The 55,465-nt window shown below is 63.7% G+C and carries 56 protein-coding genes and 1 pseudogene (1 of these 57 cut by a window edge); 38 read left to right on the top strand and 19 right to left on the bottom strand.

Annotated features, from left to right (window positions below; genetic code table 11):
* From PSV40_RS00285 to PSV40_RS00275, 3 genes are all read right to left on the bottom strand, one after another.
* Window positions 1-553 carry the 5' portion of a tripartite tricarboxylate transporter substrate binding protein gene (locus PSV40_RS00285; RefSeq protein WP_300532976.1) on the bottom strand. It extends 434 nt beyond the left edge of the window, so the window shows 553 of its 987 coding nt (coding positions 1-553); the start codon lies at window positions 551-553; its stop codon lies beyond the left edge, outside the window.
* 53 nt (window positions 554-606) lie between these two features.
* Window positions 607-1,965 (bottom strand): glucarate dehydratase, encoded by a 1,359-nt coding sequence (gudD, locus tag PSV40_RS00280; protein ID WP_300532974.1) that lies wholly within the window; start codon window positions 1,963-1,965, stop codon window positions 607-609.
* 119 nt (window positions 1,966-2,084) lie between these two features.
* Entirely contained in the window at window positions 2,085-2,858 is a 774-nt protein-coding gene (locus tag PSV40_RS00275; protein WP_300532972.1) for a FadR/GntR family transcriptional regulator, read from the bottom strand.
* 188 nt (window positions 2,859-3,046) lie between these two features.
* Here PSV40_RS00275 and PSV40_RS00270 point away from each other — a divergent pair, with 188 nt between their 5' ends.
* From PSV40_RS00270 to PSV40_RS00230, 9 genes are all read left to right on the top strand, one after another.
* Window positions 3,047-3,856: an NAD(P)-dependent oxidoreductase gene (locus PSV40_RS00270; protein ID WP_300532971.1), complete on the top strand. Its 810-nt coding sequence runs from the start codon at window positions 3,047-3,049 to the stop codon at window positions 3,854-3,856.
* A 4-nt stretch (window positions 3,857-3,860) separates the two neighbouring features.
* Window positions 3,861-4,772: an SMP-30/gluconolactonase/LRE family protein gene (locus tag PSV40_RS00265; protein WP_300532969.1), complete on the top strand. Its 912-nt coding sequence runs from the start codon at window positions 3,861-3,863 to the stop codon at window positions 4,770-4,772.
* Window positions 4,773-4,798: 26 nt separating this feature from the next.
* The gene (locus tag PSV40_RS00260; protein WP_300532967.1) at window positions 4,799-5,782 is read left to right on the top strand and encodes a TRAP transporter substrate-binding protein; all 984 of its coding nucleotides are present in this window, start codon (window positions 4,799-4,801) and stop codon (window positions 5,780-5,782) included.
* 141 nt (window positions 5,783-5,923) lie between these two features.
* Complete coding sequence (locus tag PSV40_RS00255) at window positions 5,924-6,454, top strand: TRAP transporter small permease (RefSeq protein ID WP_300532966.1); 531 nt, start codon at window positions 5,924-5,926, stop codon at window positions 6,452-6,454.
* Between the two features lie 2 nt (window positions 6,455-6,456).
* A complete protein-coding gene (locus PSV40_RS00250; RefSeq protein ID WP_300532964.1) occupies window positions 6,457-7,740 on the top strand; it encodes a TRAP transporter large permease in 1,284 nt (427 codons plus the stop codon).
* Between the two features lie 10 nt (window positions 7,741-7,750).
* Window positions 7,751-9,334: a galactarate dehydratase gene (garD, locus tag PSV40_RS00245; RefSeq protein WP_300532962.1), complete on the top strand. Its 1,584-nt coding sequence runs from the start codon at window positions 7,751-7,753 to the stop codon at window positions 9,332-9,334.
* Window positions 9,335-9,388: 54 nt separating this feature from the next.
* The gene (gene garL, locus PSV40_RS00240; RefSeq protein ID WP_300532961.1) at window positions 9,389-10,171 is read left to right on the top strand and encodes a 2-dehydro-3-deoxyglucarate aldolase; all 783 of its coding nucleotides are present in this window, start codon (window positions 9,389-9,391) and stop codon (window positions 10,169-10,171) included.
* 105 nt (window positions 10,172-10,276) lie between these two features.
* Window positions 10,277-11,173 (top strand): 2-hydroxy-3-oxopropionate reductase, encoded by an 897-nt coding sequence (glxR, locus tag PSV40_RS00235; protein WP_300532959.1) that lies wholly within the window; start codon window positions 10,277-10,279, stop codon window positions 11,171-11,173.
* A gap of 67 nt (window positions 11,174-11,240) precedes the next feature.
* On the top strand, window positions 11,241-12,215 hold the full coding sequence (locus tag PSV40_RS00230) for a tripartite tricarboxylate transporter substrate binding protein (RefSeq protein WP_300532957.1): 975 nt from the start codon (window positions 11,241-11,243) through the stop codon (window positions 12,213-12,215).
* A 207-nt stretch (window positions 12,216-12,422) separates the two neighbouring features.
* Here the strand turns inward: PSV40_RS00230 and PSV40_RS00225 are convergent, their stop codons facing one another.
* Window positions 12,423-13,925, bottom strand: coding sequence for a glycine betaine ABC transporter substrate-binding protein (locus PSV40_RS00225; protein ID WP_300533022.1), 1,503 nt, complete (start codon window positions 13,923-13,925; stop codon window positions 12,423-12,425).
* 257 nt (window positions 13,926-14,182) lie between these two features.
* Here PSV40_RS00225 and PSV40_RS00220 point away from each other — a divergent pair, with 257 nt between their 5' ends.
* Window positions 14,183-14,821, top strand: a complete 639-nt coding sequence (locus PSV40_RS00220) for a glutathione binding-like protein (protein WP_300532955.1) — start codon at window positions 14,183-14,185, stop codon at window positions 14,819-14,821.
* 31 nt (window positions 14,822-14,852) lie between these two features.
* Here PSV40_RS00220 and PSV40_RS00215 read toward each other — a convergent pair whose 3' ends face one another.
* From PSV40_RS00215 to PSV40_RS00195, 5 genes are all read right to left on the bottom strand, one after another.
* Window positions 14,853-17,945, bottom strand: a complete 3,093-nt coding sequence (locus PSV40_RS00215; RefSeq protein ID WP_300532953.1) for a type I restriction endonuclease — start codon at window positions 17,943-17,945, stop codon at window positions 14,853-14,855.
* 33 nt (window positions 17,946-17,978) lie between these two features.
* Entirely contained in the window at window positions 17,979-18,299 is a 321-nt protein-coding gene (locus tag PSV40_RS00210) for a type II toxin-antitoxin system RelE/ParE family toxin (RefSeq protein WP_300532951.1), read from the bottom strand.
* Window positions 18,296-18,568, bottom strand: a complete 273-nt coding sequence (locus PSV40_RS00205; protein ID WP_300532949.1) for a YlcI/YnfO family protein — start codon at window positions 18,566-18,568, stop codon at window positions 18,296-18,298. The genes PSV40_RS00210 and PSV40_RS00205 overlap by 4 nt, the downstream gene beginning before the upstream one ends.
* Before the next feature lie 60 nt (window positions 18,569-18,628).
* Window positions 18,629-20,035 (bottom strand): restriction endonuclease subunit S, encoded by a 1,407-nt coding sequence (locus PSV40_RS00200; protein ID WP_300532947.1) that lies wholly within the window; start codon window positions 20,033-20,035, stop codon window positions 18,629-18,631.
* A 109-nt stretch (window positions 20,036-20,144) separates the two neighbouring features.
* Window positions 20,145-22,493, bottom strand: a complete 2,349-nt coding sequence (locus PSV40_RS00195; protein WP_300532945.1) for a class I SAM-dependent DNA methyltransferase — start codon at window positions 22,491-22,493, stop codon at window positions 20,145-20,147.
* A 191-nt stretch (window positions 22,494-22,684) separates the two neighbouring features.
* Between PSV40_RS00195 and PSV40_RS00190 the strand changes: the two genes are divergently transcribed.
* Together PSV40_RS00190 and PSV40_RS00185 are read left to right on the top strand one after the other, a co-directional pair.
* Window positions 22,685-23,128, top strand: a complete 444-nt coding sequence (locus PSV40_RS00190) for a DUF1801 domain-containing protein (protein ID WP_300532944.1) — start codon at window positions 22,685-22,687, stop codon at window positions 23,126-23,128.
* Window positions 23,129-23,159: 31 nt separating this feature from the next.
* Window positions 23,160-23,567, top strand: a complete 408-nt coding sequence (locus PSV40_RS00185; RefSeq protein WP_300532942.1) for a DUF1801 domain-containing protein — start codon at window positions 23,160-23,162, stop codon at window positions 23,565-23,567.
* Between the two features lie 26 nt (window positions 23,568-23,593).
* Here PSV40_RS00185 and PSV40_RS00180 read toward each other — a convergent pair whose 3' ends face one another.
* Window positions 23,594-24,622: an alpha/beta fold hydrolase gene (locus PSV40_RS00180; protein WP_300532940.1), complete on the bottom strand. Its 1,029-nt coding sequence runs from the start codon at window positions 24,620-24,622 to the stop codon at window positions 23,594-23,596.
* 366 nt (window positions 24,623-24,988) lie between these two features.
* Here PSV40_RS00180 and PSV40_RS00175 point away from each other — a divergent pair, with 366 nt between their 5' ends.
* On the top strand, window positions 24,989-25,360 hold the full coding sequence (locus PSV40_RS00175) for a nucleotide pyrophosphohydrolase (protein ID WP_300532938.1): 372 nt from the start codon (window positions 24,989-24,991) through the stop codon (window positions 25,358-25,360).
* 80 nt (window positions 25,361-25,440) lie between these two features.
* Window positions 25,441-25,851: pseudogene (locus PSV40_RS00170) on the top strand (PPC domain-containing DNA-binding protein); the annotation flags it as partial.
* A gap of 442 nt (window positions 25,852-26,293) precedes the next feature.
* Here the strand turns inward: PSV40_RS00170 and PSV40_RS00165 are convergent.
* The gene (locus PSV40_RS00165) at window positions 26,294-27,328 is read right to left on the bottom strand and encodes an IS110 family transposase (protein ID WP_300532936.1); all 1,035 of its coding nucleotides are present in this window, start codon (window positions 27,326-27,328) and stop codon (window positions 26,294-26,296) included.
* A 287-nt stretch (window positions 27,329-27,615) separates the two neighbouring features.
* On the opposite strand from PSV40_RS00165, the gene PSV40_RS00160 reads away from it, so the two are divergent.
* Window positions 27,616-28,221, top strand: coding sequence for an AbiEi antitoxin N-terminal domain-containing protein (locus tag PSV40_RS00160; protein WP_300532934.1), 606 nt, complete (start codon window positions 27,616-27,618; stop codon window positions 28,219-28,221).
* Window positions 28,218-29,078: a nucleotidyl transferase AbiEii/AbiGii toxin family protein gene (locus PSV40_RS00155; RefSeq protein ID WP_300532933.1), complete on the top strand. Its 861-nt coding sequence runs from the start codon at window positions 28,218-28,220 to the stop codon at window positions 29,076-29,078. The genes PSV40_RS00160 and PSV40_RS00155 overlap by 4 nt, the downstream gene beginning before the upstream one ends.
* A gap of 54 nt (window positions 29,079-29,132) precedes the next feature.
* Here the strand turns inward: PSV40_RS00155 and PSV40_RS00150 are convergent, their stop codons facing one another.
* Window positions 29,133-29,687, bottom strand: a complete 555-nt coding sequence (locus tag PSV40_RS00150) for a redoxin domain-containing protein (RefSeq protein WP_300532931.1) — start codon at window positions 29,685-29,687, stop codon at window positions 29,133-29,135.
* Between the two features lie 322 nt (window positions 29,688-30,009).
* Here PSV40_RS00150 and PSV40_RS00145 point away from each other — a divergent pair, with 322 nt between their 5' ends.
* Complete coding sequence (locus tag PSV40_RS00145) at window positions 30,010-30,564, top strand: hypothetical protein (protein WP_300532929.1); 555 nt, start codon at window positions 30,010-30,012, stop codon at window positions 30,562-30,564.
* The gene (locus PSV40_RS00140) at window positions 30,564-31,286 is read left to right on the top strand and encodes a hypothetical protein (RefSeq protein WP_300532927.1); all 723 of its coding nucleotides are present in this window, start codon (window positions 30,564-30,566) and stop codon (window positions 31,284-31,286) included. Before PSV40_RS00145 ends, PSV40_RS00140 begins: the two co-directional genes overlap by 1 nt.
* A 155-nt stretch (window positions 31,287-31,441) precedes the next feature.
* Here PSV40_RS00140 and PSV40_RS00135 read toward each other — a convergent pair whose 3' ends face one another.
* The 3 genes from PSV40_RS00135 to PSV40_RS00125 form a co-directional block, all read right to left on the bottom strand.
* Entirely contained in the window at window positions 31,442-32,554 is a 1,113-nt protein-coding gene (locus tag PSV40_RS00135; RefSeq protein WP_300532926.1) for a 5-methyltetrahydropteroyltriglutamate--homocysteine S-methyltransferase, read from the bottom strand.
* A gap of 78 nt (window positions 32,555-32,632) precedes the next feature.
* On the bottom strand, window positions 32,633-33,589 hold the full coding sequence (locus tag PSV40_RS00130; RefSeq protein WP_300532924.1) for a PDR/VanB family oxidoreductase: 957 nt from the start codon (window positions 33,587-33,589) through the stop codon (window positions 32,633-32,635).
* A gap of 2 nt (window positions 33,590-33,591) precedes the next feature.
* Window positions 33,592-34,647 carry an aromatic ring-hydroxylating dioxygenase subunit alpha gene (locus PSV40_RS00125; protein WP_300532922.1) on the bottom strand — a complete coding sequence of 352 codons (1,056 nt, stop codon included), beginning with the start codon at window positions 34,645-34,647 and terminating at the stop codon, window positions 33,592-33,594.
* Here PSV40_RS00125 and PSV40_RS00120 point away from each other — a divergent pair.
* From PSV40_RS00120 to PSV40_RS00080, 9 genes are all read left to right on the top strand, one after another.
* Window positions 34,646-34,885 carry a hypothetical protein gene (locus PSV40_RS00120; protein WP_300532920.1) on the top strand — a complete coding sequence of 80 codons (240 nt, stop codon included), beginning with the start codon at window positions 34,646-34,648 and terminating at the stop codon, window positions 34,883-34,885. The two genes, PSV40_RS00125 and PSV40_RS00120, sit on opposite strands and share 2 nt — an antisense overlap.
* Window positions 34,851-35,621 carry a GntR family transcriptional regulator gene (locus PSV40_RS00115; RefSeq protein ID WP_300532918.1) on the top strand — a complete coding sequence of 257 codons (771 nt, stop codon included), beginning with the start codon at window positions 34,851-34,853 and terminating at the stop codon, window positions 35,619-35,621. Before PSV40_RS00120 ends, PSV40_RS00115 begins: the two co-directional genes overlap by 35 nt.
* A 139-nt stretch (window positions 35,622-35,760) precedes the next feature.
* A complete protein-coding gene (locus tag PSV40_RS00110; RefSeq protein ID WP_300532916.1) occupies window positions 35,761-36,933 on the top strand; it encodes an ABC transporter substrate-binding protein in 1,173 nt (390 codons plus the stop codon).
* A gap of 139 nt (window positions 36,934-37,072) precedes the next feature.
* Window positions 37,073-37,945 carry a branched-chain amino acid ABC transporter permease gene (locus PSV40_RS00105; RefSeq protein ID WP_300532915.1) on the top strand — a complete coding sequence of 291 codons (873 nt, stop codon included), beginning with the start codon at window positions 37,073-37,075 and terminating at the stop codon, window positions 37,943-37,945.
* Complete coding sequence (locus tag PSV40_RS00100; protein ID WP_300532914.1) at window positions 37,945-38,916, top strand: branched-chain amino acid ABC transporter permease; 972 nt, start codon at window positions 37,945-37,947, stop codon at window positions 38,914-38,916. The genes PSV40_RS00105 and PSV40_RS00100 overlap by 1 nt, the downstream gene beginning before the upstream one ends.
* Window positions 38,913-39,677: an ABC transporter ATP-binding protein gene (locus tag PSV40_RS00095; RefSeq protein ID WP_300532912.1), complete on the top strand. Its 765-nt coding sequence runs from the start codon at window positions 38,913-38,915 to the stop codon at window positions 39,675-39,677. The genes PSV40_RS00100 and PSV40_RS00095 overlap by 4 nt, the downstream gene beginning before the upstream one ends.
* Entirely contained in the window at window positions 39,670-40,374 is a 705-nt protein-coding gene (locus PSV40_RS00090; protein WP_300532910.1) for an ABC transporter ATP-binding protein, read from the top strand. Before PSV40_RS00095 ends, PSV40_RS00090 begins: the two co-directional genes overlap by 8 nt.
* Before the next feature lie 209 nt (window positions 40,375-40,583).
* Window positions 40,584-41,507, top strand: coding sequence for a tripartite tricarboxylate transporter substrate binding protein (locus PSV40_RS00085; RefSeq protein WP_300533020.1), 924 nt, complete (start codon window positions 40,584-40,586; stop codon window positions 41,505-41,507).
* 60 nt (window positions 41,508-41,567) lie between these two features.
* Entirely contained in the window at window positions 41,568-42,470 is a 903-nt protein-coding gene (locus PSV40_RS00080; protein WP_300532908.1) for an NAD(P)-dependent oxidoreductase, read from the top strand.
* On the opposite strand, the gene PSV40_RS00075 is transcribed toward PSV40_RS00080, so the two are convergent.
* Window positions 42,461-43,393 carry a LysR substrate-binding domain-containing protein gene (locus PSV40_RS00075; RefSeq protein ID WP_300532906.1) on the bottom strand — a complete coding sequence of 311 codons (933 nt, stop codon included), beginning with the start codon at window positions 43,391-43,393 and terminating at the stop codon, window positions 42,461-42,463. The genes PSV40_RS00080 and PSV40_RS00075 overlap by 10 nt on opposite strands.
* Before the next feature lie 172 nt (window positions 43,394-43,565).
* Here PSV40_RS00075 and PSV40_RS00070 point away from each other — a divergent pair, with 172 nt between their 5' ends.
* From PSV40_RS00070 to PSV40_RS00030, 9 genes are all read left to right on the top strand, one after another.
* Complete coding sequence (locus PSV40_RS00070; protein WP_300532905.1) at window positions 43,566-44,258, top strand: substrate-binding domain-containing protein; 693 nt, start codon at window positions 43,566-43,568, stop codon at window positions 44,256-44,258.
* Window positions 44,259-44,302: 44 nt separating this feature from the next.
* Complete coding sequence (locus tag PSV40_RS00065) at window positions 44,303-45,331, top strand: amidohydrolase family protein (protein ID WP_300533018.1); 1,029 nt, start codon at window positions 44,303-44,305, stop codon at window positions 45,329-45,331.
* Window positions 45,332-45,358: 27 nt separating this feature from the next.
* Window positions 45,359-46,042 carry a 4-carboxy-4-hydroxy-2-oxoadipate aldolase/oxaloacetate decarboxylase gene (gene ligK / locus PSV40_RS00060; RefSeq protein WP_096696206.1) on the top strand — a complete coding sequence of 228 codons (684 nt, stop codon included), beginning with the start codon at window positions 45,359-45,361 and terminating at the stop codon, window positions 46,040-46,042.
* Between the two features lie 55 nt (window positions 46,043-46,097).
* A complete protein-coding gene (locus PSV40_RS00055; RefSeq protein WP_300532902.1) occupies window positions 46,098-47,090 on the top strand; it encodes a tripartite tricarboxylate transporter substrate binding protein in 993 nt (330 codons plus the stop codon).
* 11 nt (window positions 47,091-47,101) lie between these two features.
* The gene (locus PSV40_RS00050; protein WP_300532900.1) at window positions 47,102-48,013 is read left to right on the top strand and encodes an amidohydrolase family protein; all 912 of its coding nucleotides are present in this window, start codon (window positions 47,102-47,104) and stop codon (window positions 48,011-48,013) included.
* Window positions 48,014-48,091: 78 nt separating this feature from the next.
* Window positions 48,092-48,535, top strand: coding sequence for a protocatechuate 4,5-dioxygenase subunit alpha (ligA, locus tag PSV40_RS00045; protein ID WP_300532898.1), 444 nt, complete (start codon window positions 48,092-48,094; stop codon window positions 48,533-48,535).
* A 2-nt stretch (window positions 48,536-48,537) separates the two neighbouring features.
* Window positions 48,538-49,395, top strand: coding sequence for a class III extradiol dioxygenase subunit beta (locus PSV40_RS00040; protein ID WP_300532896.1), 858 nt, complete (start codon window positions 48,538-48,540; stop codon window positions 49,393-49,395).
* Window positions 49,396-49,506: 111 nt separating this feature from the next.
* On the top strand, window positions 49,507-50,460 hold the full coding sequence (locus tag PSV40_RS00035) for a Gfo/Idh/MocA family oxidoreductase (protein ID WP_300532894.1): 954 nt from the start codon (window positions 49,507-49,509) through the stop codon (window positions 50,458-50,460).
* Window positions 50,461-50,475: 15 nt separating this feature from the next.
* Window positions 50,476-51,480 carry an aldo/keto reductase gene (locus PSV40_RS00030; RefSeq protein ID WP_300533016.1) on the top strand — a complete coding sequence of 335 codons (1,005 nt, stop codon included), beginning with the start codon at window positions 50,476-50,478 and terminating at the stop codon, window positions 51,478-51,480.
* An 82-nt stretch (window positions 51,481-51,562) separates the two neighbouring features.
* On the opposite strand, the gene PSV40_RS00025 is transcribed toward PSV40_RS00030, so the two are convergent.
* Window positions 51,563-52,489 (bottom strand): LysR family transcriptional regulator, encoded by a 927-nt coding sequence (locus PSV40_RS00025; protein ID WP_300532892.1) that lies wholly within the window; start codon window positions 52,487-52,489, stop codon window positions 51,563-51,565.
* A gap of 77 nt (window positions 52,490-52,566) precedes the next feature.
* Here PSV40_RS00025 and PSV40_RS00020 point away from each other — a divergent pair, with 77 nt between their 5' ends.
* Together PSV40_RS00020 and PSV40_RS00015 are read left to right on the top strand one after the other, a co-directional pair.
* Window positions 52,567-52,941 carry a protocatechuate 4,5-dioxygenase subunit alpha gene (locus tag PSV40_RS00020; RefSeq protein WP_300532890.1) on the top strand — a complete coding sequence of 125 codons (375 nt, stop codon included), beginning with the start codon at window positions 52,567-52,569 and terminating at the stop codon, window positions 52,939-52,941.
* An 11-nt stretch (window positions 52,942-52,952) separates the two neighbouring features.
* Window positions 52,953-53,792 carry a class III extradiol dioxygenase family protein gene (locus tag PSV40_RS00015; protein WP_300532889.1) on the top strand — a complete coding sequence of 280 codons (840 nt, stop codon included), beginning with the start codon at window positions 52,953-52,955 and terminating at the stop codon, window positions 53,790-53,792.
* A gap of 7 nt (window positions 53,793-53,799) precedes the next feature.
* Here the strand turns inward: PSV40_RS00015 and PSV40_RS00010 are convergent, their stop codons facing one another.
* Entirely contained in the window at window positions 53,800-54,936 is a 1,137-nt protein-coding gene (locus PSV40_RS00010; protein ID WP_300532887.1) for an FAD-dependent oxidoreductase, read from the bottom strand.
* 235 nt (window positions 54,937-55,171) lie between these two features.
* The coding region (locus PSV40_RS00005) for a sigma-70 family RNA polymerase sigma factor (protein ID WP_300532885.1) at window positions 55,172-55,465 on the bottom strand (294 nt) is incomplete at its 5' end.

The raw sequence follows: 55,465 nt of genomic DNA, 5'->3' as shown, positions 1-55,465 counted from the left end.
CGAACTGCGTGCCCGACTTGAAGCCCAGCAGTTCCAGCGTCATGTGCTGCGAGGTGCCGTTGCCGGCCGATGCCGAGGAGATGGTTTTCGGTTTGGCCTTCGCCGCAGCCAACACGTCCTGCAGGGTCTTGTAGGGACTGTCCGCCTTGACGATCAGCACCACCGGGTTCGAGCCGATCAGCACCACGGGTGAAAAGGACTTGATCGGGTCGTAGCCGAGCTTGGGGTACAGGCTCACATTGATGGCGTGCGAACTGATGGTGCCACCCAGCAGGGTGTAGCCGTCGGCCGGTGCGCGCGCGGCAACTTCCGAACCGACACTGCCGCCGGCGCCGCCCTTGTTTTCGATCACGATGGTGGTGCCCAGCGCCGCCCCCAGCTTCTGGCCGATCAGCCGCCCGAGGATGTCGGTCGTGCCACCGGCCGGGAAGGGCACGATGTAGCTGATGGGTTTGGACGGCCATTTGTCCTGGGCCCAAGCTGCGGCGGAGCCGAGGAGGGGGAGAAGTGCGGCCGAGGCCAGCGCGGTTTGAAGCAATGAGCGGCGTTTCATGGTTTGTCTCCTTCTTGTGGTGATGAAAATCAGGCGCGAAAACAGGGCAGGAATTACCGGACCATGCAGGGCATCCTGGCGTTGAAGGTCCAGTTGGGCAGCAGGTACTGCATGGCGATGGCGTCGTCGCGCGCGCCCAGGCCGTGCTGCAGGTAAAGCTGGTGGGCTTTTTCAACCTCTGCCATGTCAAGCTCCACGCCCAGGCCGGGTACTTTGGGAACAGCCACGCTGCCGTCCACGATCTGCAAAGGCTGTTTGGTCAGGCGCTGGCCGTCCTGCCAGATCCAGTGGGTGTCGATCGCGGTGACCTGGCCCGGTGCCGCCGCCGCCACGTGGGTGAACATGGCCAGCGACACGTCGAAATGGTTGTTCGAATGCGAGCCCCAGGTCAGGCCCCAGGTCTGGCACATCTGCGCCACCCGCACCGAACCCTGCATGGTCCAGAAGTGCGGGTCGGCCAGCGGAATGTCGACCGACTGCAAGGTGACGGCGTGCGCGAGTTCGCGCCAGTCGGTCGCCACCATGTTGGTCGCCGTTTTCAGGCCGGTGGCGCGGCGAAACTCCGCCATCACTTCACGGCCGGAGAAAACACCTTCGGCGCCGCATGGGTCTTCGGCGTAGGCCAGTTCCCGCTGCCGGTCGCGGCACAAACGAACCGCGTCTTTCAGCAGCCAGCCGCCGTTCGGGTCCAGCGTGATGCGCGCCTGCGGGAAACGCTCCGACAGCGCGATGATGGCCTCGATTTCTTCCTCGCCGCGCAGCACGCCACCCTTGAGTTTGAAGTCCTTGAAGCCGTAGCGCTGGTGTGCTGCTTCGGCCAGCCGGACCACGGCCCGGGCATCCATCGCGGGTTCATGGCGCAGCCGCAGCCAGTCGTCGTCAGCATCCGGCTCGCTCCGGTAGGCCAGGCCGGTTTGCCGACGGTCGGCAATGTAAAACAGGTAGCCCAGCATGGCGACGGAGTCGCGTTGCTGGCCTTCGCCCAGCAGGGCGGCGACAGGCACACCGAGAAACTGGCCCAGCAGGTCGAGCAGGGCGCTTTCCACCGCGGTCACGGCGTGGATGGCGACACGAAGGTCAAAGGTCTGGTTGCCGCGGCCACCGCTGTCGCGCCCGGCAAATTGTGTGCGCAGGCTGCTCAGGATCTGGTTCCAATGACCCAGGGGCTGGCCTTCGACCAGTACACGGGCGTCCTCCAGCGTGCTGCGGATTTTCTCGCCGCCCGGCACTTCGCCGACACCCGTGCGGCCCGAGCTGTCTGTCAGCAGCAGCAGGTTACGCGTGAAAAACGGGCCGTGCGCGCCACTCAGGTTGAGCAGCATGCTGTCATGGCCGGCGACCGGAATGACTTGAAGGCGGGTGATGTGCGGCGTTTGCGAAGCTGCCGGGGAAGGGGAACGGGCGTCAGGCATAAAGGCAGGAAGTAAGACAACGAACCGGTTTAAAGATCAGTCATCGTACAACATGAAGGGTTTTATTCCCTTGGGGAATTCCCTGATTCGGCCCTGCTGGCGTGTCAGCTCAGCGCAGGTCAGCTCGCCGCGGAAGGGCTTGTTGGCTCGCCGGCCTGGCCCTTGCGCAGCCGCTCCCGGCTGTTGGAAAGGTGGGTGCGCATGGCCGCCCGGGCGGCTTCGGCATCCTGGCTGCGAATGGCGTTGTAGATGTTTTCATGCTCCCCGTTGACGCGCTGCAAATAACTCAAGCGGCCTTCGGGCGCGCTCTGTGGCGTGTTCACGCGGGTGCGTGGAATGATCATGGTGCCCAGGTAGGTCATGAGGTCCGCAAAGTGACGGTTGCCGGTGGCGCGGGCCACCTCCATGTGAAACTGGAAGTCTGGCGGGACGGCATCGGAGTCCGCGTGGATCGAGTCCTGAAAAGCCCGCAGGGCCGTGGCCATGGCTTCGAGGTTTTCCGTGCTTCTCCTTTGGGCAGCGAGGCCGGCGGCCTCGGTTTCCAGGCTGATGCGCAACTCCAGCACCGAAATGACATCGGCCACCGTGGCAAAGTCCGCTGCCGCAATCCTGAAGTTGCCGGCGTCGCGGTTCTCTATCACAAAGGTGCCGATGCCGTGGCGCGTCTCCACCAGACCGGAGGCCTGCAGTTTGGAAATCGACTCGCGCACCACCGTCCGGCTCACGTCGAAACGGGCCATGATTTCGGCCTCGGTGGGCAGCTTGTCGCCGGGCTGGAGCTGCCCCGCGCGGATGCTGGCGGCCAGGCTTTCAACAATTTCGGTGACCAGGCCGCGAGGGCGGCGCACACGTGGTGCGTCGTCAAGAGGGGTGGCCGTTACGTTCGATTCCATCGGGTTTGCTCGGGTAGGGGTTTGCCTTGAGCGGATCAGAAAACACTTGACAGGGGATGCTGCCTCATTAAAAATTCTTAGTCATCAGACAACGTATAACTGATATCTTATTGAATAGAAGCTACTTTAGCAAACCTGATGCAAAAGTCCAGCGTTTGCCACCCTCCTATTTTCAACCAGAGACAAGCATGACCATCCGGGCTCACGAAAAATTGCTGCTGACCGGCGCCGCCGGTGGCCTGGGCCAGGCCCTGCGTGGTCGCCTGAAAGCCAACTGCAGCGTGCTGCGCCTGTCGGACCGGGTCGCCTTCGGCGCAGCCGGCGCGGGGGAAGAAGTGGTGCTGGCCGATCTGGCCGACGCTGCGGCCGTCGACGCCATGGTCCAGGGCGTGCAGGCCATCGTGCACCTGGGCGGCGTGTCGGTCGAAGGGCCGTTTGGTCCCATCCTGCAGGCCAACATCCTGGGCCTGTACAACCTGTATGAAGCGGCGCGCAAACACGGCGTCAAACGCGTGGTGTTTGCCAGTTCCAACCACGTCACCGGTTTTTACCGCCAGAGCGAAACCATCCATTCCGATGCGCCCGCCCGCCCGGACGGCCTTTATGGTGTCAGCAAGGCTTTTGGCGAAAACCTGTCGCGTTTTTACTTTGACCGCTACGGCATTGAAACCGCCTGTGTACGCATTGGCTCCTCCTTTCCCGAGCCGAAAGACCGGCGCATGCTGGCCACCTGGCTGAGTTTTGACGACCTGCACCGCCTGATCACCGCCTGCCTGACCACCCCGGTGCTGGGGCACAGCATTGTCTTCGGCATGTCCGACAACGCCGTCACCTGGTGGGACAACAGCCGCGCCCGCCACATCGGTTATGCGCCGCAGGACAGCTCGGACATCTTCCGCGAGGCGGTCTATGCCCGCACCCCGGCGCCCGACCTCAGCGACCCGGCGGTGCAGTTTCAGGGCGGCGGATTTGTCAAAGCCGGCCCGTTTGCCGATTGATGCCATGAACACCGGCGCCGAGCTCCTGGTGGACTGCCGCAATGCAACCGGCGAGAGCCCGGTCTGGCACGTGGCTGCACAGGCGCTGTACTGGGTGGACATCCCGGCGCGCCAGCTCTGCCGCTGGCAGGCCGCGACCAGCCAGGTCACGACCTGGCTGGCGCCCGAAATGCTGGCCTGCATCGCCTCCTGTGGCCCCGCCGCGCATTGGGTGGCGGGCCTGGAAACCGGGGTGTTCGAATTGCGCCTGCATGAGGACGGCCGGCTTGAGTCCAAACGCCTGGCCGAGGTCCGGCATGAACAGGACGGCATGCGTTTCAACGACGGCCGCTGCGACCGGCAGGGTCGCTTTGTGGCCGGCACCATGATGCGCGATATGTCGCTGGGCGCCCGTACTGGCTGCGTCTACAGCTATGAAAAAGAGAGCGGACTGAAAGAGCGCCTGAGCGGCTTCATCACGCCCAACGGCCTGGCCTTCAGTCCCGATGGCCGCACCATGTACCTCTCGGACTCCCATCCCTCGGTGCAGATGATCTGGGCCTTCGACTACGACACCGCGACGGGCACCCCCTCGCGGCGCCGGCCCTTTGTCGACATGAACCCCTTGCCGGGCCGGCCCGACGGCGCCGCTGTGGATGAAGACGGTTGCTACTGGATCTGCGGCAACGATGCCGGGCTGATCCACCGCTTCACGCCCGAAGGCAGGCTGGACCGCTCGCTGGCCGTGCCCGTCAGGAAGCCCGCCATGTGCGCCTTCGGCGGCGCCGGGATGGACACCCTGTTCGTCACATCGATACGCCCACACGGCGTTGACCTGTCCGACCAGCCGCTGGCCGGTGGCCTGTTCGCCCTGCGCCCCGGTGTGCGGGGCCTGGCCGAGCCGCTGTTTTCCCCTGTTCCCTTCCGTCATTCATGAATAACCATTCCTACAAGGAGACAACCATGACTTTCCGCAGACAACTCATCGCCTCGGCGGCACTGGCCGCTGCCACGTTCGCCTTGCCGCTGGCCGCGCAGGCGCAAACCATCCTCAAGGCCGCCGACGTGCACCCGCCGGGCTACCCGACCGTGGTCGCCACTGAAAGCCTGGGCAAGAAGCTTGAAGCGGCCACCAAGGGCAAGTTCAAGATGCAGATGTACCCCGGCAGCGTGCTGGGCGACGAAAAAACCATGATCGAGCAGACGCAGATCGGCGCCATCAACATCCTGCGCACATCGCTGGGCCCTGTCGGGGCCGTGGTTCCGGACGTCAATGTTTTCAACATGCCCTTCGTGTTCCGCAACGAGGCCCACATGCGCGCCGTGATTGATGGCCCCATTGGCCAGGAAATCCTCGACAAGGTGTCCAACGGTCCGACACGCATGGTGGCGCTGGCTTGGATGGACGGCGGCTCGCGCCACCTGTACACCAAGAAGCCGGTCAAGACCCCGGCCGACCTCAAGGGCGTGAAAGTCCGCATGATGGGCAACCCGCTGTTTGTCGACACCATGAACGCCATGGGCGGCAACGGCATTTCCATGGGCTATGGCGAGGTCTTCAGCGCGCTGCAGACCGGTGTCATCGACGGTGCCGAGAACAACCCGCCCAGCCTGTTCACCTCCAACCACTACACCACCGGCACCAAGTACTACGCCCAGACCAACCACCTGATCATTCCCGAAATGCTGGTGATGTCCAGGGTGACCTGGGACAAGCTGAGCAAGGACGAGCAGGCGCTGGTCAAGAAGTTCGGCCGCGAAGCGCAATTCGAGCAGCGCGCGCTGTGGGACAAGAGCGTCGCTGACTACACGGCCAAGCTCAAGGCCGCCGGCGTGCAGTTCACCGAGGTGGACCAGAAGCTGTTTTTTGACGCCACCGCACCGGTGCGTGCCAAGTACGGCGCTCCATACGCCGACCTGATGAAGCGTATCGCGGACGTCAAGTAAAAAGCAGAAGGACGAAGCAGGAGGCAGTAGCCGGCGCGAGCCGGTGTGCTGCATCCCCCCGGCGCTGCCGCGGCAGCGTCATGAACAAGGCGCGCAGGCCGGTCCACCCAAGGACCGACCTGCGGGCATGAGACAACAAACATGATCTACACCCTTCAACGCGCCATCGACGGGCTGTACCTGGCCTGCATCTGGGTCGCCGGCCTGTCCATCGTGGCCATGAGCCTCATCATTCCGGTGGGCGTGTTTGCCCGCTATGTGCTCGGTTATGGCGCGCAGTGGCCCGAGCCGATTGCCATCTTGCTGATGGTGGTGTTCACCTTCATCGGCGCGGCAGCGGGTTACCGCGCTGGCGCCCACATTGCCGTCGGCATGGTCACCGACCGCCTGCCGCCGCCGCTGCAGAAGGTTTTTTCGATCGTGGTCGATCTGCTGATGATCATCGCCAGCCTCTTCATGATCGTCTGGGGCTTCAAGCTGTCGATGGAAACCATGAGCCAGTCCCTGGCGGCGATCCCGTCGATTCCCGTGGGTCTGACCTACGCACCGCTGCCGCTGGGTGGCCTGTGCACGCTGGTGTTTGTGCTCGAGAAACTGTTTCTCGGCGCCCAGCACGGGCGTGCCGTGGTGCGCTTTGACCACCAGGTGGATGACGCTGCGGCGGAGGCCTGATCATGGACGCGCTCGTTTTGCTCGGAAGTTTCATGGTGTTGATCCTGATCGGCATGCCGGTCGCCTATTCGCTGGGCCTGGCGGCCCTGATCGGCGCGGTGTGGATAGAACTGCCGCTGGACGCGGTCATGATCCAGATCGCCAGCGGCGTCAACAAGTTCTCGCTACTGGCCATCCCGTTTTTTGTGCTGGCCGGCGCCATCATGGCCGAGGGCGGCATGTCGCGCCGCCTGGTGGCCTTTGCCAGCGTGCTGGTGGGGTTTGTGCGCGGCGGGCTGTCGCTGGTCAACATCCTGGCGTCCACCTTTTTTGGGGCCATCTCCGGCTCGTCGGTCGCCGACACGGCGTCCATCGGCTCGGTGATGATTCCCGAGATGGTCAAGAAGGGGTATCCGCGCGACTTCTCGACCGCGCTGACGGTCAGCGGCTCCATCCAGGCGACGCTGATTCCGCCCAGCCACAACGCGGTCATTTATTCCATGGCTGCCGGCGGCTCCATCTCCGTGGCCGCGCTGTTCATGGCTGGCGTGTTGCCGGGCCTGCTGCTGGGCCTGACGCTGGCGGTTTACTGCCTCTACATCGCGCGCAAGCGCAATTTCCCCAAGGGGCATGCGATTCCGCTGAAGCAGGCGCTGCGCATCTGCGCCGACGCCCTGTGGGGCCTGATGACCATGGTCATCATCCTGGGCGGCATTCTTTCGGGCGTGTTCACGGCTACCGAGTCGGCCTCGATCGCGGTGCTCTGGGCGTTTTTTGTGACCATGTTCATCTACCGCGACTACAAGTGGAACGACCTGCCCAGGCTGCTGCACCGCACGGTCAAGACCGTGTCCATCGTGATGATCCTGATCGGCTTCGCGGCGGCCTTCGGCTACATCATGACCCTGATGCAGATCCCGCTGAAGGTCACCGCCTTGCTGACCTCGATGACCGACAACCGTTACCTGATCCTGCTGGCGATCAACTTCATGCTGCTGGTGCTGGGCACGCTGATGGACATGGCGGCGCTGATCCTGATCCTCACGCCCATCCTGCTGCCGGTGGTGACGGCCGTGGGCGTGGACCCGGTCCATTTCGGCATGATCATGATCGTCAACCTCGGCATCGGCCTGATCACGCCGCCGGTGGGCACCGTTTTGTTTGTCGGCAGCGCCGTGGGCAAGCTGCCCATCGAAAAAGTCGTGCGTGCGCTGATGCCGTTTTTTGCGCTGCTGGTGGTGGTGCTGGGCATCGTGACCTACGTGCCTGCGCTGTCGCTGTGGCTGCCGCGCCTGGTGGGCGTCTGAAGTGAGCGACATGGCTTCCGCCCGCGCGCCCCTCTACATCCGCATGCACGCGGACGACAACGTGGCCATCGTCGCCAACGACGGCGGCCTGGGCCCGGGCGCCACCTTTGCCGACGGCCTGGTGTTGCGTGAAAAGGTGCCGCAAGGCCACAAGGTGGCGCTGGTCGATCTGCCGCAGGGCAGTGCAGTGCTGCGTTACAAGGTGTCCATCGGCTTTGCGCTCAAGGACATTCCAGCCGGCAGCTGGGTGCACGAGCGCCTGCTTGAGATGCCGGCGGCGCGCGGGCTCGAAGGCCTGCCGATGGCTACCGTGAAGCCGCCGGCACCGGCGCCGCTGGAAGGCTACACCTTCGAGGGTTTCCGCAATGCCGACGGCTCCGTCGGCACCCGCAACATCCTGGCCATTACCACCACGGTGCAGTGTGTGGCCGGCGTGGTCGAGTTTGCGGTCCAACGCATCAAGGCCGAGCTGCTGCCGAAATTCCCCAACGTCGATGACGTGGTGGGCCTGGAGCATACCTACGGCTGCGGTGTCGCCATCGACGCACCCGACGCCATCATCCCGATACGTACGCTGCGCAACATCAGCCTGAATCCCAACTTCGGCGGCGAGGTGATGGTGGTGAGCCTGGGCTGCGAGAAGCTGCAGCCCGAGCGTCTGCTGCCGCCCGGCACGATACAGATCGTAGATGAACGCAGTGTCGCCGACGTCGGTCTCAGCGCCGAAGCGCAGCTCGACGTGGTCTGCCTGCAGTCCGAGAACCATGTGGGCTTCATGTCCATGATTGATTCCATCATGCAGGCCGCGCTGCTGCACCTGGAAAAGCTCAATACGCGCCGCCGCGAGACCGTGCCCGCCAGCGAACTGGTGGTCGGTGTGCAGTGCGGCGGCAGCGACGCGTTTTCCGGCGTCACTGCGAATCCGGCAGTAGGCTTTTGCACCGACCTGCTGGTGCGTGCCGGTGCCACGGTGATGTTTTCCGAAACCACCGAGGTGCGCGACGGCATAGACCAGCTGACCTCACGCGCCAGCACACCGGAAGTTGCCGAAGCGATGATCCGCGAGATGGCCTGGTACGACGCCTACCTGCAAAAAGGCCAGGTGGACCGCAGTGCCAACACCACGCCCGGCAACAAGAAGGGCGGGCTCTCCAACATTGTCGAAAAGGCCATGGGCTCCATCGTCAAGTCGGGCAGCGCGCCCATCAGCGGCGTGCTGGCGCCCGGCGAAAAGCTCAAACAAAAGGGTTTGATCTACGCGGCCACTCCGGCCAGCGACTTCATCTGCGGCACGCTGCAGCTCGCCGCCGGCATGAACCTGCATGTGTTCACCACCGGCCGCGGCACGCCTTACGGCCTGGCCGAGTGTCCGGTGATCAAGGTCGCCACGCGCAGTGATCTGGCCAGGCGCTGGCACGACCTGATGGACATCAACGCCGGCCGCATCGCCGACGGGCAGGCCAGCATCGAAGACGTCGGCTGGGAGCTGTTTCACCTGATGCTCGACGTCGCCAGCGGCCGCAAGAAAACCTGGGCCGAACACTGGAAGCTGCACAACGCGCTGGTGCTGTTCAACCCGGCGCCGGTGACCTGATTCTCATACCCCTGTACCGCCCCGTACCCCAACTCATTCAAAAGCCAACTCCTCATGACACAAGTTATTCCCTATCAGTCCTTTCCCAACAGCTTCAAGCGCGATCTGCGGGCCGGCAAGAAGCTGATCGGCTGCTGGTCCTCGCTGTCCAGTGCCATCACCACCGAGGTGCTGGGCGTGGCCGGCTTCGACTGGATACTGCTTGACGGCGAACACTCGCCCAACGATGTCGCCACCTTCATCCCGCAACTGATGGCGCTGAAAGACAGCCCCAGCGCGCCCGTGGTGCGACCGTCGTCCAACAACGAGGTCGAGATCAAGCGCCTGCTCGACGCCGGCTTCTACAACTTCCTCGTGCCTTTTGTTGAAAGTGTGGACGAGGCCAGGCGCGCGGTGTCCGCCACGCGTTACCCGCCCCAGGGCATACGCGGCGTGTCGGTGTCCCAGCGCAGCAACCGCTACGGCACCGTGCCCGACTACTTCAAGTCGATCAACGAACACATCTGCGTGATGGTGCAGATCGAAAGCCGCGCCGGCGTGGCGGCAGCGCGCGACATTGCGGCGCTCGACGGCGTGGACTGCATTTTTGTCGGGCCTTCCGACCTGGCTGCCGGCCTGGGCCACCTCGGCAACGCCGGCCACCCCGAGGTGCAGGCCGCCATTTCCGCGGTGTTTGCCGATGCGAAAGCCTGCGGCAAACCCACCGGCATCCTCGCGCCGGTGGAAGCCGATGCACGCCGCTACATGGCCATGGGCGCCACCTTTGTGGCCGTTGGCAGCGACCTGGGTGTGTTCCGCTCGGCAACGCAGGCTTTGCGCGACAAGTACGCCGACTAGTTTTGTCTGTCATCCCGGACTCGATCCGGGATCCATGCCCCGCTTTTTCACATGAGTGGCCATGGATACGCAGATTATTTTTAACGAACAACTGGAGTATTTGAAATGAGCAAGCTGGGTTTTATCGGTCTGGGCATCATGGGCGCACCCATGGCCGCACACCTCATCAAGGTCGGTCACGAGGTCTTCCTGGCCACCCGCAGCAAGGTGCCCGCCGAGCTATTGACCGACCAGGCCGTGGCTTGCGCCTCGGCGCAGGAAGTCGCCGAGAAGGCCGACATCATTTTCATGATGCTGCCCGACACGCCCGATGTGCAGAAGGTGCTGTTCGGCGACAAGGGCGTGGCCGCCGGCCTGAAGAGCAAGGGAAAAGGCAAGACGGTCGTCGACATGAGTTCCATCTCGCCCATGGACACCAAGGAGTTCGCGGCGAAGATCAACGCCTTGGGCGCTGACTACCTCGACGCGCCGGTCTCTGGCGGCGAAGTCGGCGCCAAGGCCGCCAGCCTGACCATCATGGTCGGCGGGCCCGACGCGGCGTTTGAACGCGTCAAGCCGCTGTTCGAGCTCATGGGCAAAAACATCACGCTGGTCGGCGGCAATGGCGACGGCCAGACCTGCAAGGTGGCCAACCAGATCATCGTCGCGCTCAACATTGCCGCCGTCGGCGAAGCCCTGCTGTTTGCCAGCAAGGCCGGCGCCGACCCGGCCAAGGTGCGCCAGGCGCTGATGGGCGGTTTTGCTTCGTCACGCATTCTGGAAGTGCACGGCGAACGCATGATCAAACGCACTTTCAACCCGGGCTTTCGCATCGGCCTGCACCAGAAAGACCTGGGTCTGGCACTTAGCGGTGCGCGCACGCTGGGCGTGGCGCTGCCGCAAACCGCCGGTGCCGCGCAACTGATGCAGGTCTGCAGCGCCAACGGCATGCAGGACCTGGACCACTCGGCCCTGGTGCGCGCTCTGGAGTTGATGGCCAACCACGAAGTCGCCAAGGCCTGAACACCGTATCCGTATCCCCCAATATTCCGCACCCGCTACCCACATCACAACATTCACAGGAGACATCATGACCCTCAACCGCCGCAAAGTTCTTGCTTCCTCACTTGCCATGGGCCTGGCCGCCTCTGGCGTCCAGGCGCAAACCCAAGCCTGGCCCGCCAAGCCGATCCGCCTCATCGTGCCTTACCCGCCGGGCGGCTCGTCCGACATCATTGCCCGCGCCATCAGCCAGCCGCTGTCCGAAGCGCTCAAGCAGACGGTGATTGTGGAAAACAAGCCGGGCGCCAATGGCAACCTCGGCGCCGACTTCGTCGCCAAGTCGGCCCCCGATGGCTACACCCTGCTGCTGTGCGACACCGGTGCGCTGGCCATCAGTCCGTCGGTGTACACCCGGCTCCAGTTCGACCCCAGCAAGGACTTGCGCGGCGTGACCATGCTGGCCTATTCGCCGCACCTGCTGGTGGTGCATCCGTCGGTGCCCGCGAACAACCTCAAGGAACTGGTGGCGCTGTCGCAAAAGACGCAGCTCAACTTCGCCGTCACCGCCATGGGCAGTGCGCCGCACCTGGCCGGTGTCGCGGTCGAGCGCGCCAGCAATGCGAAGTGGCAGTACATCCCGTACAAAGGCGGCTCGCAGGCCATCACCGACACGGTAGGCGGCCAGACCCAGGTGCTGATGAACGGCATGCTGGCCACGCTGCCGTTTGTGCAGAACGGCCAGCTCAAGATCCTCGGTGTGTCCAAGGCCACACGCATGCCGCTGATCGGCAACGTGCCGACGCTGCAGGAGCAAGGCATCACCGGTTTCGAGTCCGGCACCTGGCAGGGCATTCTGGTGGCAAAGAACACGCCGGCGGACGTCGTGACGCGGCTCAACACCGAACTCATCAAGGTCATCCGCAGCCCCGAGATCCGCGCCAGGCTCAGCGGGCAGGGCGCCGAGGTGGCGACCATGTCGCCCACCGAGCAGGACAACTTCTTCAACCAGGAGCGCAAGCGCTGGGCCGCAGTGGTGGCGGCGGCCGGCATCAAGCTGGACTGATGAATTGCTCTTGATTTGATAGCTGCTGGCGTACGTCGCATAAGGGCTAAGGGCCGATTTGGCTTGTAAAAAGTAAACGCTCAGGCAGTCTGGGCTGGTTTTTACTCCCTCTCCCCCCGGGAGAGGGCAGGGGTGAGGGTAGGCGGCCCTCACCCCCACCCTTTCCCGGAGGGCGAGGGGGCAAGAAAGAGCAGCTTTTTCGGCCGCTCAGCCAGCGCGGCGCCGCCGCATCAGCCCCTCCACACCTTCAAACAACGCTTCGCTCAGCAGCGCCAGCAGCGTGGCGGGCAGGGCGCCGGCCAGCAGCAGCTGGCCGTCGTTGAGCGCCAGGCCGGTGACGATGCGTTCGCCGTAACCGCCCGCGCCGATGAAGGCCGCAATCGTTGCCGTGCCAATCGTTATGGCGGTCGCCGTGCGCACGCCGGCAACAATGGTCGGCAGCGCCAGCGGCAGTTCGATGTGGCGCATGCGCTGGCCTGCCGTCATGCCCAGCGCCTGCCCGGCCAGACGCAGGCCGGGCGACACCTCGTTCAAACCCGCCACCGTGTTGCGCATGATGGGCAGCAGCGCGTACAGCATCAGCGCAGTCAGCGCCGGCACCGTGCCGATCACGCCCATCAGCGAGATCAGCATGGCCAGTAGCGCCAGCGAGGGCACAGTCTGCATCAGCCCGGTCGCGCCCAGCACCAGCGCGCGCAGGCGTGGGTGCGGAAACACCCACACCGCCAGCGGAATGCCGATCAGCGCCGCCAGCCCGACCGAGACCAAGGTCAGCGTCAGGTGCTGCCGCGTCAGCCGCGCCAGGTCGGGGCCGAAGAGTTTGGCCCAGAAGCCGCGCTGGTTCGGGTCTTGGGTGGTGCTGCTTGCAGCGGCTGCGCCGCCGGCCTTGACAGCCAAATGGTCGCGGGCGATCACGTCAAACGCCACACCCTGCAGCTCGGCCCGTGCGTTCATCGCAATCATCGCGTTTTCGTCAATGCTGCCGCCGAGCTTCTGCAGCGCCGCCCAGGCTTGCGGAAAACGCGTGGGCACATCCAGCCGGTACAGCAGCACCGCGTCGTAACGCGGAAAGTAGGCCTGGTCGTCCTTCAGCACGCGCAGGCCCAGGTGGCCAATCTTCGCGTCGGTGGTGTAGATGTCGATCACGTCCACCTGCTTTTGCGCTATCGCGTCATAAGCCAGCCCGTGGTCCAGCGCCACCGGCACCTGCGGCGCGCCATAACGCTGCGCCAACCCGCGCCAGCCGTCGGCCCGGCCAATGAATTCGTTCGACAGGCCGAGCTTGAGTTCCGGGTGTTTCGCCAGGTCACTCAGCGAGGTGATGCCCAGGCGCTGCGCCGTGTCTTCGCGCATGGCCAGCGCGTAGCCGTCGTTAAAGCCCAGCGGCACCGCCACCCCCAGGCCCAGCGGCGCCAGCGCGGTGTTCATGGCCGCCGTCGTCATGGCGGCATCACCCTTGAGGATTTCCTGGCTGATGGTGCCCACGTACTCCGGGTACAGGTCAATGCTGCCCGAGCGCAGCGCCTCGTAAACAATGGCGGTGTTGCCCAGGCCCTGCAGTACCGAGGGCGGCGTGGGCGTGTGCGGCGCAGCCGTCTGCGCCAGCACCTGCGCAAGGATGTAGGACTCGGTGAACCGTTTGGAGCCAATGCGCAGCGTGTCGTTAGTCGGCGGCGCGGCGAGGGCCAAGCTGCTGATGGCGGCCAGCATCAGGGCGATGCAGCAGGCGGCAAAGGCGGGGAGGCGGCGCGTCATGCCACCAGTATCGCTGCGCTGGCTGCAAGTGCCAACCCGACTGACTTGTCGTCCCGCTTCCCGGACTGTCATCCCGGACTCGTTCCGGGATCCATGCCCCCGCATTCACGCCCCCGGCCCCGACCCCTTCCTGCATCCGCGCCCAACACCATCCCCCATCCTGTGGCAGACTGCCTCCCACCGAACGCACCCCCCCCACCACACAACACCCCATGCCCATCCAGCTCTACGCCTTCGACACCCCCAACGGCCGCAAGATCAGCGTCGCCCTTGAAGAAATGGGCCTGCCCTACGAGGTGCACGTGGTGGACATCACAAAGGGCGAGCAGACCGCGCCCGACTTCCTGAAGATCAGCCCCAACAACAAAATCCCCGCCATCATCGACCCCGACGGCCCGGGCGGCCAGCCCATCAGCGTTTTCGAGTCCGGCGCCATCCTGATTTACCTGGCCGAGAAGACCGGCCAGTTTTTGCCAAAGGAGTCCCGCGCCCGCGTCGCCGTCATGGAATGGCTGATGTTCCAGGTGGGCGGCTTCGGCCCCATGCCCGGCCAGGTGCACCACTTCGCCGACCTGACCAATGAAGCCGACCGCCGCTATGGCCTGGAGCGCTTCATGGCCGAGACGCGCCGCCTCTACGGCGTGATGGACCGCCGCCTGGCCGACCACGCCTTCTTTGCAGGGGAAGAAATCTCAATCGCCGACTTCGCCATCGTCGGCTGGGTCTGGCGGCATGAGCGGCACAAGATTGACCTGGTGGATTTTCCGAATGTGCAGCGGTGGTACCGGGCGATGATGGCGCGGCCTGCGGTGGGGCGGGGGTTTGGGGTGGCACTGCGACTAGCTGTGTAAGTGTGCCGGTAAAACAATGCCAGGGCGGCATTTACGGCGCGCTTCGCCCCTGCGCCTCGCTGGTTATAGCGAACACCATGTCCCCCACAAATCGCTTGAACGACTCGTTCTCCACAAACTGCTTGTAGATCTGCGTATCGTCCCGCAGCAAGATCTGCATTTCCCTCCCCAATGCCTGGTCATGCGCCATGCGCGCCGTGTGCGGCGTGTTTTCCTTGGCGTTCTGGTAGGCCGAGTCCGCTGCCACTTTGGGTGCAATGTCATCGCGGATTCGCTTGGCCACCCGGTCGGCATCGGTAAACAGCGTGCCAAAGTTGTCGTTAAAGGTTTTGAGAATGTTGCTCAGACGGTCGAGCTCCGGTTGTGGGCGGCGCCCGGCGGCTTCTTGCGCGGGTTCTATCTCGCCATCTGCATCGGCCAGCGCAATCTTCATCGTTGCCTGCTTGTCGGCCCGGTAGCTGCTCATGTCGATGGCGTCGATGATGCCTTTGGCCAGGTCATCCTCTTTGGGTGACGGCAGCTTGGCCACCAACAGGTTCAAAAAGATGGACAGCTTTTCCCAGCCCACGTTGTGGCTGGTGGTGATGGATGCCAAAAAGTCGTAAGTGCGGCAAAACGCCTTGGCGCTGCCTTTGAACTCGACTTGCTGGTCTTCGTCCAGCGTGCTTTTGTACACCTCAGTGCAGGCATCCAAAATCGGGTCAAACTGGTCGCGCTCCACGCCTTCCAAAAACAGCTTCACAAAGGCTTCTACCTGTTCGGGCGCGTACACCTGCGCATTGTCCAGGGCCTTTTTCAGGTCGTTGAGCTTGTTGGGGTCTGTCTCTTCGGCCAGGATGGTTGTGCGGTAGTAGTCCTGGAACGACAGCTTGATGCCTTCGATATCGTTTTGAAAGTCCAGCACAAAACAATCCCGCTTTTGCGGGTGTGCCCGGTTCAAGCGGGACAGCGTTTGCACCGCCTTGATGCCAGAGAGCGCCTTGTCCACGTACATGGTGTGCAGCAGCGGCTCGTCATAGCCGGTCTGGAACTTGTCGGCGCAAATCAAAAAACGGTACGGATCGTCCTGAATCTTGTCGGCAATGTCTTTGCTGGCAAACCCGTTCAGCGACGACTCGCTGACCTTCACCCCACCGTATTCATGCTCTCCTGAAAACGCCACGATGGCTTGATACGGGCTTTTGCGCTCTTCCAGATAGGCCTGAAACGCCTTGAAATACTGAATGGCCCGCTCGATGCCGCTGCACACCACCATGGCCCGCGCTTTGCCGCCAATCTTTCCAGCGGCCAGCACCTGCGCATGAAAGTGGTCCACCATGATTTCCGCCTTGAGTCGAATGGCGTGGTCGTGGCTCTCCACATACTTGCGCAGCTTTTTGCTGGCCTTTTTCTTGTCAAACAGCGGGTCGTCCTCCACCTTCTTCACCAGGCCAAAGTAGCTGGCTACCGGCGTGTAGTTCTCGAGCACATCCAGAATGAAGTGCTCCTTCACCGCCTGCTTCATGGTGTAGGTGTGAAACGGCTTGTGCTTGACCTTGCCTTCGGCGTCGGGTGGCAGTGGCTCGCCAAACATCTCCAGGGTTTTGTTCTTGGGCGTGGCGGTAAAAGCGAAGTAGCTCGCGTTGCCCATCATCTGGCGCGCAGCCATGCGCTTTTCCAGCGCGTCGTTGATGATGTCCTCGGGGTCCTTCTCGGGGTCAATGTCAGGGTCTTTGTCCCCGTCTACCTCACTCAGCGTGGCGCTCATCGACGCTGCCGTCTTGCCGCTCTGGCTGGAGTGCGCTTCGTCAATGATGATGGCAAAGTGCCGCCCCCGGTGCTCATCGCCAATCACCTTCAGCACAAACGGAAAAGTCTGAATGGTGGAAATGATGATCTTCTTGCCCTCGGCAATAAACCCGCGCAGTTGCTCGGTCTTGGAGCTCGCGTCGCCCGTCACCGCCCCCACGGTTGAACCTACCTGCATGAACTGTTTGATGGTCTTCTGAATCTGGTCATCCAGGATGCGCCGGTCGGTCACCACAATCACCGAGTCAAACACCGCCTTGTCATCGCGCCGCACACCAATCAGCTGGTGCGCCAGCCAGGCAATGGAGTTGGACTTGCCGCTGCCTGCCGAGTGCTGAATCAGGTATTTGTGCCCCACGCCGCGCGCACGCACATCGGCCAAGGCTTCGCGCACCACCGCCAACTGGTGGTAGCGCGGGAACAACTGGCTGCGCTTCACCTTGCCCGTCTTGGGGTGCCTGGTTTCCACAATCTGGGCGTAGTTCTCCAGGATGTTGGTCAGGCTGGCGGGGGTTAACAGCTCTTTCCACAGGTAATCGGTCTTGAGCCCCAGCGGGTTGGGCGGGTTGCCCGCGCCATCGTTAAAGCCCTTGTTCAGCGGCAAAAACCACGATGCCTTGCCTGCCAGCTGGGTGCACATGCGCACCTCGTGGTCGTCCACCGCCAGGTGCACCACACAGCGGCCAAACTCAAACAGCTTTTCGCGCGGGTCGCGGTCGCGCTTGTATTGCTCAACCGCGTCTTCAACGTTTTGCTTGGTCAGGCTGTTTTTCAGCTCAAAGGTGGCAATGGGCAAGCCGTTGATAAACAGGCCCAGGTCCAGCGCGCGGCGCTTCTCGTCCATGCTGTAGGCAAACTGGCGAGTCAGCACAAAGCGGTTTTGCGCGTGCAGCGCCTGCGCCTTGGCATTGCCCGCAGACGGTGTGCCGTAAAACAAATCAAAATGCCCCGCCGGGTGGTGCTCAATGCCTTTGCGCAGAACATCAATCACACCGCGCTTGCCCACCTCGCTGGACAAGCGGGTCAAAAACTTCAGGCGGTTGATGTCGCGCACATCGTGTTCGTCCAGCATTGCCAGCTTCTTGAAGGCGTCAGGTTGGGTGGCCTTCAAAAAGGCGAAGAGTTGGTACACATCCAGCGCGTGGGCGCGGTCGTAGTCCTTGGGGCTACCCGCCAGGTAGCCGCTGCCACCAAAGGCCGTAGTGGGCTTGGCTGCCACATCGGTGGTGGGACCACTGCCAGTGCCGACGGGTGCCATGGGCGGAAACCCATCGGTGCCGGTCATGTAGCGCACGATCAGGGTCTCAAGCCCTTTTTCTGAAGTGTCGGTGGCCATGGTTTTCTCCCCGCTTTTGCTTTTGCTTTTGGCTCAGTGGTAGTCGTCTTCAAGCTGGTGCCGCACGGGCAGTATGTTGACGGTGGCAGCCCCCTCAATCTCAAACAGCGCAACGTAGCCCGCGTTGCCGAACGGAATGATCAGCTCCCGCACAAACGCGCTGTCGCCCGCCTTGCGGTAAATGAATGGGGTGCGACTCAGGTGGCTTTGTACCGCGGTGCGCAGCGCATCGATGGCGGTCTGCGCGGCATCAAAGTCTTCAATGGTTTTCGCCCGCTCCAGCAAAAAGTCGAACAAGCGCAGCAAATCCTCACGCGCCGCTTCGGTGTAGCGGACATCAAACTGCGCCGTCAACCCAGCACCTGTTTGCGCCTGGCATCCAGCCGCTGGGCCAGTTCGGTGTGCACAGCCTCGGCTGCGTAGTAGATGCCGGTCTGCTTGGCATCTTGCGCGGCGCGCAGCCCACGCGCCAGAAATTCGTCTTGCGTGCGCCGCCGCGCAATCGTCTCGCGCATGGCGGTTTCTATCAGGCTGGTCAGGGTCTCGCCCTCGCGCAGCACGCTTTCGGCCGCGGCGCGCAGCTGGGGTTCAACACGGAGCGAGGGCAGGGTGGCGGTTTTCATGGTGGCGGGTATTGCGTTGCAGTTGCGATGCAATCAGTGTAGCGGTTTTGCCAAGCAGCGTCACGCTTCCAGCTCGGCCTCGGCCTCGGCATCGCTGGCGTCCATCGGGTCCAGCGCTTCGGGCTCCAGAGCGGCGTTCACCGCGTCTTGCGGCAGCCGGGCTGCGGCCTGGCGCACGTCGAGCTTGCCTGTCACCACGTCGGCGACCAGGCGGGTGCGGTATTCGCGCAGGAAATCGATTTCGCGTTCTAGGCGGCCGATGCCTGTATCGAAGGCAGCCGTCTCCACCTCGACGGACTTGGCAATGAGTTTTTGTTCGACCAGCGACGGCAATGGGATGCCCATCACGCCAATTCGCTCAACATTGAGGTTGCCTTGGGTGTTCACCGGTGCTTCAGCAATGAACTCTGCTTTCATGCTGCCAAAAACCAGGTAAAGGTAGTCGCGATCCACCTTCACAGATGGCACGAACCCAACAATAGAGTCTGGAAAGCAAGCATCAAACGTCAAAACCGCAACTTCACCAATGTTCGCCGCGATAGTCATTACCAAAGTGCCACTCGGAAACATTTTGCTGACCGCCAAACCTTTGTCATTCAACGTCTGGTTGTAGTTATCAATAAATTTGTCCGCTTGCGCAACTGCGCCAGTTTGAATAAACGGATATCTACCGTCGTAAAAGGCGGGATCGTTCCGAGGACGATGCGAAAACTTTCCCCGAAGGATTCGAGTCACTTGTTTGATGCGTCGAGCTTCCCAATGCGCCGGAATTTCTCCCAGCCATGGAATGTCGGAAGGCTTGAGTGGGACGGCGGGGTCCAGGCCATGTGTGACGGCGCGGTGGATGATGGCCCGCTTCTGTTCGGTGAGCAGCGCAATCACCCGCCGCTTGGCGCGGATGGTGCGCTCCAGCCGGGCGTTGGCCCAGTCCAGGAATTTGACGATGGCGGCTTGTTCGTAGGGTGGAGGCAGCAAGGACTCGATGCGAAACAGATCGTCGGAATACAGGCGAAGGCGGCTTTCAACAACGCCAGTGGACATTGCTTTGATTCGTGCCTTGTATGCAGGCGACCTGAACAGGTGGTGAAAGTACCAAGGCAGTGCACCTTGGTTGAACCGGTAAACGCAATACGCTGGGCTGGCCATCCCCGCAAAGCGGGATACGCCCATGCTGCCGTTCCAGGCCAGCATGATGTTGATAACCAGGTCATCGGGCTCGACCCGCTTGTACCCGACCAACGAAGCTGCGCGGGTGTCCTGCCCATCTTGCCCTTCCAACCGGAGGCGTTGCGTAACTCCCGTGAATTGGGACACGCGCAGAAGTTGCTCTTCACCCGTTTTCGAACGGGAATCGACCTCCTGCACGATGTACTTGATGCGCCGCACTGTCCAGTGGGCGGGAACGTCGCCAAGCCATTCGCCCTCCGCAGGACGGTACGCCGGATACGGTTTCAAATCCGCAATCACGCACGGCTCCTGGCAGTCGTGCATTCGACACGCTGCAAGCGCTGGGCGTTTGATTTGCTATCAAAAAAGAAGCTGCTCGCGCATATTCCACAGGGGCTAGAGGCTAATTTCATGCTGAAACTCCCTTCAGCAGCCCGTCCAGCAGGCCATCGGCCTCTTTCTCAATGGCCAGTATGTCGGTGGCAATTTCGTCCAGCGTGCGCAGGGGCTGGGGTTTGTAGAAGTGGCGGGTGAAGCTGACCTCGTAGCCCACCTTGGTGGCGTCCAGCTTCACCCACGCGTCAGGCGTGTAGGGCTGCACTTCGCGCTGGATAAAGGCGGCTATGCCACCGTCTTCCAGCAGGGGCACCTGCTCGGTGTCGCGCAGGTCGGGGTCGGGCTCGTATTCCACCAGCACGGGTTTGCCGTCTACTACCGCGTCGTACAGGCCGTGCAGCGGGGCGGCCCTGGCTTTGAGTTTGCCTTTGGCAAGTTTGTGCACCTTGGCGCGCACGGGCGGCGCGGCCTCAGCCCGCCAGCTCACGGCCTTGAGGATGGTTTTAAGGTCGGGGGCCGAGAGTTTGGTTTGGCTCTGCTTGAGGTGGACGGCCACCTGGTCGCGGAAGTCGTTGTGGTCTTCAAACAGGTGGCTGCCCAGGGCAGCGCGCAACTCGTTGGCGACCTGGTAGAGGCGGGCATCGCGCGCCCAGGTGGTGGCGTCCAGCAGCTTGCGTTTGGTTTTTTCGGGCAGGCCTTTTTTGGCCTTGGCGGTGCTGGCTTCGTCATCGTCGTCGACTGCGTCGCTGTCGTCCGCATCGTCCTCGGCATCGTCGTTGCCCCATTCGGCCAGACGCTTTTCCAGGGCCTTTTCCACCTTGCTGAAGTCGCTGAACAGGGCTTGGCCCAATTCATCGACCAGCGCGCGGCGGATGGCTTCCTCACCGCTGGCAAAGCGCAGGCCTTCAATGCGCGGCAATGACAACTGGCTGTGCAGGCGCAGCGGGCGCTCCACCACCACTTTCCAGTAGCCAAAAGCGGCGTTGGGGAATATTTTGGACTCGGGCGTTTGGGCAAAGTCGAAAAAGGTTTGGGTGATGCGGGAGATGTCTTCGGCGCTGAGTTCGCAGTTTTTCTTGCCCAGATTTTTGCGCAGGGGTTTGAACCACTGGCTGGCATCGATCAACTGCACCTGGCCCTTGCGGTGCGCGGCCTTGCGGTTGGACAGCACCCAGATGTAGGTGGCAATGCCGGTGTTGTAAAACAGGTTGAGCGGCAGGGCGACGATGGCCTCCAGCCAGTCGTTTTCAATGATCCAGCGGCGGATGTTGCTTTCGCCCTGGCCCGCATCGCCGGTAAACAGCGAACTGCCGTTGTGCACCTCGGCAATGCGGCTGCCCAAGGCCGACTTGTGGTTCATCTTGGACGCCATGTTGACCAGGAACAGCATCTGGCCGTCGCTGGAACGGGTGACCAATGACAGCTCTTCGCCTTGGTGCGTGACCTTGAAGCGGGGGTCGCGCATGCCGTCTTTGCCACCCATGGCCTCCAGGTCTTTCTTCCAGCTCTTTCCATACGGTGGGTTGGCCAGCATGAAGTCGAACTCTTGCGCAGGGAAGGCATCGTTGGACAGGGTGGACCACTCTGCACCGCCAACGATGTGATCAGCGTTTTCGCCTTCGCCCTTGAGCAGCATGTCGGCTTTGCAGATGGCGTAGGTTTCGGGGTTGATCTCTTGCCCGTAGAGGTGACTCTTGATGTGCAGGCCGCGCTTGGTGGCAATGGCGGCCAGCGTTTCTTCGGCCACGGTGAGCATGCCGCCTGTGCCGCAGGCGTCGTCAAACAGCAGGTAGCTGCCGGACTTGAGCTGTGATTCGATAGGCAGGAACACCAGGTCGGCCATCAGCCGCACGGCGTCGCGCGGGGTCCAGTGTTCACCGGCCTCTTCGTTGTTTTCTTCGTTGAACTTGCGCACCAGTTCTTCAAACACCGTGCCCATGGAGTGGTTGTCGATGCCGGCAGGCGACAGGTCAATGTCGGGGTCCAGAAACTTGTTGATCAGCGTGCCCAGGGCGTCGGCTTTGGACAGGGTGGAGAGCTGGTTGCGGAACTTGAAGTTCTCGATGATGTCCAGCACATTGGGTGAAAAACCATTGAGGTAGTCCTCAAAGTCGGCCAGCAATTGCTGCCGGTTGCCGCGCGATTGCAGATCGCGCAAGGTGAAGCGGGAGGTGTTGTAAAACGCCTGTCCCGCTTCGTCGCAGAGGGCCGCGCGCTGTTCGGTGATGCCAGCATCGTCCAACATCTTTTTGACGTCCAGCACACTTTGCTTGGTTGATTCGAGCACTGAGTCCATACGTCGGATGACGAACATGGGCAGGATGACGTCAGGATACTTACCGCGCCTGAACAGGTCGCGCAGCACATCGTCTGCAATGCCCCAAATGAAGGAGACGATTTTGTTGATGGTTGATGGATCCACTGACTTTCACTTTGCTATTTTTGATAGAGGGGTATGACGGACGCCCCGAGACAAGGTCGCCGCGCGACGGACAGCAGCAGCTGCTTCCTGCGTGAGTAACTGTACCGCACGCCGTGCTGGTGGACACAGCTAGGCGGCGATGCACGAGGCTGCACGCTCGGATAAAGTCGCTTTAACCGGAAGCACATGTGATGACCAAGACGAAGTTGCAGCCCGCTGCGAAACCCGCCAAGCCGGTGCTGCTTTCCGGCGGCAACCCGCAGATCGCAAAAGGCGAGGGCGACGCGCCGGTGCAGGCCTACATCGCGGCCATGCCGGGCTGGAAGCAGGGTGTCGGGCGGCGGCTGGATGAACTCGTCGTGGCCGCCGTGCCCGGTGTGCGCAAGGCGGTCAAATGGAACTCGCCGTTTTATGGGGCGCCGGGGCAGGAGGGCTGGTTCCTCAGCTTCCATTTCTTCACCAAGTACGTGAAGGGGACTTTTTTCCGCGGGCAGTCGCTGTCGCCGGTGCCGCCCGGCGAATCCAAAAGCCAGGACACGCGTTACCTCGACATCCGCGAGGACGTTGAACTCGACGAAGCCCAACTCAGCGCCTGGATCAAGCAGGCCAGCAAGCGGCCGGGCGAGAAGATGTGAACATGCCCATCGTGAAGGAAACGGAGTCAACATGAGCAAACCTCCAAGCAAATCGAAGGACGGCGCGGAAGCCGATTCTCCTTCCAAACTCATCGATGAAAAGATCAAGTCCCTGGCCGACTGGCGCGGGAAGACGCTCCCCCATGTCCGCGCGCTCATCCAGCAGGCCGACCCGGCAGTGGTCGAGGAGTGGAAGTGGAACATTCCGGTCGGGTCGCACGATGGCATCCTCTGCACCGGCGAGACCTACAAGGACAAGGTGAAGCTGACTTTCCCCAAGGGCGCTTCGCTCAAGGACCCGGCCAAGCTGTTCAATGCCAGTCTGGAAGGCAACACCCGCCGCGCCATTGATCTGGCAGAGGGCGATGCCATCGATGAAGCGGCCTTCAAGGCGCTGGTACGCGCGGCCGTGGCGCAAAACGCCAAACCGGCGCGCTAGGCGGACCCGGCACCGCAGGGTGTCTGTCAGTTCAAGGCCTTGTCAAAAAACGCAGGAAGCTCACGCTGCAACTGGCCCAGAAACGCAGCGCGGTCAAAGCCGGGCGGGTTGGCGCCAATGTCGCCGTCTTCGGAGGGGATGGGCATGGTGGGCATGTCCTGAAACGCGAAGTGCCAGGCATTGGGCACGCGGTGCACTTCTACGGCGGGCACATTCGCAGCCACCCATTCGGCATGAAAGCGCGGCACCAGAAAACGGTCTTGCTGCGCCCCATACACCGTCACCGGCATGCGGATTTGCGCCAGCGAAGCAGCGCTGAACAAGGCACCCATAGGCGCCAGGGCCACCACGGCGCGCACACGTGTATCGGTCAGGGGTGGAATGGCCGGCGCTGCGGCGCCAGGGTTGGTGGCCGGGATGCGCTCTTTGCCGGTGTTGCAGAAAATCGGGTCCTCGGCGCGCTCGGTGTTGCAATGCGCGTCGAAGCGGGAGGGCTCGAGCCGTGCACCTGCCAGGGCCAGCACGGTGTAACCCCCGGCCGAATGCCCCACGGCGCCGACGCGCGGCCCCCTGGCGTCGCTGGCGATGCGGTCTTTCCATAACGGGTCGTTCAGCAGGGCGTCGATCACGCGCGAAGCCTGCCGCGGCCGCTCGGTGGCATAACGCTCCAGGCTGCCCTGGCGCAAGGAGCGGTCCTGCCAGTTGTCGCCGGGGTGGCGCAGGGCGGCCACCAGGTAGCCCTGCTGCGCCAGCGCCTCGGCCAGGCTGCTGTGCGCAAGTTCACTGCCGCCGGTGCCGTGGCTCAGGACGATCAGGCCCTTGACCTTGGCCTCGGGCGCGGCCTGCATGGCCACGTTCACCGTGAACGGCCCCATGGCGATCGTGCGCGCGGCCGCCTGCGTGGGGTAATACAGGGCCGCCACGATGGGCGCGGCATCGGTCGCGGTGCCTGGAATGGTGATCTGGCGCCAGCCGGCTTGCGCCGCCATGGCCTGGGCCGCCGTCAGCAGCAGGCCGCAGAAAACGAGAGAGAGTCGGTGGGGTGAAAGGGACATGGTGAGCTCCGTGGGTGTTGACTGGGTTGAAACTGGACGCGATGGTAGGAGCGCAAAGGCCGGCGCTGGCGTTGATTGCGACGGAACGGCCGGGCAGCGGCGCGAGATGCTGTTTCGGGCGGATGAAAGGTAACCGGCCGATGGGGTTGACTGCCGACTTGCCGGTGAAGTCTGCCGGTCGCTCTTGTTTTGATAGCTTCTAGAGCCCGTGCTTATTGGACTGCAGCCGTTTTTTGCATGAATAGTTTGCGTGTACGCGGCCCTTTGAAGGCATGCAACAGGCCTGCGGGGGCTGATGCGCATAACATGCGCTTGAGTCTTGCCGAGAAGATTCGACCCTGCCCATCGGCCCGGAAATACCAAGACATGAACCAAGATATCCCTTCCCTGACCCAGTCCCTGCGCGACTTCGCCCAGGCGCGCGACTGGGAGCAGTTTCACTCGCCCAAGAACCTGGCGTCGGCCCTGTCGGTGGAGGCGGCGGAGTTGCTGGAGCACTTCCAGTGGCTGACGGAAGAACAAAGCCGCACCCTGGCCGCACCCAAAAAGGCCGAGGTGGCCGCCGAGGCGGCCGATGTGCTGCTCTACCTGCTGCAGCTTTGCGACAAGCTGCAGATTGACCTGCTGGAAGCCGCGCGGCTCAAGCTGGCCGTCAATGCCGAGAAGTACCCGGTGGACCGTGCCCGCGGCTCTAGCCAGAAATACACGGACCTCACCGACCCGGAGCAGGGCGCGTGAAGTCAGCGATTTGCTCTTGATTTGATAGCTGCCTGCGCAATGCCTGTAAGGGCTATCGGCCAATTTGACTCAATAAAACCATGCAAACCCTTCCCATCCGCCTGAGCCCCGGCCAGGACTTGCGCAGCGCCATCGAGGCGGCGGTGCGCGGCGCCAACTGCCGCGCGGCCTTTGTGCTGTCGGGCATCGGCAGCCTGTCGAGCGCGGGCCTGCGGTTCGCGGGCGCGGAGCAGCCGCGGCGCCTGACGGGCGACATGGAAATCCTGAGCCTGTCGGGCACGGTGGCATTCAACGGCACGGGGGAGGGCGCACGCAGCAGCTCGCACCTGCACATGGCGCTGTCCACCGCCACCGGCGACGTGTTGGGCGGCCACGTGGCGCCCGGCTGCACGGTGCGCACCACGGCGGAGGTCTTGCTGGCGCTGCTGCCGGAGTGGGCGTTCTCGCGGGAGCCGGATGCGGTGACGGGCTACGACGAACTGGTGGTGCGGGCGGTGGAGGCGGCCAAGGGCGACCTCCCACCGGGCGACCAGGTGCTGGGCGGGCTGGGCGGGCTTGGCCCGCGGGGCGAGGATGTGGCGGATGCGGTGACACGGGCGCGCAAAACGCCACGGCCATGAGTCCCGGCGCTGCTATTTAATTTGTAGCTGTACATGGACGCTCCCGGTATGCCAAGCTTTCAATTCATGCTGACTCGAAGGTAAAGATTGCACCCGTACATTCGGACTTTTCTTGTGACTTTGGGTCACTGTCCCTGATGGGATTCGCTGGTTGGCTCCTCGATTGCTTGCGCGCACTCCGGGTGCAGCAGCTATAGCGGGCTTTGCCAACCACGGTCTGACCTGTCTTGCCATCACTTCATGATCGCCTGAGCAATCGGTGGTTCAGTTCTCCCTGCTTCGTTGTTTTCGTTGACTCTACTGACCGACTTGACTATGCGGCCACCCTGGTGGACACGTAGTCGGCTCGGAACTCTCTGTCATGGGCCAATAAGGCCCACACAATGCGCGCATTCTTGTTGGCCAGCGCAACGGCCGCCACATTCTTGTTGCGCCGCTTGAGCACGCCGCTGACCCAACTGCAGCAATCGGGTTTGCGACTCTCCCAGTGAATCACCGAGTGGGCACCGTGGATCAGCAAGGTGCGCAGGTAGATGTCCCCGCGCTTGCTGAGTCCCAGTAGATTTTGTTTGCCCCCGCTGGAGTGCTGCCGGGGCACCAAGCCCAGCCAGGCCGCCACCTGCCTGCCGTTATCAAAGTTCCTGGCGTCTCCTATGGTGGCCACCAAGGCGCTGGCGGTGATGGGGCCAATACCAGGCACTCCTGCCAGTTTGCTGCTCAGTTCACTCTGACGGTGCCACTTCACGATCTGGGTTTCCAATTCCTTGACTTGGCCATCAAGCTCTTTCAAGTGATCCAGCAAGCGTTGCACCAGCAGCCGAAAGGCCCCCGGCAGCTCGTTGCTGGCGTCTTCAAGAAGTTCAGGCACCCGGTTTGCAATATGCCCAATGCCCTGGGGAATGATCAGCCCAAATTCCGACAGCAAGCCCCGGATCTGGTTGGCTTGGGCAGTGCGCGCTTTGACGAACCCCTGGCGCACGGTGTGCAATGCCAGGACGCTTTGCTGTTCAACGCTTTTGATCGGCACAAAGCGCATGTTGGGCCGGGCGACCGCTTCGCAGATCGCCTCGGCATCGGCTGCATCGTTCTTGTTGGTTTTGACGTAGGGCTTGACCAATTGCGGGGCCATCAGTTTGACGGTGTGACCGAAGCCTTGGAGCTTGCGCGCCCAGTAGTGGGCGCTACCGCAGGCTTCCATGCCGATCAGGCACGGCGGCAGGTTCACCAAGAAGGCTGCCATCTGCTCACGCTTCAATTGTTTCTTGATGACGGGTTTGCCAAATTCGTTGACCCCGTGCAGCTGGAACACGTTCTTTGCCAGATCAATGCCCAATGTTGTAACCTTCATGTCGGACGCTCCTGTCTGTTCAAGTGGGTTGCTAAACACTCCCACTTTGGCACATCGCGATGCCGCTAAGGTGGGAGCGTCCATCCCATTGCTTGCGCTTGCCCGCCATGGGCTCAGGCTTGGTTTGGATTTTTTTCTGATCTGTGCCCTGCGGGAATCCGATGTTCATTTTTTATGAACGTGCCTGTTTTCTGAACAAGAGGGAGCTTCACCAGAAGTTGGACCGGTGTTCCTTATATTCGTCAATTGATTGCAATTGACGAACAAATGGAACATACTGCATCACCATGCCCACCGACACGCATAGCCAACGCATCCTTGATCTGGCGCGCCAGAAGGGCATGCTGCGCCCCGGCGACCTGAAGGAAACGGGTGCCGCGCGGGTGACGCTGACGCGGCTGACTGCCAGCGGCCAACTCGAAAAAGTGGGCCGCGGCCTGTACCGGCTGCCGGGCACCCCCGCATCCGAGCACGAAAGCCTGGCCACCATCGCGGCCAAGGTGCCGCAGGCGGTGTTTTGCCTGCTCACCGCGTTGCAGTTCCACGGCATCACGACGCAACTGCCGCGCCAGGTCTGGATCGCCATGCCGCGTGGCAGCCATGTGCCCAAAATCGATTACCCGCCGGTGAAGATGATTCAGTCCACCGGCGCGGCTTATGCAGCAGGCATAGAGGTTTTTGAGCGCGACCAGGTGTCCCTGAAGGTGTACGGTGTGGCCAAAACCGTGGCCGACTGCTTCAAGCACCGCAACAAGATCGGCCTCGACGTGGCGCTGGAGGCGCTGCGTGATGCGCGTGCGCAGAAAAAAGCCTCGGCCGATGAGCTCTGGCACTTCGCAAAGGTCTGCCGCGTGGCCAACGTGATGCGCCCTTACCTCGAGGCGATCGAGTGAGCAAGGATCTGGCTGCCTCGGTACGCGCGCGCCTGCTGAATGTGGCGAAGGCCGAGCAATCGGACTTCAATGGCGTTCTGGTTCGTTATGCGCTGGAGCGCCTGCTGTACCGCCTGAGCCAGTCCGCACACGCCGAGCGCTTTTTGCTCAAGGGCGCGATGCTCTTCACACTCTGGTACGACATGCCGCATCGGCCCACGCGGGATGTTGACCTGCTGGGCTTTGGCGCCAGCGACCTTCCTTCGATTGAGCAGACGTTCAGGGACATCGTCTCGGTGGTGGATGAGGACGGCATCCGCTTTGACCCGGACAGCGTGACTGCGGAAGAGATTCGCAAGGAGGCCGGCTACGCAGGCGCACGCGTGCTCATCAGTGCAGAGCTCGCGGGTGCGCGCGTGAAGACGCAGGTGGATGTCGGCTTTGGCGACGCGGTGACGCCCGGTCCCGTCAGGGCCAGCTACCCGGTGCTGCTTGATGACTTTCCGGCACCAAGCCTGCAAACCTACCCGGTGTACACCGTCATTGCCGAAAAGCTCCACGCCATCACCTTGCTGGGCATGACCAACAGCCGGCTGAAAGACTACCTGGACTTGTCGGTGTTGCTGCAGCGCGAGGTGCTGGATGCGGACATCCTGGCAACGGCCATTGCTGCCACCTTCAACCGTCGCGCCACGCTCGTACCGACCGAATTGCCTATCGGGTTGAGCGATGAGTTTGCCCTTGATACATCGCGCCAGGCGCTTTGGCGGGCTTTTCTGAACAAGAATCAGTTGGTGGCAGTGCCGCTGCCAGAACTGCTTGTTTTGTTGCGTGTCAGGCTGCAGCCTGCATTGCAGCAAGCGGCGTTGATGGTGTGAGGGCAGCGCTTGAGGTCACAACATGTGACCTCAAACCCGGCGACGAGGGCAGGCTCAGAACAGCCTGACCCACCACAGGCGCAGACGCATGCCCAGTTCGGTGGTGTAGCCGGCGCTGGCGCCGCGCAGCCGGCCTTGCCCGTCAATCACCACAAAAGAGGGCACCGACTGGAAGCCGAAGGCGCGCGTCAGTTCGCCCTGCGTATCGATGGCCGTTTGCCAGGGCAGCTGGCGCTGCTGCAGCACCTGCCCGACCTTGGCGGCCGGTCCGGACTGCATGGCCACGGTGAGCACCGGCCAGTCCTGCGCCAGCCGGGTGACACTGCTTTCCTCGGCGCGGCAGATGGGGCACCACTCGGCCCAGAAGTGCAGGGCGACGGGCTGGCCGGGGTGGGCCTGGCGCCACTGGGCCAGTGTGGTGCTGATCGTCGTGCCGTCGGGCTGCAGAACGCTGATGGCCAGATCGGGCGCCGGCCCGGCCGGCACATGCCGCGTCTGCCAGGTCTGCGCCGCGACCACGATGGCCACCAGCAGGGCCAGTTGCAGCAGATGGCTTTTCCAGTGGGTGCGTAGGTGCGCGGCGAAGCGGGTGATCAGGGTGTTTGGCATGTGGTCCGAGTATCGTCCAGGCCTTGCTGGCCTGTACCACCGCTGCGGGAAGCCCGGCAGCGGCAAGGTGAGGCGCCGGCGGGGCTGCGGGCTTGCGCACGGCGCATGATTTGCTATTAAAGGCATAGCTGCTTGCGTCCGTGGTTATTGGGATGGAGCCCGATTCAATCTTTGGTTTCGTGCTGCGTGTGGTTTTTGCTGGTTTTTGGGCTGCTGAGAACTTGTATAGCAATATGCATATTGCAAACAATCGTGATTTTATTGTTGAATTTTTAAATTATTCATGGCATATTCTGTATGCATATTGAATACAAGGTCGTCAATGAGCTCATCTGGAATCAAATCCCGCCTTGGCCATGCGCAGTGGTCGCTGAAGCCGCAAGACTTGGCCATGGCGTTCAAGCTGGTGTGTCTGGCGGGGCAAAAGCTGCCCTACACAGCGCTGGCGCTGGTCATGCACATGTCGCAGTTTGAAGCCCACGCCTGCATGGCGCGGCTCAGTGGTGCGCGTCTGTTGGCTGAGGTTAATGACGTCCCCACGCTGGTACTGGCGGCTTTCAGGCCCATGGTGTTGCACGGCGCGCCTTATTTTTTTCCTGCGGTAAGGGGCGAGATCACCATGGGTTTTCCTACGGCCTATGGTGTGGAGCCGCTCAAGTCCAAAGTGCTGTTTGCTGATGAGACGCCGCCCGTGTGGCCCCATGCAGACGGCCCGGTGCGCGGCAGTGCGCTGCTGCCTCTGTACCCCAAGTTGCCCTTGGCCGCAGCGCAGGACCCTGCTTTGTACGAGTTGCTGGCCTTGTTTGACGCGCTGCGCATAGGCCAGGCGCGCGAACGCGAAATGGCCCGCAAGCTGCTGGAAGAAAGGTTGAGCTGATGGCAGCCTTCAGCAACCCCAATCTGGCCATTCTGGAGCTGGTGGCACTTGCCTTGGGCCCGGTACGTGAGCGTGTGATCTTTGTGGGCGGTTGCGCTACGGGCCTGTTGTTGACGCAAGACCGGCCCGACCGTATCCGCATCACCGAAGACGTTGACATCGTTGCGCAAGCGTTGACGGTGCATGACTACCACGCGATAGAGAAGCAAGTCCGCGCTCAGGGCTTCAGCAACGACATGCGGCCCAATGCACCCATTTGCCGGTGGGTCTATAAAAACGTCACGCTTGACTTGATGCCCATGGTCAAGGACATCCTGGGCTTTGCCAACCGCTGGTATCCATTGGCCCTGCAGACTGCAGAATTGGTCACATTGCCAAGCGGCATGAACATCCGGCTCATTGGCGCCCCGGTTTTTATTGGCACCAAGTTGGAGGCGTTCAAGGACCGGGGCAAAGACGCCGATGGCAGGCCAGACTTTCTGGGTAGCCATGATCTTGAAGACATCATCACCGTGGCAGACCGGCGGCCCGAACTGCTGGGCGAGTGCCGTGCCGCAGCGCCTGAACTGCGCGCCTACCTGGCGGCAGAATTCGCAGCGCTGTTTGCCAATCCCGAGTTCGAACAAGCCCTGTCAGGCCATTTACCGGGTGACACTTTCAGCCAGCAGCGCGCCAGACCGCTCGCAAATACATTGCGCGAACTGTCAACGCTTTCAGCATGAAATACATGGAGGTCACTGACCCGAATCCGGGGGGTTAGGGTCGCGATCTGCTCATTATTTGATAGCTGCTTGCGCCCGTATTTACTGGGCTATGGACCGATTTGGCATAAAAAAAGCCGCCTGCGAGGCGGCTTTTCAGCAGCTGGGCGCGTGGTTCAGGTGGTACCCCACACCTCCTGCGCCGTCTCGATCACCAGGCGCAGCTTGGCGCGCTGCGCTTCCACTGCGATGTCGTTGCCGTGCACGGTGCTGCTGAAACCGCACTGCGGTGACAGGGCCAGCTGATCCAGCGGCGCGTATTTCGCGGCTTCCTCGATGCGGCGTTTCAGGTCGTCCTTGCTTTCCAGCGTGCCGAACTTGGTGGTCACCAGGCCCAGCACCACGGTTTTGCCTTTGGGCAGGAAACGCAGGGGCTTGAAGTCGCCGGAGCGGTCGTCGTCGTACTCCATGAAGTAGGCGTCCAGGTTCATTTCCTTGAGCAGCGCCTCGGCCACGGGTTCGTAGTTGCCGGCGGCGGCGTGGGTGCTCTTGAAGTTACCGCGGCACAGGTGCATGGCCAGCAGCATGCCTTCGGGCTTTTGCGCCACCACCTTGTTGATGAAGGTGGCGTAACGGTGCGGCAGCTCGTCGGGGTCGTCGCCGCGCTGGCGGGCGGCTTCGCGCATCTTGGTGTCGCACAGGTAGGCGAGGTTGGTGTCGTCCATCTGCACATAGGTGCAGCCGGCGGCAGCCAGGCTGCGCAGCTCGTCGCCGTAGGCCTTGGCCACGTCGTCATAAAACTGGGGGTCGAGCTCGGGGTAGGCTTCGCGGCTGATGCCGGCACGGCCGCCGCGGAAGTGCAGCATGGTGGGCGACGGGATGGTCACCTTGGGCGTGTTGCCCGCGCTCACCTGGCTCTTGAGGTACTGGAAGTCGGCGAGCTGGATGTCCTTGACGTGGCGCACCTTGTCGATCACGCGCATCACCGGCGGAGCCAGCTCCTGCGTGCCGTCGGGCCGGATGATGGTGACCGGAATGTCGGTCTTCACGCCGCCGATCTGCTCGAGGAAGTCAATGTGGAAGTAGGTGCGGCGGAACTCGCCGTCGGTGATGCTTTTCAGGCCCACGTCTTCCTGGAACCTGACGATCTCGGTGATGGCCTTGTCTTCCACCTTGCGCAGCTGCTCGGGCGTGATCTCGCCCTTGGCCTTCTGCTCGCGGGCTTCCAGCAAATATTTGGGGCGCAGAAAACTGCCAACGTGGTCGTAACGGGCGGGGAGCTGGGTCATGTCTCTTTTTCCTTTGAGGTCGTTGAAATCGGGCAGGGGAAGGTGAATGATATTAGGGCACAGCGACCGATGGCCGGTCTACAGGTCCAGCACCAGGGTTTTGCTTTTGGCGCGCGAGCAGCAGGGCGTGAACTGGTCGTTCTTCGCCTTCTCCTCGTCGGTGAAGTACATGTCGCGGTGGTCGGGCTCGCCTTCGAGCACACGTGTGATGCAGGTGCCGCAGACGCCTTGCTCGCAGGAGGTCAGGATCTCGATGCCGTGGCCCTTGAGCACCTGCACAATGTTCTGCTCCGCACCCACCGTGTAGCTTTTGCCGGTGCTGGCGATCTTCACCTCAAAGCCGGTGTCGCCCGCCGTGTCCTGCGGCGCCGCGCCGAAATACTCGAGGTGGATCTGCTCGCTGCGCCAGCCGCTGGCTTTGGCGCTGTCCACCACGTGGGTGATGAAACCGGCGGGGCCGCAGACATACAGCTGGTGTTCGGGGGCGGCGCCGGCCAGCACGGCCGGCAGGTCGAGTTTTTGTTCGGCAGGACCCGCGTCGAAGTGGAACCGTACCTTGTCGGCAAAGGCCGAGTCGCTGATCTCCTGGCGGAACGCGGTGCGTTCGGTCGAGCGGGTGCAGTAGTGCAGGGTGAAATCCGCATGGATGGCTGCCAGCCGCTGCGCCATGCTCAGCAACGGCGTCACGCCGATGCCGCCGGCCAGCAGCAGCGTGCGCGGCGCGTGCTGCAGCGGGAAGTGGTTTTTGGGCGGGCTGATGCGGATCAGGTCGCCTTCGTTGACGGCCTCGTGCATGGCGGCGGAGCCGCCGCGCGAGGCGGGGTCGCGCAGCACGGCGATGCGGTAACGGTGCTGCTCGACGGCGTCGTTGCACAGCGAATACTGGCGCGTCAAGCCGCCGGGAATCTGCACATCGACATGCGAGCCCGCGCTGAAGGCCGGCAGCGGCGCACCGTCGGCGCGGGCCAGCTCGAAGCTGGTAATGCCCTCGGCTTCGATGGTTTTTCGGATGACCCTGACTTCAAGACTGTCCATGGTCAGGCGGTCTGATGTTGAGCTGGGGCCGGGGCCTGCTCCTGCGCGATGAGGCGGTCGATGATGCGGCGCGACTGCACGCCGCCGGCGTCGATGTTGAGCATCAGCAGCTTGCGCTGCGGGAACAGCGTGAGGTTGCGCTGCTGCGCTTCCAGCACGGCGGTGTCTTCGGCAAACACCTTGCCCTGGCCCTCGCGGATCTGCGCGGTGAGGGCCTTGTCTTTCGGGTTGAAGTTGCGCGCCATGCCCCAGAAGTACCACATCGAGGTGTCGGTTTCGGGCGTGATGAAGTCCACCACGATGCTGCTGACCTTGTCTTTCGGGTCAGCGTTGTAGCCGCCCTTGCCGGCGTGGGCGACGCCGACTTCGATCAGGACATGGCTGGGCGGCGAGAAGCGGCAGACCTGCCAGCGGTCCACCGGCACGTCGTCGGCCAGGTTGTTGGCGCGCAGGTTGGCGCGCCAGAAGGGCGGTGCCATCACGTTTTCCATGAAGCGGCTGGTCACCACGCTCTCGCCCTCGGTTTTGGTGCTCACCGGCGTTTCGTCGATTTCCTTCTGGCCGATGCTGGTGGTGTGGACGTAGGTCTCGTGGGTCAGGTCCATCAGGTTGTCGATCATCAGGCGGTAATCGCAATGGATGTGGTACAGGCCGCCGCCATAGGCCCACTCGGGGTTGTTGGCCCAGTCGAGGTGGGGAATTTTGCTTTCGTCGGCCAGTTTTTCGTCGCCGGTCCAGACCCAGATGAAACCGTGGCGTTCCACCACCGGGAAGCTGCGGTTGCGCGGGAAACCCTGCACGCGCTGGCCGGGCATGGAGGCGACCTTGCCGTCACATTCCATCACCAGGCCGTGGTAGCCGCAGACCAGCTTGCCTTCGCAGACCGTTCCCAGCGACAGGGCCGCGCCGCGGTGCGGGCAGAAATCGTCCATCGCGACGACCTTGCCTTCGGGGCCGCGGTAAAAAACAATCTTCTCGCCGCAGATCTGCCGGCCCAGCGGCTTGTCGTCGATTTCGGAAGGGGTGCAGGCAACATACCAGGTGTTTTTGGGAAACATGACGCTTGTCCGTGGAGGTGTGGAGGTGGGGGTGGAAGTTTCTGGCGATACCGGCCGCGTCAAACGGCCAGTGGTTCTGGCGGCGATTATGCAAAATAACGAGATTGATGTATACATTGATCTTGTCAATTTATCAAAATATACGTTGAATAGGGCAAAATTCAATCTGAACAGGTCTTTGCTGTATACATTGAGAGATCCAGATGAACGACAAAACCACTTCCCTGGCCGCCGCTGACGCGCAGGAGCCGGGCGCCTCCCAGACCGTCAAGGCGCAGCTGCGGCTGCGTGAAATGATTCTGGCCGGCGAGCTGCCCGGCGGCGCGCGTATTGCCGAACTGGCCATTGTTGAAAAGCTCGGGGTGTCGCGCACGCCGATTCGCGCGGCGCTGATGCGGCTGGAGCAGGAGGGCCTGCTGGAAGGGCTGGTCAATGGCGGTTATGCCGTGCGCACGTTTTCGGAGCGCGATGTGTCCGAAGCGATTGAACTGCGCGGCACGCTCGAAGGGCTGTCAGCCCGGCTGGCGTCCGAACGCGGGGTAGCTGGCGCGCTGCTGGCCGAGGCGCGCGCCTGTCTCGGGCAGATCGACGGCGTGCTGAGCCAGCCGGCCCTCGACGACGAATCTTTCCTGCGATACGTCACGCTGAACCAGCGCTTTCACAACCTGCTCAGCGAGATGGCCGGCAGCACGGTGATCACGCGTGAACTCGAACGCGTCGTCAACCTGCCTTTTGCCTCACCCTCGGGGTTTGTGGTGGCGCAAGCCAATTCGCCGCAGGCGCGCGACATGCTGATCGTGGCGCAGGACCAGCACCGCCAGGTGCTGGATGCCATTGAGCGGCGCGAAGGCGCGCGTGCCGAAGCCATCATGCGCGAGCACTCGCGCATCGCCCAGCGCAACCTGCTCGAAGCCATGCAAAGCCAGGACCTGGACCGCATGCCCGGCGTGCGGCTGATTCGCAAGCGCGGCTGAGCACTGCAACGCGTGGCTCCTGGTATGCATATTTGCTATAACTGCAAGGCTGAAATCCATCTTGCGCATCTGCCCATAGCGGGGGATAGTCCCGGGTGATCTGTTGAATGCCCCTTTTTTCGAACCCTCTGGAGAGACCATGCAAAAACGAATCTTTCTCGGCTCCATCGCCCTGGCTGTCGCCACCCTGGCCGCAGGCAGCGCTGTCGCGCAGACCAACACCTTCAAGGTCGGCCTGATTCTTCCCATGACCGGTCCTTTCGCCTCGACCGGGCGCCAGATTGAAGCGGCGGCCAAGCTCTACATGGCCCAGAACGGCGACAATGTGGCCGGCAAGAAGATCGAGCTGATCATCAAGGACGACACCGGCACCCCCGACGTGACCAAGCGCCTGGCGCAGGAGATGATCGTCAACGACAAGGTCAACGTGCTGGCCGGCTTCGGCCTGACGCCGCTGGCCTTTGCCACCGCGCCGCTGGCCACGCAGTCCAAGACACCGATGGTGGTGATGGCGGCGGCCACCTCCAGCATCACGCAGGCTTCGCCCTACATCGTGCGCACCAGCTTCACCTTGCCGCAGGTCACCATCGGCATTGCCGACTGGGCGCCGAAAAACGGCATCAAGAAGGTGGTGAGCCTGGTGTCCGACTACGGCCCGGGCATCGATGCCGAGCGCACCTTCAAGGACCGCTTCACCTTCAACGGCGGCGTCGTGGTTGATGCCGTGCGGGTGCCGCTGCGCAACCCCGATTTCGCCCCCTTCCTGCAAAAAGTGCGCGACGCCAAGCCCGACGCGGTGTTTGCCTTTGTGCCGTCTGGCGCCGGTTCCGCGCTGATGAAGCAGTTCGCCGAACGCGGCCTGGACAAGGCCGGCATCAAGCTGATCGCCACCGGCGACGTGACCGATGACGACATCCTGAACGACATGGGTGATGTCGCGGTGGGTGTGGTGACTTCGCACCACTACTCCGCGGCGCACAAGTCGGCGCTGAACCAGAAGTTTGTCGACGCTTTCAGCAAGGCCAACAAGGGCCTGCGCCCCAACTTCATGGCCGTCGGCGGTTACGACGGCATGCGCGTGATCTACGAAGCCCTGAAAACCACCAAAGGCAACGGCGGCGGCGAGGCCCTGCTGGGCGCGATGAAAGGCCAGGTCTTCGAGAGCCCGCGCGGCCCGGTGTTCATCGATGCGCAGACCCGCGACATCGTGCAGAACGTCTACATCCGCAAGGTCGAAAAAGTCGGCGGCCAGCTCTACAACGTCGAGTTCGAAACGATCAAGGACGTGAAAGACCCGGGCAAGACGAAGTAGTGGCACACCCCCATCCAGGCTCACTGCGTGTAGCCTGTTTCCCCCTTGCAGGGGGCAACGCCTGCGGCCCGGCGAAGCCGGTTCCGCGGCGTTCCTGAAATGGCCTCCTTCAAGCAGCTTCTGACTATCCGGCCAAAACATGTTGACCATTCTTTTTGACGGCATTGCCTACGGCATGCTGCTGTTTGTGCTCGCGGTCGGCCTGGCGGTCACCATGGGCCTGATGAATTTCATCAACCTGGCGCATGGCGCGTTTGCCATGGTCGGCGGCTACATCACGGTGCTGCTGATGCAGCGCCTGGGCGTGCCCTTCCTGCTGTGTCTGCCGCTGGCTTTCCTCGGTGCCGCGCTGCTCGGCGGGGTGCTGGAGCGCACCTTGTACCGGCCCATGTACGCACGGCCGCACCTGGACCAGGTGCTGTTTTCCATTGGCCTGACCTTCATGGCCGTGGCCAGCATGGACTATTTCATGGGCTCGACCCAGCAGATCATCCAGCTGCCCGACTGGCTGCGCGGGCGCACCGAGTTCGGCAGTGGCGACTGGGTGCTGGGCATGGGGCACTACCGGCTGTTCATCATCGCCGTGTGTGCGGCGCTGACGATTGCGCTGCAGTATGTGCTGGCCCGCACCCGTTTCGGCAGCCGCCTGCGCGCCTCGGTCGATGACCAGCGTGTGGCCGCGGGCCTGGGCATCAATGTCAATGTGGTGTTCCTCTCCACCTTTGCGGTCGGCTCGGGTCTCGCCGGCCTGGGCGGCGCGCTGGGCGCCGAAGTGCTGGGGCTGGACCCGACCTTTCCGCTGAAATTCATGATTTACTTTTTGATCGTTGTCGCCGTCGGCGGCACCTCGTCCATCACCGGGCCGCTGCTGGCGGCGCTGCTGTTGGGCATTGCCGACGTGGCGGGCAAATACTACGTGCCCAAGCTCGGCGCCTTCATCGTCTACAGCCTGATGATCGTCATCCTGATCTGGCGCCCGCAGGGCCTGTTTGTGCGCAAGGGGGGCAAGTGATGAACAACACTGCCCGGAAATCCCTGCTCCACAGCTCGCGCCTCAAGCCCTGGGAGCCGGTGTTGTGGCTGCTGGCCTTTGCCTCGCCGCTGCTGCTGTCCAGCCACGCGCTGATCATCAACGAAATTGCCATCGTGGCGCTGTTTGCCATTTCGCTGGACCTGATCCTGGGCTACACCGGCATCGTCTCGCTCGGCCATGCGGCGTTTTTCGGCATGGGCGCCTATGCGGCCGCCCTGTTTGCCAAACACGTGATGCCGGACCCACTGGTCGGCCTGGCCTTTGCCATTGGCATCTCGACCCTGCTGGGGGCGATCTGCAGCCTGACCATCATGCGCGGCAGCGACCTGACGCGGCTGATGGTCACGCTGGGCATGGGCCTGATCCTGATGGAGCTGGCGAACCGGCTGGACTGGCTCACCGGCGGCGCCGATGGCCTGCAGGGCGTGGTCATGGGGCCGCTGCTCGGCGCCTTCGAGTTCGACATGAGCGGCCGTACCGCGGCGTATTACTCACTGTGTGTCGGTCTGGTGTTTTTTGTGCTGGCCCGGCGCCTGGTGCGTTCACCGTTCGGCGCCACACTGATGGCGATTCGGGACAACCGCCTGCGCGCCATGGCCATCGGCATTCCGGTGCATTCGCGGCTGGCGCTGGTCTACACGGTGTCGGCCGGTGTGGCCGGTGCGGCGGGTGCCTTGCTGGCGCAGACCACCGGTTTTGCCTCGCTCGACGTGTTCGACTTCCACCGCTCGGCCGACGTGATGCTGGTGCTGGTGGTCGGCGGTGTGGGCTGGCTGTACGGCGGCATTGTCGGTGCGGTGGTGTTCAAGCTGATGCAGGACACGCTCTCGAGCATCACGCCGCAGTACTGGACCTTCTGGATCGGCCTGTTCCTCGTGGTGCTGGTGCTGGTCGGGCGCGAGCGCCTGCTACGGCCCTGGACCTGGTTCAGGAAGCGGGGCGGCGCATGACACAGACCGTGCTTCAGGCCAGCGGCCTGGTGATGCGTTTTGGCGGCATCACGGCGACCAACAACGTTACGTTGAACCTGCAAAAAGGCGCGCGCCACGCGCTGATCGGCCCCAACGGTGCCGGCAAGACGACGCTGATCAATCTGCTGACGGGCGTGCTGCAGCCGACCGAAGGGCGCATCACCCTGCTCGGCGAAGACATCACGCAGCTGGCGCCGCACCAGCGCGTGCAGCGCGGCATGGTGCGCACCTTCCAGATCAACCAGCTGTTCGACTCCCTGACCCCGCTGCAGACGCTGGCGCTGACGGTGTCGCAACACCAGGGCCTGGGCCTGCGCTGGTGGCAGGCGCTGGGGCGCAACGCCGCGGTGAGCGAGCGCTGTGCGCAACTGCTGGAGCAGTTTCACCTGACCGAGGTGATGGACCAGCCGACCCGCGTGCTGGCCTACGGCAAGCGCCGGCTGCTGGAAATTGCGATTGCGCTGGCCTGCGAGCCGCGCGTGCTGCTGCTCGACGAACCCGTGGCCGGTGTGCCAGCCGGCGAACGCGAGGAGCTGCTGCAAACCGTGGCGGCCCTGCCGGCCGACGTGTCGGTGCTGCTGATCGAACATGACATGGACCTGGTGTTCAGCTTTGCCACACGCATGACGGTGCTGGTCAACGGCACGGTGCTGACCGAAGGCGACCCGGAACAGATTGCCAATGATCCCGAAGTCAAGGCGGTCTATCTAGGCCATGGCGAGGAGGCCCGGCATGACTGAACTGCTCAGGGTTGAAGGTCTGAGCGCCGGTTACGGCGAGGCGGTGGTGCTGCAGGGCGTGTCGCTGTCGCTGGCCGAAGGCAAGACGCTGGCGCTGCTGGGACGCAACGGCACCGGCAAGACCACGCTGATCAACACGCTGGCCGGCGCCACGCGCCAGCACGGCGGCAGCATCACGCTGGCGGGCAAGGCCCTGCACAAGATGGCGCCGCATGAACGCGCGGCTGCCGGCATAGGCTGGGTGCCGCAGGAACGCAACATCTTCAAGTCGCTGACGGTGCATGAAAACCTGACTGCGGTGGCGCGGCCGGGCCGCTGGACGCCTGATAGGGTGTACGAGATGTTCCCGCGCCTGGGCGAACGCAAGAGCAACCTGGGCACGCAGCTGTCGGGTGGTGAGCAGCAGATGCTGGCGGTCGGCCGCGCGCTGGTGCTCAACCCGCGCCTGCTGCTGCTCGACGAGCCGCTCGAAGGCCTGGCGCCCATCATTGTCGAGGAGCTGCTGCTGGCGATTCGCCGCGTGACGCGGGACGAGGGGCTGTCGGCCATCATCGTCGAGCAGCATCCTCAGGCGATCCTGAGAATCTCCGACAGCGCGGTGGTGCTGGACCGCGGCACGGTGGTGCACGCCGGCACGGCGGACGAGTTGCTCGACCAGCCGCAACTGCTCGAGCAACTGCTCGGCGTCGCGCGTTGACCTTGATGGGTTGTTGATTTGCTATTTAATTGATAGCTGCTTGCGCACGGCTGATAAGGGCTGGAGCCACTTTTGGTTCATATTTCTGCCGGCGCAGCCCCTGGCCGGTACCGGCTGCGCCGCCGGATGGACCAAAATGGCGCGGTGCAAACGATTCCGAGGACTCCATGATTTTTCAACGTCTGGCCGGCAGCCTGCTGGCCTTCCTGATGCTGGCCCTGCCGGCCGCGGCCCAGACCTTTCCCAACAAGCCGATCCGCATCGTGGTGCCCTTTGGGGCCGGCGGCGTGGCCGACCTGACCGCGCGCACGGTGGCGCAAAAACTCAGCGAGTCGCTGGGCCAGCCGGTGGTGGTCGACAACAAGCCCGGTGCCGGCGGCGTGGTGGCGGGCGAGACGGTGGCCAGGGCCGAGCCTGACGGCCACACCCTGCTGCTGATGTCCAACGGCACGGCGGTCAGCGCGGGTTTGTTCAAGTCGCTGCCGTTTGACGCGGTGCGCGACTTCGCGCCGGTCTCCACGCTGGGTTTTTTTGACATCGCCGTGGTGACGCCCGCCGATTCGAAATTCAGGACCCTGGGCGACCTGCTGGCTTTTGCCAAGGCCAACCCCGGCAAGCTCAACCTTGGCAGCATCAATATCGGCAGCACACAAAACCTGGCGGCCGAGCTGTTCAAGATCAGCTCCGGTGCCGATGTGCAGATTGTTCCGTTCAACGGCACGCCGGCGGTGGTCACGGCCCTGCGCGGCGGCCAGATCGATGCCGCCGTGGAAATCCTCGGCCCCATCCTGCCGCAGATCAGGGCCGGGGCCCTGCGCGCGCTGGCCGTCACCGGCGACAGACGCGCCGCGGTGCTGCCCGAGGTGCCGACGGCCAAAGAAAGCGGCCTGCCCACTTTTCTGGCTTCCAGCTGGAACGCGCTGGCCGCGCCGGCCAAAACGCCGCCCGCTGTGATCGCGCGGCTGAACCGCGAAGTGGTGGCCGCCGTCAACGCGCCGGAGGTGCGCAGGAAGCTGGCCGAGCTGAATGTCGAAGCGCGCGGCAGTTCGCCCGAACAGGCCGCCGAACTGCTGGCCGGCGAAACCAGGCGCTGGGGCGAGGTGATCCGGCGCGCCAGGATTCCGACGCAGTAATGACGTTCATGAAGCGACCGGTCGGCCGCAGATGAAGCAGGAAAAGCAGGAGAAACATCCGTGAAGTTTGAACATATCGGCATGATTGGTTATGGCGAGGTCGGCAAAATTTTCACCACCGGCCTCAAGAACCGGGTGGCGGGCATCAGCGCGTGGGACCTCACCTTCGATGCGCCGGCCCTGCGCGACGCGCAGCGCGCCCATGCGGCGCAGGCCGGTGTGGCGGCGTGCGCGTCCATGGCGGAGCTGTGCGGGCGGGCCGACCTGATCATTTCGGCGGTCACGGCGTCCAGCACGCTGGCCGTGGCGCAGGCGGCCGCCGCCCATGTCCGGCGCGGCACGTTTTTTCTGGACCTCAATTCCGCGTCACCCGGCACCAAGCAGCAGGCCGCGGCCCTGATCGACGCCGCCGGTGGGCGCTATGTCGAAGCCGGTGTGATGACCTCGGTGCCGCCTTACGGCATCAAGGTGCCCATGCTGCTGGGCGGTGCGCGTGCGGCAGAACTGGCCGGCGTGCTGGCGGCCTGGGGCATGGATGCGAAGGCGGTCAGCGAAAAGTTGGGCGTGGCCAGCGCCATCAAGATGTGCCGCAGCGTGATGATCAAGGGCCTGGAGGCGCTGGTGATCGAGAGTTACACCACGGCGCGCGCCTACGGCGTGGAAGACCACGTGCTGCCGACGCTGGCCGAAACCTTCCCGAGCATCGACTGGGACAAGCAGGGCGCCTACTTTTTCAGCCGTGTGGTCCAGCACGGCCAGCGCCGTGCCGAGGAAATGCGCGAGGCGGCCAACACCGTGCGCGAGGCCGGGGGCGGCTTCGACCCCTTCATGGCCTCGGCGATTGCCGACAAGCAGCAGTGGGTGGCCGACCAGGCCAGGGCCGGCGTGTTCGCCGGCCTTGGCAAGGACGCCCGCTGGCAGGACTACGCGGACCGGTTGCTGCTGCAGCCGGGTCAGGCGTAAGGCTTGATGGCCTCGACCACCACCGACTTGACCACCTCGACCGCCATTTTCTGCGTGTCGGTACTGGCGCGGCGCGAGGAGCGCGCCAGCATCAGCTCACTCATGATGCGCGGGGAGTGGATGCTGCGCAGCAGGAAGGGCTCGGGATCGTCGACGTTGCTCAGCGTGTAGCTTGGCAGAATGGCATGGCCCATGCCTTCCTTGACCAGGCTCAGGATGGCGTTCAGGCCGTCCACCTCCAGCGTGATCTGCGGCTTGCGGCCTATCGTGATCATGTCGCTCTCGATCAGGATGCGGAAGGCATTGGGGCGGCTGGGCAGGATCAGGGGCAGGTCGGCTACCTCGGCGAGGCTGATGGGCTGCCGCTTGGCGGCCCTGCCTTTTTTCGCCGCACCGGCCTTGACGCTGGTCTTGGGGGAAATCAGCACCAGCTCTTCGGTGTGCAGCGTCGTGATGTCCAGCTCGGGCGAGCGTTCGGAGTTGTAGAGCACGGCCATGTCGAGGTTGCCCACACGCAGGCCCTCGTGCATCAGCACGGAAAAGCCTTCGGTCAGCGTCAGCTGGGCGTGCGGCAACTGTTGGCGGAAAGCCCGGGTGAGCGGCACCGTGATGAGTTTGGACAGGCTGGGCGGCAGGCCGATGGACACGCGCCCGGCCAGGGCGCCACGGGCGGCGCCCAGTTCTTCGCGGGCCACCTCCACCTGGTGCAGGATGCCGCGTCCGTGCTTGAGCAGCAGCTTGCCGGCTTCCGTCGGGATGGCGCCGCGCCCGTTGCGGGTCAGCAGGTTCTGCCGCAGCTCCACCTCCAGCAGGCGGATCTGGCGGCTCAGCGCCGGCTGGGCAATGTCCAGCGCAATGGAGGCGCGCGTGAAGCTGCCGAGTTCGGCCACGCGCACAAAATATTCAAGCTGCTTGAGGTCCATGTCGGGGAAGGGCGGCGGGGTGTCCCGGGAGTTGTCCTGAAGTGTCCTGAATGGATATAACAGGCGTCGATCAATGCCGGTATGTTATATCAGCTAGAAACCGCGCTGCCTTGGCGGGAGGCAGGGCTGTGGTCACAATCACTGGCATGACCACCCACGCTGACTGACCGCCATGACGACCGACATCAAGGGCATTTCCTCCATGGCCACCCGCCTGGTGCTGGCCGATCTGGTGGCAGCCTTCGAACAGCAATCGGACTGTCGCGTGGCCATCGAGTCGGTCGGCGGCGTCGATGCGGCCCGGCGCGTGCAGGCCGGCGAGGCCTTTGACGTGGTGATCCTGGCGTCCGACGCGATCGACAAGCTGATTGCCTCCGGCCATGTGCTGGCCGGCAGCAAAGTGGACCTGGTCCGCTCGGGTGTGGCTGTGGCCGTGCGCGCCGGTGCGCCCAGGCCCGACATCTCGACGGAGGACGCGCTGCGCGAGGCCGTGCGTGCCGCGCGCAGCATCAGTTACTCGACCGGGCCCAGCGGCGTGGCGCTGGCCGGCTTGTTCGAGCGCTGGGGCATTGCCGGCGAGATCCAGAGCCGCATCGTCACGCCGCCGCCGGGCATTCCGGTCGGTTCGCTGGTGGCGCGCGGCGAGGTCGAGCTGGGCTTTCAGCAACTGAGCGAGTTGATGCACCTGGAGGGCATCACCGTGCTGGGCCCCTTGCCACCGGCCATCCAGATCATCACCACTTTTTCTGCCGGCGTCTGCACTGGCTCCGGCAATGCCGGCGCAGTGCGCGCCATGCTGGCGTCCATGAACACGTCGCAGGCCGCCGAGGCCAAGCGCCGCCAGGGCATGGACCCCGCTGCCTGACAGACACCCCCTTGCATCCCCAGGAGACCTTTATGAAAAAATCATTGATCATCGACTGCCACGGCCACTACACCACGGCGCCCAAGGCGCTGGAAGAGTGGCGCAACCGGCAGATCGCCGGCATCAAGGACCCGGCCATGATGCCCAAGGTGGCCGACCTGAAGATCAGCGACGACGAGCTGCGCGAGTCGATCGAGACCAACCAGCTGCGCCTGATGAAAGAGCGCGGCAGCGACATCACGCTGTTTTCGCCGCGCGCCAGCTTCATGGCCCACCACATCGGTGACTTCAATGTCTCGTCCACCTGGGCGGCCATCTGCAATGAACTCTGCTATCGCGTCAGCCAGCTCTTCCCCGACCACTTCGTGCCGGTGGCGATGTTGCCGCAGTCGCCCGGTGTTGATCCGGCCACTTGCATCCCCGAGCTGGAAAAATGCGTGAAGGACTACGGCAACGTCGGTATCAACCTCAACCCCGATCCTTCGGGCGGCCACTGGACCTCGCCGCCGCTGTCCGACAGACACTGGTACCCGATCTACGAGAAGATGGTCGAGTACGACATCCCCGCGATGATCCACGTTTCGACTTCGTGCAACGCCTGCTTTCACACCACCGGTGCGCACTACCTGAACGCCGACACCACGGCCTTCATGCAGTGCCTGACCAGCGATTTGTTCAAGGATTTTCCGACGCTGCGCTTCCTGATTCCCCACGGCGGCGGCGCCGTGCCTTACCACTGGGGGCGCTTCCGCGGCTTGGCGCAGGAGCTGAAAAAACCATTGCTGTCCGAGCACCTGCTCAACAACATCTACTTCGACACCTGCGTCTACCACCAGCCGGGCATCGACCTGCTGAACACGGTGATCCCGGTGAAAAACGTATTGTTCGCCTCCGAGATGATTGGTGCGGTGCGTGGCATCGATCCCGAAACCGGCAACTACTACGACGACACCAAGCGCTACATCGAGGCCAGCAAGATCCTCAGCGCCGCCGACCGCCACCAGATCTACGAGGCCAATGTGCGCCGTGTGTTTCCGCGCCTCGATGCGCGCCTCAAGGCCCAAAGCCTGTAAAGCCTGTAACTGACGGAAGGACGAATCATGACCACCTTGGGAATTGTCAAACGCAACATCGTGCGCGCCGACCAGGCCGCCGTCGACCGGCTGACCCGCCTGGGCGCCGCCACCGTGCACGAGGCCATGGGCCGCGTCGGGCTGATGAAGCCCTACATGCGCCCCATCTACCGCGGCGCGCAGGTGTCGGGCACCGCGGTGACCGTGCTGCTGCACCCCGGCGACAACTGGATGATGCATGTGGTGGCCGAGCAGATCCAGCCTGGCGACATCGTGGTGGCGGCCCTTACTGCCGACAACTGCGACGGTTTTTTCGGCGACCTGCTGGCCACGTCCTTCATGGCGCGCGGCGCCCGGGCGCTGGTGATCGACGCTGGTGTGCGTGACGTCAAGACGCTCGAGGAAATGGGCTTCCCGGTCTGGAGCAAGGGCATCAGCGCCAAGGGCACGATCAAGGCCACGCTGGGCTCGGTGAACATTCCGGTGGTGTGCGCGGGCGTGAGTGTCAACCCCGGCGATGCCGTGGTGGCCGACGACGACGGCGTGGTCGTGGTGCCGGCCGAGTGGGTGAAAAAGGTGGCCGACGCCGCCGAAGCCCGTGAAGCCAACGAAGGCGAAAAACGCGCCAGGCTCGCCGCGGGCGTGCTGGGCCTGGACATGTACAACATGCGTGAACCGCTGGCCAAGGCCGGCCTCAAGTACATCGACTGAGACGCTTTTCCCCTTCTGTTTTTTTATTCATAGCCTGTTTAACCCGGTCACCCTCATGTTCATTGCAACCCTTTGTTTGTCGCGCAGGCTGTCCATGGCGCTTGCCGCGGCTGCGCTTGCCGGCGTCTTCCCGTCGCTGGCGTCGGCCCAGTCCTATCCCGTCAAACCCGTCAAGGTTGTGGTCGGCTACTCGGCCGGCGGCGCTGTGGATGCCGTGGCGCGCACCGTGGGCCAGGCCATGTCGGCCAGCATGGGCCAGACCTTTGTGGTGGAAAACAAGCCCGGGGCCGGCACCAACATCGCCGTCAAGTCGGTCATCGCGGCCGAGCCCGATGGCTACACCCTGATGATGGCGGCCAATGCCCTGGCCGCCAACATGGCGTTGTACCAGCCCGCCCCCTTCGATGCCGAGCGCGACCTGGTACCGGTGTCGCTGATCGGCCGTGTGCCGGTGGTGATTGCCGCCAATGCCAGCGCCCCTTATGCCAACATCCAGCAGCTGATCGCTGCCGCCAGGGCCAAGCCTGGCAGCATTTCCTTCGCCAGCCCGGGCAACGGCTCCACGCCGCACATGGCGGTGGAGTTCTTCAAGCGTGCGGCTGTGGTCTCCCTGCTGCACATTCCCTACCGCGGCGGTTCGCAGGCGCTGACCGACGTGATCGGCGGCCAGCTACCGCTGGTGGCGGTCAATGCGCTGGAAGTGCAGCCGCATGTGAAGAGCGGCAAGCTCAAGGTGCTGGCGGTGCTCAGCACCAACCGTTCGACCATCTTTCCGGATGTGCCGACCATTGCCGAGTCCGGCTTCCCCGGTTTCGAGGCCTCGGTCTGGTACGGCCTGGTGGCGCCCGCCGCGACGCCCAAGGCCATCGTGAGCCGGCTCCACGCCGAGGTGCAGAAAGCCCTGCAGACCAAAGAAGTGCGTGAGCGCATGACCCAGGTCGGCGGCGAGGTCCTGCCCGGCAGCGCCGAGATGTTTGCCGCCCTGATCCGTTCCGAACGCCAGCGCTACGAAAAGCTGGTGCGCGAAGCCAACATCAAACCTGACTGAGACTGATCAAGATGACCCAGGAATTCACCAAGACGCCCGGCTGGCTCGACTGGTACGACGGCCCCGCCAAACCCCGCTTCAAGCTGCCCGCCGGTGCGGTGGACGCGCACTGCCATGTGTTCGGCCCGGGTGCGCAGTTTCCCTATGCGCCCGAGCGCAAGTACACGCCGTGTGACGCCTCCAAGGACCAGCTGTTTGCCCTGCGCGACCACCTGGGCTTTGACAAAAATGTGATCGTGCAGGCCACCTGCCACGGCAGCGACAACCGTGCGCTGGTTGATGCCCTGAGGCACTCTAACAACAGGGCACGTGGTGTGGCCACTGTCAACCGCAACGTCACCGATGCCGAGCTGCAGGACATGCACGAAGCCGGCGTGCGCGGCACGCGTTTCAACTTTGTCAGGCGCCTGGCCGACTTCACGCCGCGCGAGGTGTTGCTGGAAATTGCCAACCGCATTGCGCCCCTGGGCTGGCATGTGGTGGTGTATTTCGAGGCGCAGGATCTGCCCGAGCTGTACGACTTTTTCACCGCGCTGCCGACCACGGTGGTGGTGGACCACATGGGCCGGCCCGACGTGAGCAAACCGGTGGACGGCCCCGAGTTCGAGCTGTTCGTCAAGATGATGCGCGAGCACGCCAACATCTGGAGCAAGGTCAGCTGCCCCGAGCGCCTCAGCGTGAGCGGCCCGCCGGCCCTGAACGGCGAGCAGAACGCCTACCGCGACGTGGTGCCCTTTGCCCGGCGCCTGGTCGAGACCTTTCCCGACCGTGTGCTGTGGGGCACCGACTGGCCGCATCCCAACCTGAAAAACCACATGCCCGACGATGGCCTGCTGGTGGACTACATTCCCCATATCGCCACCACGCCCGCATTGCAGCACAAGCTGCTGGTGGACAACCCGACCCGGCTTTACTGGAGTTGAGAGTTAATACCGTTCGGGCTGAGCCTGTCGAAGCCACCCTTCGACAAGCTCAGGGAGAACGGAAAACGGAAAACCATCATGTCACTCGAAAAACCCTACCTCGACGTCCCCGGCACCACCATTTTTGATGCCGAGCAATCCCGCCTGGGCTACCACCTGAACCAGTTCTGCATGTCGCTGATGAAGGCTGCCAACCGCGAACGCTTCAAGGCCAATGAACGCGCCTACCTCGACGAGTGGCCGATGACCGAGGAACAGAAACAGGCGGTGCTGGCACGCGACCTGAACCGCTGCATCAAGGCCGGCGGCAACATCTATTTTCTTGCCAAGATCGGTGCTACCGACGGCAAGAGCTTCCAGCAGATGGCAGGCAGCATGACCGGTATGACCGAAGAGGAATACCGCGACATGATGATTGCCGGCGGCCGCTCCGTCGAGGGCAACCGCGTGGTCGGTGAAGACGGGACCGCGCAGGCCCAGCACCAACCCCAAGGCCGAGCCGGCCAAACCCGGAATTCCTGAACATGGCCAAAATCACCGCATCCGTTTACACCTCCCACGTGCCCGCCATCGGCGCGGCCCTCGACCTGGGCAAAAGCGGCGAGCCTTACTGGCAGCCCGTGTTCAAGGGTTACGACTACTCCAAACAGTGGCTCAAGGACAACCCGCCCGACGTGATTTTCCTGGTCTACAACGACCACGCCACCGCCTTCAGCCTGGAGATGATTCCGACCTTCGCCATCGGCACCGCTGCCGAGTTCACGCCGGCCGACGAGGGCTGGGGTCCGCGCCCTGTGCCCAAGGTCATCGGCCATCCCGAACTGGCCGCGCACATTGCGCAGTCGGTGATCCAGCAGGACTTCGACCTGACCATCGTCAACAGGATGGACGTGGACCATGGCCTGACCGTGCCGCTGTCGCTGATGTGCGGCCAGCCGCAGGCCTGGCCCTGCCCGGTGATCCCGTTTGCCGTCAACGTGGTGCAGTACCCGGTGCCGTCGGGCCGGCGCTGCTTCGAGCTGGGCAAGGCCATCCGCAAGGCGGTGGAGAGTTTTGACAAGCCGCTCAATGTGCAGATCTGGGGTACGGGCGGCATGAGTCACCAGCTGCAGGGCCCGCGCGCCGGCCTGATCAACAAGGAGTTCGACAACGCCTTTCTCGACCAGCTGATCACCGACCCGGCAGGCCTGGCCGGCAAGCCGCACATCGACTACGTGCGCGAAGCCGGCTCCGAAGGCATTGAGCTCGTGATGTGGCTGATTGCCCGTGGCGCCATGTCCGACGTGGCCGGTGGCCCCGCGCCCAAGGTGGCCCACCGCTTTTACCATGTGCCCGCCAGCAACACCGCGGTGGGCCATTTGATTCTGGAAAACCAGACCTGATGAACTACCTCCCCCGCTGGGGCAGGGCAGGGGTGGGGGCTGGCGCGCGAAGCCCTCACCCTGCCCCTCTCCCAGGGGGAGAGGGAAAATGAAACTGACAGGAGAAAACACATGAGCAAAACCATCAAAGTCGCCCTCGCCGGCGCCGGTGCCTTCGGCATCAAACACCTGGACGGCATCAAGAACATCGACGGCGTCGAAGTCGTCTCGCTGATCAGCCGTGACCTCGATAAGACGAAAGAAGTCGCCGCCAAATACGGCATCAGCCACGTCAGCACCGACCTGGCCGACAGCCTGGCGCTCAAGGAGGTGGACGCCGTCATCCTGTGCACGCCGACCCAGATGCATGCCGAGCAGTCCATCGCCTGCATGAAGGCGGGCAAACATGTGCAGGTGGAGATCCCGCTGGCCGACACCCTCCAAGGTGCCCGGGATGTGGTCGCCCTGCAAAAGCAGACCGGCCTGGTCGCCATGTGCGGCCACACGCGCCGTTTCAACCCCAGCCACCAGTACGTGCACAAGGAAATTGCGGCGGGCCGCTTCAACATCCAGCAGATGGATGTGCAGACCTATTTCTTCCGCCGCAGCAACATGAACGCACTGGGCCAGGCGCGCAGCTGGACCGACCACCTGCTGTGGCACCACGCGGCCCACACGGTGGACCTGTTCGCCTACCAGTGCGGCAGCCCCATCGTGAAAGCCAATGCCATCCAGGGGCCCATCCACCCGGCGCTGGGCATTGCGATGGACATGAGCATCCAGCTCAAGGCGGCCAACGGCGCGATCTGCACCTTGAGCCTGTCCTTCAACAACGACGGCCCGCTGGGCACCTTCTTCCGCTACATCGGTGACAGCGCCACCTACATCGCGCGTTACGACGACCTCTTCAACGGCAAGGAAGAAAAAATCGACGTCAGCCAGGTGGACGTGTCCATGAACGGCATCGAGTTGCAGGACCGGGAGTTCTTCGCCGCCATCCGCGAAGGCCGCGAACCCAATTCCAGCGTCGCCAAAGTGCTGCCGTGTTACCAGGTGCTGCACGACCTGGAACAGCAACTGAAGTAAACCATGCCCATCTCCCTGCCCACCCGCCGCATCGGCCCCTTCGACGTCTCGGCCATCGGCCTGGGATGCATGAACCTGAGCCACGCCTACGGTGCGCCGCCGTCGGCGGAGCAGGGAGAACGCGTGTTGCTGGCCGCGCTCGATGCCGGCGTCACGCTGTTCGACACGGCGGCGCTGTACGGCTTCGGGGCCAACGAGACGCTGGTGGGCAAGGTGCTGTCAAAGCACCGCAGCCGCTTCACGCTGGCCAGCAAGGGCGGCATGGCCGGCGTGTATTTTGAGGACGGCGTCAAACGCGTGATCGACGGCCGGCCCGAGGCCATCCGCAAGAACTGCGAGGACAGCCTGCAGCGCCTGCAGACCGACGTGATCGACCTCTACTACCTGCACCGCTGGGACAAGAAGGTGCCGATCGAGGACAGCGTGGGTGCCATGGCCGAGCTGGTGCGCGCGGGCAAGGTGCGGGCCATCGGCCTGTCCGAAGTGTCGGCCGCCACCTTGCGCAAGGCCCATGCGGTGCACCCGATTGCGGCCGTGCAGACCGAGTATTCGCTGTGGACGCGCAACCCCGAGATCGCGGTGCTTGATGCCTGCCGCGAGCTGGGCGCGGCCTTTGTGGCCTTCAGTCCGGTGGCGCGCGGCTTTCTGTGTGATGCGCTGCACGACGTCAGCACGCTCCAGCCCAAGGACATCCGCAGCGCCATGCCGCGTTTTGCACCCGACAACTACGCGGCCAACCTCAAGCTGCTGCCGCCCTACAAGGCCCTGGCGCTGGAGGCGGGCTGCACGCCGGCCCAGCTCGCGCTGGCCTGGCTGCTGCACAAGGCGCCGCACATCGTGCCGATTCCCGGCACCACCAGCGTCGAGCATCTGCACGACAACCTCGGCGCGGTGAACGTCCGGCTGGACGCCGGGCTGCTGGCCAGGCTGGAAGCGCTGGTCAACCAGCGCACGGTGACCGGCCACCGCTACAGTGCGCAAAGCGCCAGCGAAGTGGATACCGAGGAATTTGCCGCCTGATCGGATTTTTGGGAACTGCTATTGTATTGATAGCTACTCGCGCATGATTCATGCGGGCTGATGGCCTGTTTGGTTTGAAAATCTAGCCTGATGCGGCGTCGGCCAGCGCCGGACCCACCACGGTGTCCAGCTGCTCCCGCAGCCAGCGGTGTGCCGGGTCCTGCTGGTAGCGCAGGTGCCAGATCGCGTACATGGGCATGCTCGGGCAGGGCACAGGCGGTGGGCAACTGGCCAGCCCCTGGAAGCTGTGGTGCACCAGCAGCCCCGGCACGGTGGCCAGCAGCGGCGTACCGCGCAGAAAGGCCGGCAGTGCGCTGAAGGACGGCACCATCACCGTGAAGTGCCGCTTCAGGCCGCGTGCCGCCAGGACCTGGTCCAGCTCCAGGCTGCGGCGTGGCTCGTACACCACGGTGGCGTGGCTGGCGGCCAGGTAGTCGGCCTCGGTGCATGGGGCCTCGCGCACCGCCGGATCGTAGAAAACCCGGTACTGGTCTTCGAACAGGCGTTTTTGCACGATGTCGCTGCCTTCGGGCGGGCGCGGGCTGATGGCCAGCTGGCAGTCGTCGCTGCGCAGCATTTCCAGCCGCGGCACCGCCGACGGGATCACGCGCAGCAGCACACCAGGCGCCTGCGCACGCAGGCGCGCGGCCAGCGCGGGCAGCAGCAGGTCGCGCTGGAAATCATTGGCGGCGACCGTGAAGGTGGTTTGCCAGCACGCCGGGTCGAAGCTGCCCAGCCGTGCAAAACGTTCCAGCGCGCCCAGCAGTTCGCGCGCCGGTGCGGCCAGGGCCTCGGCGCGCGCGGTGGCCACGATGCCGCGGCCGGCCTTCACAAACAGCGGGTCGCCGGTGATGGCGCGCAGCCTGTCCAGGCCGTGGCTCACGGCGGACTGCGTCACGCCCAGGCGCTGCGCCGCCGCGGTCACGCTGCCGGTGTCGAGCACGGTCAGCAGCAGTTGCAGCAACCTGGCGTCCAGGCCGGATCCATCGGATTCATTCATGGGTTTCATCAGCATTCATCGGTTTATCTTTTGTAACGGGGCGGCAATACTGGGGTACTGATACAGGTCAACCTCAGGAGATTTCCGTGCCCCATTCCCCGCCAAGGCCACCGATTCCCGGCACCACGCTGTTTGACGGCGAGCAGGCCCAAAAAGGGTATGCGCTCAACAAGATGTGTTTCTCGTTCGACAGCGCGGACAACCGTGCGGTCTTCAAGGCCGATGAGGTGGGCTACATGCTTCGTTATGGCCTGAACGAGCAGCAGATTCAGGCGATACGCACGCGCAACGTGCCGGGCCTGCTGGCGGCCGGCGGCAACGTGTATTACCTGGCGAAGTTCGCCGGCATCCTGGGGCTGGACGTGCAGGACCTGGGCGCTGCGCAGACCGGTCTGAGCAAGGAGGCCTTCAAGGCGCGGCTGCTCGCGCAGAACGATCAACCCGCCACACTGTTGGCCTGAGGAAAAGTACCATGGCAAAAATCATCGGTGGCCTGACTACTTCCCATGTGCCCGCCATCGGCGGCGCGATCGCCCGGGGCGCCCAGCAGGAGCCTTACTGGAAACCTTTTTTTGACGGCTTCCTGCCGGTGCGGGCCTGGCTCGACGAGGTCAGGCCCGACATTGCTGTCGTGTTCTACAACGACCACGGCCTGAACTTCTTCCTCGACAAGATGCCGACCTTTGCCGTGGGCGCCGCGCCCGAGTACCGCAATGCCGATGAAGGCTGGGGCATTCCCACGCTGCCGCCGTTCAAGGGCGTGCCCGCGCTGTCCTGGCACATCATCAACGAGCTGGTGGACAAGGAGTTCGACATCACGACCTGCCAGGAAATGCTGGTGGACCATGCTTTCACGTTGCCGCTCAAGCTGTTCTGGCCCGAGGGCCTGTGCCCGGTGCTGACGGTGCCGATCTGCATCAACACCGTGCAGTTTCCGCTGCCCAGCGCCAAACGCTGCCTGGCTTTGGGCAAGGCGGTGGGCGAGGCGATTGCCTCGTGGGACAGCGACAAGAAGGTGGTGGTGATAGGCACCGGCGGCCTGAGCCACCAGCTCGACGGCGAACGCGCCGGTTTCATCAACAAGGCCTTTGACCTGAAGTTCATGGACAGCCTGATCAGCGAGCCCGAATGGGCCGCGCAATACAGCATTCATGAACTCGTCGAAAAAACCGGCACCCAGGGTGTGGAATTGCTGATGTGGCTGGCCACGCGCGCCGCCGTGCCCGGCCGCGTGCGCAAGGTGCACACCAACTACCACATCCCGATCTCCAACACCGCCGCCGGCATGATGGCGCTGGCCGCGCTGGACTGAGCTTGGGTCAGGCCGCAGTGCCCAGCCTGGACGGGCTGAGCATGGCGGCCGTGAGGCCAAAGGCCGCGATGCGACCGGGAACGGGCAGGCTGCGCGCCAGCGCGGCGCAGGTCTCGCCCATGGCGGCCGAGGTCTGGATGCCGTAGCCGCCCTGGGCCGCAACCCAGAAGAAGCCCGGCGCCTGCGCATCGAAGCCGCCCACCAGGTCGCCGTCGGCGACAAAGGAGCGCAGCCCGGCCCAGGTGCGCGTGGGCCGGCGGATGGACAGCGTGGTCATCTCCTCGATGCGGTGGATGGCCAGGGCGATGTCCATTTCCTCGGGTTGCACGTCATGCGGGGCCACCGGGTCGGCATTGGCCGGCGAGCCGAGCAGCATGCCGGCATCGGGTTTGAAATACCAGTCCTCGGAGACGCCGCCGGTCATGGGCCAGCCGCTCGTGTTCACGCCTTCCGGGGGCGCGAAGATGAAGGCCGAGCGCCGCCGCGGCTCCAGGCCGATGCCGGGCAGGCCGGCGAGGGCGGCGACCATGTCGGCCCAGGCGCCGGCGGCATTGAGGACCACGGGCGCTTCATACACCTGGCCGCCTGCCTGCGCCCGCCACAGGCCGCCCACGCGTGCCAGCGCGGTTACTTCCGCATCACACACCACGCGGCCGCCGGCGTGGCGCAGCCCGCGCAGATAACCCTGGTGGATGGCATGCACGTCCATGTCGGCGGCATCGGGTTCGTACACCGCGCCCAGCACCTTGCCGGGGCGAAGCGCAGGCACCCTGGCGCAGGCGCCTGCGCTGTCCAGCAACTGCGCATGCGGCGTCATGGCACGCAGGATGTCCCAGTGCGCCGCGAGCAGTGCATCCTGTCCGTGGGTGGCCACCATCATGGCGCCGCGCGGGCCCAGCAGCGGGTGTTCGGCAAAGCCCTGCGGCGGCGACTGCAGGAAGGCCCGGCTGGCCATCGTGAGGGCGCGCACCTGGGGCGTGCCATAACTCTCCATGAACAGCGCGGCCGAGCGGCCGGTGGAATGGTAGCCCGGCTGCGCCTCGCGCTCGAGCAGGGTGACGCGGCCGTGCGGCGCCAGCCAGTAGCCGACGGAGGCGGCGGCGATGCCGCCGCCGATGATGAGAAAGTCGGTGGATTCAGACATGTCGTGCAGCGCTCATGGCAGTTTGGTGAACGAGTTCGGTCAATGCCAAGTGTAGGGTGGCGCAGGCGAAGGCCGCTTGCGCGGAGCAGGGCGCTATCCCTTATGAAGCACCCCAGGTCCAACCCATGCGGGCTGCAGCTCATTCAATGCACAAAAAAAACAACGCCCCGGGCCGCTGTGGGCGGGCCGGGGCGTTGGGCTGCCGTGCCGCTTGCGCGGCAAGGAGTCCGGGTGCTTACAGCGTGTCGATGAAGCTGCGCAGCTTGTCCGAACGCGAAGGGTGCTTGAGCTTGCGCAGCGCCTTGGCTTCGATCTGGCGGATGCGTTCACGCGTCACGTCGAACTGCTTGCCGACTTCTTCCAGCGTGTGGTCGGTGGACATCTCGATGCCGAAACGCATGCGCAGCACTTTGGCTTCGCGTGGCGTCAGGGAATCGAGCACGTCCTTGACCACGCCCCGCATGGACGCGTGCAGCGCTGCGTCGGCCGGCGCCAGGGTGTTGTTGTCCTCGATGAAGTCGCCCAGGTG

The sequence above is a fragment of the Polaromonas sp. genome (genome assembly GCF_029945925.1).
Classification (GTDB): Bacteria; Pseudomonadota; Gammaproteobacteria; order Burkholderiales; family Burkholderiaceae_C; genus Polaromonas.
Note: the sequence above shows the minus strand (reverse complement) of the source record. Positions and strands in the feature narration are given on the sequence as shown.

Bases quoted from the DNA above. Each gene is read 5' to 3' on its own strand.
- gudD (WP_300532974.1), bottom strand. From the start codon at position 1,965: ATGCCTGACGCCCGTTCCCCTTCCCCGGCAGCTTCGCAAACGCCGCAC.
- PSV40_RS00275 (WP_300532972.1), bottom strand. From the start codon at position 2,858: ATGGAATCGAACGTAACGGCCACCCCTCTTGACGACGCACCACGTGTG.
- PSV40_RS00270 (WP_300532971.1), top strand. From the start codon at position 3,047: ATGACCATCCGGGCTCACGAAAAATTGCTGCTGACCGGCGCCGCCGGT.
- PSV40_RS00265 (WP_300532969.1), top strand. From the start codon at position 3,861: ATGAACACCGGCGCCGAGCTCCTGGTGGACTGCCGCAATGCAACCGGC.
- PSV40_RS00260 (WP_300532967.1), top strand. From the start codon at position 4,799: ATGACTTTCCGCAGACAACTCATCGCCTCGGCGGCACTGGCCGCTGCC.
- PSV40_RS00255 (WP_300532966.1), top strand. From the start codon at position 5,924: ATGATCTACACCCTTCAACGCGCCATCGACGGGCTGTACCTGGCCTGC.
- PSV40_RS00250 (WP_300532964.1), top strand. From the start codon at position 6,457: ATGGACGCGCTCGTTTTGCTCGGAAGTTTCATGGTGTTGATCCTGATC.
- garD (WP_300532962.1), top strand. From the start codon at position 7,751: ATGGCTTCCGCCCGCGCGCCCCTCTACATCCGCATGCACGCGGACGAC.
- garL (WP_300532961.1), top strand. From the start codon at position 9,389: ATGACACAAGTTATTCCCTATCAGTCCTTTCCCAACAGCTTCAAGCGC.
- glxR (WP_300532959.1), top strand. From the start codon at position 10,277: ATGAGCAAGCTGGGTTTTATCGGTCTGGGCATCATGGGCGCACCCATG.
- PSV40_RS00230 (WP_300532957.1), top strand. From the start codon at position 11,241: ATGACCCTCAACCGCCGCAAAGTTCTTGCTTCCTCACTTGCCATGGGC.
- PSV40_RS00225 (WP_300533022.1), bottom strand. From the start codon at position 13,925: ATGCTGGCCGCCATCAGCAGCTTGGCCCTCGCCGCGCCGCCGACTAAC.
- PSV40_RS00220 (WP_300532955.1), top strand. From the start codon at position 14,183: ATGCCCATCCAGCTCTACGCCTTCGACACCCCCAACGGCCGCAAGATC.
- PSV40_RS00215 (WP_300532953.1), bottom strand. From the start codon at position 17,945: ATGGCCACCGACACTTCAGAAAAAGGGCTTGAGACCCTGATCGTGCGC.
- PSV40_RS00205 (WP_300532949.1), bottom strand. From the start codon at position 18,568: ATGAAAACCGCCACCCTGCCCTCGCTCCGTGTTGAACCCCAGCTGCGC.
- PSV40_RS00190 (WP_300532944.1), top strand. From the start codon at position 22,685: ATGACCAAGACGAAGTTGCAGCCCGCTGCGAAACCCGCCAAGCCGGTG.
- PSV40_RS00185 (WP_300532942.1), top strand. From the start codon at position 23,160: ATGAGCAAACCTCCAAGCAAATCGAAGGACGGCGCGGAAGCCGATTCT.
- PSV40_RS00180 (WP_300532940.1), bottom strand. From the start codon at position 24,622: ATGTCCCTTTCACCCCACCGACTCTCTCTCGTTTTCTGCGGCCTGCTG.
- PSV40_RS00175 (WP_300532938.1), top strand. From the start codon at position 24,989: ATGAACCAAGATATCCCTTCCCTGACCCAGTCCCTGCGCGACTTCGCC.
- PSV40_RS00165 (WP_300532936.1), bottom strand. From the start codon at position 27,328: ATGAAGGTTACAACATTGGGCATTGATCTGGCAAAGAACGTGTTCCAG.
- PSV40_RS00160 (WP_300532934.1), top strand. From the start codon at position 27,616: ATGCCCACCGACACGCATAGCCAACGCATCCTTGATCTGGCGCGCCAG.
- PSV40_RS00150 (WP_300532931.1), bottom strand. From the start codon at position 29,687: ATGCCAAACACCCTGATCACCCGCTTCGCCGCGCACCTACGCACCCAC.
- PSV40_RS00145 (WP_300532929.1), top strand. From the start codon at position 30,010: ATGAGCTCATCTGGAATCAAATCCCGCCTTGGCCATGCGCAGTGGTCG.
- PSV40_RS00140 (WP_300532927.1), top strand. From the start codon at position 30,564: ATGGCAGCCTTCAGCAACCCCAATCTGGCCATTCTGGAGCTGGTGGCA.
- PSV40_RS00135 (WP_300532926.1), bottom strand. From the start codon at position 32,554: ATGACCCAGCTCCCCGCCCGTTACGACCACGTTGGCAGTTTTCTGCGC.
- PSV40_RS00130 (WP_300532924.1), bottom strand. From the start codon at position 33,589: ATGGACAGTCTTGAAGTCAGGGTCATCCGAAAAACCATCGAAGCCGAG.
- PSV40_RS00120 (WP_300532920.1), top strand. From the start codon at position 34,646: ATGACGCTTGTCCGTGGAGGTGTGGAGGTGGGGGTGGAAGTTTCTGGC.
- PSV40_RS00125 (WP_300532922.1), bottom strand. From the start codon at position 34,647: ATGTTTCCCAAAAACACCTGGTATGTTGCCTGCACCCCTTCCGAAATC.
- PSV40_RS00115 (WP_300532918.1), top strand. From the start codon at position 34,851: ATGAACGACAAAACCACTTCCCTGGCCGCCGCTGACGCGCAGGAGCCG.
- PSV40_RS00110 (WP_300532916.1), top strand. From the start codon at position 35,761: ATGCAAAAACGAATCTTTCTCGGCTCCATCGCCCTGGCTGTCGCCACC.
- PSV40_RS00105 (WP_300532915.1), top strand. From the start codon at position 37,073: ATGTTGACCATTCTTTTTGACGGCATTGCCTACGGCATGCTGCTGTTT.
- PSV40_RS00100 (WP_300532914.1), top strand. From the start codon at position 37,945: ATGAACAACACTGCCCGGAAATCCCTGCTCCACAGCTCGCGCCTCAAG.
- PSV40_RS00095 (WP_300532912.1), top strand. From the start codon at position 38,913: ATGACACAGACCGTGCTTCAGGCCAGCGGCCTGGTGATGCGTTTTGGC.
- PSV40_RS00090 (WP_300532910.1), top strand. From the start codon at position 39,670: ATGACTGAACTGCTCAGGGTTGAAGGTCTGAGCGCCGGTTACGGCGAG.
- PSV40_RS00085 (WP_300533020.1), top strand. From the start codon at position 40,584: ATGCTGGCCCTGCCGGCCGCGGCCCAGACCTTTCCCAACAAGCCGATC.
- PSV40_RS00075 (WP_300532906.1), bottom strand. From the start codon at position 43,393: ATGGACCTCAAGCAGCTTGAATATTTTGTGCGCGTGGCCGAACTCGGC.
- PSV40_RS00070 (WP_300532905.1), top strand. From the start codon at position 43,566: ATGACGACCGACATCAAGGGCATTTCCTCCATGGCCACCCGCCTGGTG.
- ligK (WP_096696206.1), top strand. From the start codon at position 45,359: ATGACCACCTTGGGAATTGTCAAACGCAACATCGTGCGCGCCGACCAG.
- PSV40_RS00055 (WP_300532902.1), top strand. From the start codon at position 46,098: ATGTTCATTGCAACCCTTTGTTTGTCGCGCAGGCTGTCCATGGCGCTT.
- PSV40_RS00050 (WP_300532900.1), top strand. From the start codon at position 47,102: ATGACCCAGGAATTCACCAAGACGCCCGGCTGGCTCGACTGGTACGAC.
- ligA (WP_300532898.1), top strand. From the start codon at position 48,092: ATGTCACTCGAAAAACCCTACCTCGACGTCCCCGGCACCACCATTTTT.
- PSV40_RS00040 (WP_300532896.1), top strand. From the start codon at position 48,538: ATGGCCAAAATCACCGCATCCGTTTACACCTCCCACGTGCCCGCCATC.
- PSV40_RS00035 (WP_300532894.1), top strand. From the start codon at position 49,507: ATGAGCAAAACCATCAAAGTCGCCCTCGCCGGCGCCGGTGCCTTCGGC.
- PSV40_RS00025 (WP_300532892.1), bottom strand. From the start codon at position 52,489: ATGAAACCCATGAATGAATCCGATGGATCCGGCCTGGACGCCAGGTTG.
- PSV40_RS00015 (WP_300532889.1), top strand. From the start codon at position 52,953: ATGGCAAAAATCATCGGTGGCCTGACTACTTCCCATGTGCCCGCCATC.
- PSV40_RS00010 (WP_300532887.1), bottom strand. From the start codon at position 54,936: ATGTCTGAATCCACCGACTTTCTCATCATCGGCGGCGGCATCGCCGCC.